This is a genomic window from Escherichia sp. WS547, from assembly GCF_046486065.1.
Lineage (GTDB): Bacteria > Pseudomonadota > Gammaproteobacteria > Enterobacterales > Enterobacteriaceae > Escherichia > Escherichia coli.
The window spans coordinates 1-56,145 of sequence record NZ_JBJQMA010000029.1; the positions used below are offsets into that span (position 1 = coordinate 1).

The 56,145-nt window shown below is 42.2% G+C and carries 64 protein-coding genes and 4 pseudogenes (1 of these 68 only partly in view); 49 read left to right on the forward strand and 19 right to left on the reverse strand.

What is annotated here, in order from left to right; genetic code table 11:
• Positions 1–60 precede the first annotated feature (60 nt).
• The 8 genes from ACJHWK_RS20695 to ACJHWK_RS20730 all read left to right on the forward strand — a co-directional run bounded on the left by ACJHWK_RS20695 (position 61) and on the right by ACJHWK_RS20730 (position 8,159).
• On the forward strand, positions 61–1,185 hold the full coding sequence (locus ACJHWK_RS20695; RefSeq protein WP_000486716.1) for a site-specific integrase: 1,125 nt from the start codon (positions 61–63) through the stop codon (positions 1,183–1,185).
• 11 nt (positions 1,186–1,196) lie between these two features.
• Positions 1,197–1,850: a hypothetical protein gene (locus tag ACJHWK_RS20700; RefSeq protein WP_170855322.1), complete on the forward strand. Its 654-nt coding sequence runs from the start codon at positions 1,197–1,199 to the stop codon at positions 1,848–1,850.
• Between the two features lie 46 nt (positions 1,851–1,896).
• A complete protein-coding gene (locus ACJHWK_RS20705; protein ID WP_000698398.1) occupies positions 1,897–2,412 on the forward strand; it encodes a thermonuclease family protein in 516 nt (171 codons plus the stop codon).
• A gap of 94 nt (positions 2,413–2,506) precedes the next feature.
• Entirely contained in the window at positions 2,507–4,183 is a 1,677-nt protein-coding gene (locus ACJHWK_RS20710; RefSeq protein ID WP_000289347.1) for a PcfJ domain-containing protein, read from the forward strand.
• Between the two features lie 169 nt (positions 4,184–4,352).
• Positions 4,353–4,928: a hypothetical protein gene (locus ACJHWK_RS20715; protein WP_001303470.1), complete on the forward strand. Its 576-nt coding sequence runs from the start codon at positions 4,353–4,355 to the stop codon at positions 4,926–4,928.
• A gap of 4 nt (positions 4,929–4,932) precedes the next feature.
• A complete protein-coding gene (locus ACJHWK_RS20720; RefSeq protein ID WP_034169408.1) occupies positions 4,933–7,098 on the forward strand; it encodes a type IA DNA topoisomerase in 2,166 nt (721 codons plus the stop codon).
• A 68-nt stretch (positions 7,099–7,166) separates the two neighbouring features.
• Positions 7,167–7,373: a hemolysin expression modulator Hha gene (gene hha / locus ACJHWK_RS20725; protein WP_000850854.1), complete on the forward strand. Its 207-nt coding sequence runs from the start codon at positions 7,167–7,169 to the stop codon at positions 7,371–7,373.
• Positions 7,374–7,718: 345 nt separating this feature from the next.
• Positions 7,719–8,159: a hypothetical protein gene (locus ACJHWK_RS20730; protein ID WP_000666084.1), complete on the forward strand. Its 441-nt coding sequence runs from the start codon at positions 7,719–7,721 to the stop codon at positions 8,157–8,159.
• On the opposite strand, the gene ACJHWK_RS20735 is transcribed toward ACJHWK_RS20730, so the two are convergent.
• The 4 genes from ACJHWK_RS20735 to ACJHWK_RS20750 form a co-directional block, all read right to left on the reverse strand.
• On the reverse strand, positions 8,118–8,891 hold the full coding sequence (locus tag ACJHWK_RS20735; protein ID WP_052234578.1) for a PAP2 family protein: 774 nt from the start codon (positions 8,889–8,891) through the stop codon (positions 8,118–8,120). The two genes, ACJHWK_RS20730 and ACJHWK_RS20735, sit on opposite strands and share 42 nt — an antisense overlap.
• Positions 8,892–8,962: 71 nt before the next feature.
• Positions 8,963–10,588 carry a phosphoethanolamine--lipid A transferase MCR-1.1 gene (locus tag ACJHWK_RS20740; RefSeq protein WP_049589868.1) on the reverse strand — a complete coding sequence of 542 codons (1,626 nt, stop codon included), beginning with the start codon at positions 10,586–10,588 and terminating at the stop codon, positions 8,963–8,965.
• A gap of 220 nt (positions 10,589–10,808) precedes the next feature.
• Positions 10,809–15,122, reverse strand: coding sequence for an LPD7 domain-containing protein (locus tag ACJHWK_RS20745; protein WP_034169409.1), 4,314 nt, complete (start codon positions 15,120–15,122; stop codon positions 10,809–10,811).
• Entirely contained in the window at positions 15,119–15,460 is a 342-nt protein-coding gene (locus tag ACJHWK_RS20750; RefSeq protein ID WP_000730722.1) for a plasmid mobilization protein, read from the reverse strand. Before ACJHWK_RS20750 ends, ACJHWK_RS20745 begins: the two co-directional genes overlap by 4 nt.
• A gap of 368 nt (positions 15,461–15,828) precedes the next feature.
• Between ACJHWK_RS20750 and ACJHWK_RS20755 the strand changes: the two genes are divergently transcribed.
• The 5 genes and pseudogenes from ACJHWK_RS20755 (at position 15,829) to ACJHWK_RS20775 (ending at position 18,497) form a co-directional block, all read left to right on the forward strand.
• Positions 15,829–16,230, forward strand: a complete 402-nt coding sequence (locus ACJHWK_RS20755) for a hypothetical protein (protein ID WP_021575837.1) — start codon at positions 15,829–15,831, stop codon at positions 16,228–16,230.
• A gap of 17 nt (positions 16,231–16,247) precedes the next feature.
• Entirely contained in the window at positions 16,248–17,000 is a 753-nt protein-coding gene (locus tag ACJHWK_RS20760; protein WP_000797966.1) for a conjugal transfer protein TraL, read from the forward strand.
• A gap of 1 nt (position 17,001) precedes the next feature.
• Positions 17,002–17,709 (forward strand): hypothetical protein, encoded by a 708-nt coding sequence (locus tag ACJHWK_RS20765; RefSeq protein ID WP_000108794.1) that lies wholly within the window; start codon positions 17,002–17,004, stop codon positions 17,707–17,709.
• A 19-nt stretch (positions 17,710–17,728) separates the two neighbouring features.
• Positions 17,729–17,869, forward strand: a pseudogene (locus ACJHWK_RS20770) (hypothetical protein); the annotation flags it as partial.
• 301 nt (positions 17,870–18,170) lie between these two features.
• Positions 18,171–18,497, forward strand: a complete 327-nt coding sequence (locus ACJHWK_RS20775; RefSeq protein WP_000206697.1) for a hypothetical protein — start codon at positions 18,171–18,173, stop codon at positions 18,495–18,497.
• A gap of 274 nt (positions 18,498–18,771) precedes the next feature.
• Here ACJHWK_RS20775 and ACJHWK_RS20780 read toward each other — a convergent pair.
• Positions 18,772–19,056, reverse strand: a pseudogene (locus ACJHWK_RS20780) (type II toxin-antitoxin system HicB family antitoxin); the annotation flags it as partial.
• Positions 19,057–19,296: 240 nt separating this feature from the next.
• Here ACJHWK_RS20780 and ACJHWK_RS20785 point away from each other — a divergent pair.
• Positions 19,297–19,740 (forward strand): hypothetical protein, encoded by a 444-nt coding sequence (locus ACJHWK_RS20785; protein WP_023223351.1) that lies wholly within the window; start codon positions 19,297–19,299, stop codon positions 19,738–19,740.
• An 87-nt stretch (positions 19,741–19,827) separates the two neighbouring features.
• Here ACJHWK_RS20785 and ACJHWK_RS20790 read toward each other — a convergent pair whose 3' ends face one another.
• The 8 genes from ACJHWK_RS20790 to ACJHWK_RS20825 all read right to left on the reverse strand — a co-directional run bounded on the left by ACJHWK_RS20790 (position 19,828) and on the right by ACJHWK_RS20825 (position 24,154).
• Positions 19,828–20,175 (reverse strand): type II toxin-antitoxin system HicB family antitoxin, encoded by a 348-nt coding sequence (locus ACJHWK_RS20790; protein WP_000681609.1) that lies wholly within the window; start codon positions 20,173–20,175, stop codon positions 19,828–19,830.
• Positions 20,172–20,420: a type II toxin-antitoxin system HicA family toxin gene (locus tag ACJHWK_RS20795; protein ID WP_000513532.1), complete on the reverse strand. Its 249-nt coding sequence runs from the start codon at positions 20,418–20,420 to the stop codon at positions 20,172–20,174. Before ACJHWK_RS20795 ends, ACJHWK_RS20790 begins: the two co-directional genes overlap by 4 nt.
• A gap of 488 nt (positions 20,421–20,908) precedes the next feature.
• Positions 20,909–21,202 carry a hypothetical protein gene (locus tag ACJHWK_RS20800; protein WP_000673428.1) on the reverse strand — a complete coding sequence of 98 codons (294 nt, stop codon included), beginning with the start codon at positions 21,200–21,202 and terminating at the stop codon, positions 20,909–20,911.
• A 570-nt stretch (positions 21,203–21,772) separates the two neighbouring features.
• Positions 21,773–22,015, reverse strand: a complete 243-nt coding sequence (locus tag ACJHWK_RS20805) for a hypothetical protein (protein ID WP_000151456.1) — start codon at positions 22,013–22,015, stop codon at positions 21,773–21,775.
• A complete protein-coding gene (locus ACJHWK_RS20810; protein WP_001230709.1) occupies positions 22,012–22,266 on the reverse strand; it encodes a hypothetical protein in 255 nt (84 codons plus the stop codon). The genes ACJHWK_RS20805 and ACJHWK_RS20810 overlap by 4 nt, the downstream gene beginning before the upstream one ends.
• Positions 22,263–22,805: a hypothetical protein gene (locus ACJHWK_RS20815; protein ID WP_001083904.1), complete on the reverse strand. Its 543-nt coding sequence runs from the start codon at positions 22,803–22,805 to the stop codon at positions 22,263–22,265. The genes ACJHWK_RS20810 and ACJHWK_RS20815 overlap by 4 nt, the downstream gene beginning before the upstream one ends.
• A gap of 103 nt (positions 22,806–22,908) precedes the next feature.
• The gene (locus tag ACJHWK_RS20820; RefSeq protein WP_001025393.1) at positions 22,909–23,424 is read right to left on the reverse strand and encodes a J domain-containing protein; all 516 of its coding nucleotides are present in this window, start codon (positions 23,422–23,424) and stop codon (positions 22,909–22,911) included.
• A 400-nt stretch (positions 23,425–23,824) separates the two neighbouring features.
• The gene (locus tag ACJHWK_RS20825; protein ID WP_001542022.1) at positions 23,825–24,154 is read right to left on the reverse strand and encodes a hypothetical protein; all 330 of its coding nucleotides are present in this window, start codon (positions 24,152–24,154) and stop codon (positions 23,825–23,827) included.
• A gap of 588 nt (positions 24,155–24,742) precedes the next feature.
• On the opposite strand from ACJHWK_RS20825, the gene ACJHWK_RS20830 reads away from it, so the two are divergent.
• Positions 24,743–25,408 carry a division plane positioning ATPase MipZ gene (locus ACJHWK_RS20830; protein WP_000532149.1) on the forward strand — a complete coding sequence of 222 codons (666 nt, stop codon included), beginning with the start codon at positions 24,743–24,745 and terminating at the stop codon, positions 25,406–25,408.
• 73 nt (positions 25,409–25,481) lie between these two features.
• Complete coding sequence (locus tag ACJHWK_RS20835; protein WP_001162371.1) at positions 25,482–25,766, forward strand: hypothetical protein; 285 nt, start codon at positions 25,482–25,484, stop codon at positions 25,764–25,766.
• A 17-nt stretch (positions 25,767–25,783) separates the two neighbouring features.
• On the opposite strand, the gene ACJHWK_RS20840 is transcribed toward ACJHWK_RS20835, so the two are convergent.
• The 5 genes and pseudogenes from ACJHWK_RS20840 to repA all read right to left on the reverse strand — a co-directional run bounded on the left by ACJHWK_RS20840 (position 25,784) and on the right by repA (position 29,318).
• Complete coding sequence (locus tag ACJHWK_RS20840; protein WP_000125165.1) at positions 25,784–26,380, reverse strand: ProQ/FINO family protein; 597 nt, start codon at positions 26,378–26,380, stop codon at positions 25,784–25,786.
• 149 nt (positions 26,381–26,529) lie between these two features.
• Positions 26,530–26,652, reverse strand: a complete 123-nt coding sequence (locus tag ACJHWK_RS20845; protein ID WP_223685802.1) for a Hok/Gef family protein — start codon at positions 26,650–26,652, stop codon at positions 26,530–26,532.
• Positions 26,597–26,749: pseudogene (locus ACJHWK_RS20850) on the reverse strand (DUF5431 family protein); the annotation flags it as partial. The gene ACJHWK_RS20845 and the pseudogene ACJHWK_RS20850, both read right to left, overlap by 56 nt.
• A 649-nt stretch (positions 26,750–27,398) precedes the next feature.
• Positions 27,399–27,589, reverse strand: a pseudogene (locus tag ACJHWK_RS20855) (hypothetical protein).
• Between the two features lie 700 nt (positions 27,590–28,289).
• Entirely contained in the window at positions 28,290–29,318 is a 1,029-nt protein-coding gene (gene repA, locus ACJHWK_RS20860; protein ID WP_001175215.1) for a plasmid replication initiator RepA, read from the reverse strand.
• 1,131 nt (positions 29,319–30,449) lie between these two features.
• On the opposite strand from repA, the gene ACJHWK_RS20865 reads away from it, so the two are divergent.
• From ACJHWK_RS20865 to ACJHWK_RS20925, 13 genes are all read left to right on the forward strand, one after another.
• Positions 30,450–30,902 carry a CaiF/GrlA family transcriptional regulator gene (locus ACJHWK_RS20865; protein ID WP_000101552.1) on the forward strand — a complete coding sequence of 151 codons (453 nt, stop codon included), beginning with the start codon at positions 30,450–30,452 and terminating at the stop codon, positions 30,900–30,902.
• Positions 30,895–31,110 carry a DUF1187 family protein gene (locus ACJHWK_RS20870; RefSeq protein ID WP_001127357.1) on the forward strand — a complete coding sequence of 72 codons (216 nt, stop codon included), beginning with the start codon at positions 30,895–30,897 and terminating at the stop codon, positions 31,108–31,110. The genes ACJHWK_RS20865 and ACJHWK_RS20870 overlap by 8 nt, the downstream gene beginning before the upstream one ends.
• On the forward strand, positions 31,103–31,279 hold the full coding sequence (locus ACJHWK_RS20875; RefSeq protein WP_000753050.1) for a hypothetical protein: 177 nt from the start codon (positions 31,103–31,105) through the stop codon (positions 31,277–31,279). Before ACJHWK_RS20870 ends, ACJHWK_RS20875 begins: the two co-directional genes overlap by 8 nt.
• A gap of 2 nt (positions 31,280–31,281) precedes the next feature.
• The gene (locus ACJHWK_RS20880) at positions 31,282–32,259 is read left to right on the forward strand and encodes an SPFH domain-containing protein (protein WP_000564239.1); all 978 of its coding nucleotides are present in this window, start codon (positions 31,282–31,284) and stop codon (positions 32,257–32,259) included.
• 373 nt (positions 32,260–32,632) lie between these two features.
• On the forward strand, positions 32,633–33,076 hold the full coding sequence (locus ACJHWK_RS20885; RefSeq protein WP_000964330.1) for an NfeD family protein: 444 nt from the start codon (positions 32,633–32,635) through the stop codon (positions 33,074–33,076).
• A 3-nt stretch (positions 33,077–33,079) separates the two neighbouring features.
• Positions 33,080–33,250, forward strand: a complete 171-nt coding sequence (locus ACJHWK_RS20890) for a hypothetical protein (protein WP_000550720.1) — start codon at positions 33,080–33,082, stop codon at positions 33,248–33,250.
• Between the two features lie 10 nt (positions 33,251–33,260).
• A complete protein-coding gene (locus tag ACJHWK_RS20895) occupies positions 33,261–33,707 on the forward strand; it encodes a hypothetical protein (protein WP_001243165.1) in 447 nt (148 codons plus the stop codon).
• Between the two features lie 32 nt (positions 33,708–33,739).
• Positions 33,740–33,997, forward strand: coding sequence for a hypothetical protein (locus tag ACJHWK_RS20900; protein WP_001542015.1), 258 nt, complete (start codon positions 33,740–33,742; stop codon positions 33,995–33,997).
• Positions 33,978–34,280 carry a hypothetical protein gene (locus ACJHWK_RS20905; RefSeq protein WP_001360345.1) on the forward strand — a complete coding sequence of 101 codons (303 nt, stop codon included), beginning with the start codon at positions 33,978–33,980 and terminating at the stop codon, positions 34,278–34,280. Before ACJHWK_RS20900 ends, ACJHWK_RS20905 begins: the two co-directional genes overlap by 20 nt.
• The gene (locus ACJHWK_RS20910; RefSeq protein ID WP_000739144.1) at positions 34,277–34,534 is read left to right on the forward strand and encodes a hypothetical protein; all 258 of its coding nucleotides are present in this window, start codon (positions 34,277–34,279) and stop codon (positions 34,532–34,534) included. Before ACJHWK_RS20905 ends, ACJHWK_RS20910 begins: the two co-directional genes overlap by 4 nt.
• 3 nt (positions 34,535–34,537) lie before the next feature.
• Positions 34,538–35,533, forward strand: coding sequence for a type IV secretion system protein (locus tag ACJHWK_RS20915; RefSeq protein ID WP_001028540.1), 996 nt, complete (start codon positions 34,538–34,540; stop codon positions 35,531–35,533).
• Between the two features lie 5 nt (positions 35,534–35,538).
• Positions 35,539–36,183, forward strand: coding sequence for a type IV secretion system protein (locus ACJHWK_RS20920; RefSeq protein WP_001310442.1), 645 nt, complete (start codon positions 35,539–35,541; stop codon positions 36,181–36,183).
• An 8-nt stretch (positions 36,184–36,191) separates the two neighbouring features.
• Entirely contained in the window at positions 36,192–36,416 is a 225-nt protein-coding gene (locus tag ACJHWK_RS20925) for an EexN family lipoprotein (protein ID WP_000713562.1), read from the forward strand.
• 222 nt (positions 36,417–36,638) lie between these two features.
• On the opposite strand, the gene ACJHWK_RS20930 is transcribed toward ACJHWK_RS20925, so the two are convergent.
• Complete coding sequence (locus ACJHWK_RS20930; protein WP_024237698.1) at positions 36,639–37,448, reverse strand: DUF5710 domain-containing protein; 810 nt, start codon at positions 37,446–37,448, stop codon at positions 36,639–36,641.
• A 47-nt stretch (positions 37,449–37,495) separates the two neighbouring features.
• On the opposite strand from ACJHWK_RS20930, the gene ACJHWK_RS20935 reads away from it, so the two are divergent.
• The 20 genes from ACJHWK_RS20935 to ACJHWK_RS21030 form a co-directional block, all read left to right on the forward strand.
• Positions 37,496–37,795: a TrbM/KikA/MpfK family conjugal transfer protein gene (locus ACJHWK_RS20935; RefSeq protein WP_000835763.1), complete on the forward strand. Its 300-nt coding sequence runs from the start codon at positions 37,496–37,498 to the stop codon at positions 37,793–37,795.
• Positions 37,796–37,797: 2 nt separating this feature from the next.
• Positions 37,798–39,033 carry a toxin co-regulated pilus biosynthesis Q family protein gene (locus ACJHWK_RS20940; RefSeq protein WP_034169417.1) on the forward strand — a complete coding sequence of 412 codons (1,236 nt, stop codon included), beginning with the start codon at positions 37,798–37,800 and terminating at the stop codon, positions 39,031–39,033.
• 5 nt (positions 39,034–39,038) lie between these two features.
• Positions 39,039–39,476 carry a type IV pilus biogenesis protein PilM gene (pilM, locus tag ACJHWK_RS20945; RefSeq protein ID WP_034169416.1) on the forward strand — a complete coding sequence of 146 codons (438 nt, stop codon included), beginning with the start codon at positions 39,039–39,041 and terminating at the stop codon, positions 39,474–39,476.
• Positions 39,477–39,594: 118 nt separating this feature from the next.
• A complete protein-coding gene (locus tag ACJHWK_RS20950; RefSeq protein ID WP_001153669.1) occupies positions 39,595–39,993 on the forward strand; it encodes a hypothetical protein in 399 nt (132 codons plus the stop codon).
• Positions 39,994–40,013: 20 nt separating this feature from the next.
• The gene (locus tag ACJHWK_RS20955; RefSeq protein WP_001177117.1) at positions 40,014–40,598 is read left to right on the forward strand and encodes a lytic transglycosylase domain-containing protein; all 585 of its coding nucleotides are present in this window, start codon (positions 40,014–40,016) and stop codon (positions 40,596–40,598) included.
• Positions 40,598–40,888: a conjugal transfer protein gene (locus tag ACJHWK_RS20960; protein ID WP_000865479.1), complete on the forward strand. Its 291-nt coding sequence runs from the start codon at positions 40,598–40,600 to the stop codon at positions 40,886–40,888. Before ACJHWK_RS20955 ends, ACJHWK_RS20960 begins: the two co-directional genes overlap by 1 nt.
• A gap of 70 nt (positions 40,889–40,958) precedes the next feature.
• Positions 40,959–41,279, forward strand: a complete 321-nt coding sequence (locus ACJHWK_RS20965; protein ID WP_000362080.1) for a VirB3 family type IV secretion system protein — start codon at positions 40,959–40,961, stop codon at positions 41,277–41,279.
• A gap of 5 nt (positions 41,280–41,284) precedes the next feature.
• Positions 41,285–43,642, forward strand: a complete 2,358-nt coding sequence (locus ACJHWK_RS20970; protein ID WP_000548950.1) for a VirB4 family type IV secretion system protein — start codon at positions 41,285–41,287, stop codon at positions 43,640–43,642.
• A gap of 31 nt (positions 43,643–43,673) precedes the next feature.
• On the forward strand, positions 43,674–43,808 hold the full coding sequence (locus ACJHWK_RS20975; protein WP_000701233.1) for a hypothetical protein: 135 nt from the start codon (positions 43,674–43,676) through the stop codon (positions 43,806–43,808).
• Positions 43,808–44,542 (forward strand): virB8 family protein, encoded by a 735-nt coding sequence (locus ACJHWK_RS20980; protein WP_000432282.1) that lies wholly within the window; start codon positions 43,808–43,810, stop codon positions 44,540–44,542. Before ACJHWK_RS20975 ends, ACJHWK_RS20980 begins: the two co-directional genes overlap by 1 nt.
• A 65-nt stretch (positions 44,543–44,607) precedes the next feature.
• A complete protein-coding gene (locus ACJHWK_RS20985) occupies positions 44,608–45,309 on the forward strand; it encodes a TrbG/VirB9 family P-type conjugative transfer protein (RefSeq protein ID WP_000274524.1) in 702 nt (233 codons plus the stop codon).
• Positions 45,299–46,438 carry a TrbI/VirB10 family protein gene (locus ACJHWK_RS20990; protein ID WP_034169415.1) on the forward strand — a complete coding sequence of 380 codons (1,140 nt, stop codon included), beginning with the start codon at positions 45,299–45,301 and terminating at the stop codon, positions 46,436–46,438. Before ACJHWK_RS20985 ends, ACJHWK_RS20990 begins: the two co-directional genes overlap by 11 nt.
• 18 nt (positions 46,439–46,456) lie before the next feature.
• On the forward strand, positions 46,457–47,512 hold the full coding sequence (gene virB11 / locus ACJHWK_RS20995) for a P-type DNA transfer ATPase VirB11 (protein WP_410234918.1): 1,056 nt from the start codon (positions 46,457–46,459) through the stop codon (positions 47,510–47,512).
• A gap of 15 nt (positions 47,513–47,527) precedes the next feature.
• Entirely contained in the window at positions 47,528–49,486 is a 1,959-nt protein-coding gene (locus ACJHWK_RS21000) for a type IV secretory system conjugative DNA transfer family protein (RefSeq protein ID WP_015059539.1), read from the forward strand.
• 46 nt (positions 49,487–49,532) lie between these two features.
• Entirely contained in the window at positions 49,533–50,075 is a 543-nt protein-coding gene (locus tag ACJHWK_RS21005; RefSeq protein ID WP_001220544.1) for a sigma 54-interacting transcriptional regulator, read from the forward strand.
• Positions 50,068–51,711 (forward strand): PilN family type IVB pilus formation outer membrane protein, encoded by a 1,644-nt coding sequence (locus ACJHWK_RS21010; RefSeq protein WP_001035592.1) that lies wholly within the window; start codon positions 50,068–50,070, stop codon positions 51,709–51,711. The genes ACJHWK_RS21005 and ACJHWK_RS21010 overlap by 8 nt, the downstream gene beginning before the upstream one ends.
• A 38-nt stretch (positions 51,712–51,749) precedes the next feature.
• Positions 51,750–53,072, forward strand: coding sequence for a type 4b pilus protein PilO2 (pilO2, locus tag ACJHWK_RS21015; RefSeq protein ID WP_000454142.1), 1,323 nt, complete (start codon positions 51,750–51,752; stop codon positions 53,070–53,072).
• Complete coding sequence (gene pilP / locus ACJHWK_RS21020) at positions 53,056–53,550, forward strand: type IV pilus biogenesis protein PilP (protein WP_000912553.1); 495 nt, start codon at positions 53,056–53,058, stop codon at positions 53,548–53,550. The genes pilO2 and pilP overlap by 17 nt, the downstream gene beginning before the upstream one ends.
• 24 nt (positions 53,551–53,574) lie before the next feature.
• Positions 53,575–55,113: a GspE/PulE family protein gene (locus ACJHWK_RS21025; protein WP_000466225.1), complete on the forward strand. Its 1,539-nt coding sequence runs from the start codon at positions 53,575–53,577 to the stop codon at positions 55,111–55,113.
• Positions 55,104–56,145, forward strand: partial view of a type II secretion system F family protein gene (locus tag ACJHWK_RS21030; protein ID WP_000974903.1) — the 5' portion only. It continues 68 nt past the right edge of the window; the window shows 1,042 of its 1,110 coding nt (coding positions 1–1,042); its start codon is at positions 55,104–55,106; its stop codon lies beyond the right edge, outside the window. The genes ACJHWK_RS21025 and ACJHWK_RS21030 overlap by 10 nt, the downstream gene beginning before the upstream one ends.

Sequence of the window (56,145 nt, forward strand, 5' to 3'; positions counted from 1 at the left end):
GTGATATTGCATTTCGAAGCAAGAATCTCTACCTTCCCCCCTTTTTTGTCTGGAGGGGATATGTTTCAGAAAATCAAAATTCGCAAAATGACAATCAGCCGGGCGCTGGACAAATACCTGAAGACAGTATCCATCCACAAAAAAGGCCATCTACAGGAGTTTTATCGCGTAAATGTGATTAAACGTCACCCTATTGCTGAACGCTATATGGATGACATTACCACTGTTGATATTGCCAATTATCGGGATCAACGGTTGGCGCAAATTAACCCACGAACGGGGCGTCAAATAACCGGAAACACCGTCCGTCTTGAACTTGCCCTGTTGTCATCATTATTCAATATCGCCCGTGTGGAATGGGGAACATGCCGCATGAATCCTGTCGAACTGGTCAGAAAACCCAAAATCAGTAGCGGGCGCGATCGTCGCCTGACTTCAGGAGAAGAACGCCGACTTTCGCGGTATTTCAAAGAAAAAAATCAGGCTCTTTACGTCATTTTTCATCTGGCGCTGGAAACAGCAATGCGACAAGGTGAAATCTTGTCATTGCGTTGGGAACACGTCGATCTGCAACATGGGGTAGCTCATCTTCCAACAACCAAAAACGGTGCTCCACGCGATGTTCCGCTATCCAGGAAAGCCCGTAATTACCTGCAAATGCTGCCGACACAGCTTAACGGTAATATTTTTTCTTATACCTCTTCGGGATTCAAAAGTGCCTGGCGAACAGCACTTCAGGAACTGAAGATAGAAAACTTGCATTTTCATGACCTCCGTCATGAGGCTATCAGCCGATTTTTCGAACTTGGTACATTGAACGTCATTGAGGTTGCCGCTATTTCAGGCCATCGCTCCCTGAACATGTTGAAACGATACACACACCTTCGGGCTTATCAACTTGTCAGTAAACTCGATGCCCGACGCAAGCAAACCAGCAAAATCGCTCCCTATTTTGTTCCCTACCCGGCAACGGTCGAGAACAGAAACGGGCAAGTCGTTGTGACTCTGAGTGATTTCGACCTGGAAACAAGCGCAGCCACAAAAGAACAGGCCATATTTCATGCCAGCGTGTTGCTGCTACGAACACTGGCACAAGCCGCCCAGCGAGGAGAACGCGTCCCTACTCCTGGCGAACTTCCTACAAACATTGATGAACGGGTAATGATTTGTCCATTAACAAATTAGAGGATTCACTTATGATAGAACAACTACAGAGTGATTTTTTATTCTGGATATTTATTTACTTCCTGATAGTAGGTTTGCTTATCAGAAACATTCATCTTACCAGAAAAATTAAATCCATCGAAAAAAACAAAATGTTCCCAGCGGAGGAATATGCTGTCCTGGACATTGAACAGCATATGTCCAATAAATATATTGGGCGGCTAGTAACCCGTTTTATGAAGAGAACTAATGGTGCACCTTTGTTAATTGTGTTTCCAGAATACGATAAAGGAGACAACAATGAAGACAAAAATTCTCCACCATTCCAACTTGGAAAACTAACATCCAACATCAACAATATTAAAGAAATTTATTCCAATGATGACTTAAACTGTTTTCTGAATAATATTTCGGCACAAAAAAATTTATATACAACGCACTCTGGACCTAGCCAGGCATGGATTGAACATGCATATCCTTTGCAACAAGTAACTATTCTCTTACAAGGCACTCGTCATAGTGAAAGGGAAGATATAATCAGTCAACTTGAGATTATTCTTTCCAGACTAAAAAATGGAGAAAATACAGGTTTTGAGCATGACGATGATTTTGGATATTCATTTCAGTATGATGCCGCAGCAGTAGGAAAATCATCATTTTTCGATGAAGCGGCAGGAAGAAAATAAGAATAACGCTCTATCCATTGCACAGACAAATTAACGTTAATCTTTTATGAAAATCTTATTAACAATATTTATTTATCTGCTTACCGCTTTTCAGTCTGCAAATGCAGGTGGAATACCTTATACATTTAACCAGAAAATTCTTCAGGGGAAAGTTATTCGCGTTCTCGATGGCGACACCATAGAAATTAAAACACTACCCGCAAAAATTGTTGTGTATGAAGTTCCGATCCGAGTCCGATTGATAAACATCGATGCCCCTGAAAAGAAACAACCTTTTGGACGCTGGTCAACTAGTCAGCTTAAAACTCTGGTTGCAGGTAAACAGGTGACAGTCTCTTATTCACATAAAGACCGCTACGGACGCATTATCGGTCATGTGTTCACGACGAACGGCACGGATGCCAGCCGCTTTATGGTTCAGTCTGGCGCTGCATGGGTATATGAACGTTACAACGTGGATGAGTCATTACCGGCTCTGCAACGGGAAGCGCAGGAACAAAAACGTGGTTTGTGGGCCGATGCAAATCCGGTTCCACCGTGGGAATGGCGTATCAGAAATTAAGGGGGCAAGAAAATGCATTCTTCTTTTGGTTTGCCATGATTCTGTCTTTTTATCTTTGTGCAATATTAAAGGCTTCTTTTTAACAGGGGGCGGCATGTATGTAATTAATCAACAGACAAGGGACAATAATATTCTTACGTTGCATGATGTTTTTAAAATCTATCAAAATACAGGGGGGCTTCGTCTTGTAAAAACAGAGGAGAATGAAAAGTACATCTCCATTATCATTTGTGGCGTTTTTCGTATTAGAAAAAACAAAAAGAATAACAAAATCACTTTGTGGGGATACAAGCTAAGAGATAAGCACACTGGGGTATGGACCAGAAGAAATTCATTTCCTGGTAAGATTTTTTTATTCTGGTCTAAAAAATCTGCATACGACATGGACGACTGGTTAAAATATGCGATTAGCTACATCATCAAATCATTGATTGAGGCTGGATATTCAATTGAAGACAAACTCTATTTGTTACGCATTGGAGAGGAAGAGGAAAACAGTGAGAGTCGTTATATTTCCACACTATATCCATCCAATGTATATTACTCATATGAGTATGGAATACATGACATTGTTCATTGCCTTGGTAAAATAGCATCATTCAACTACCCCTATAATACACGATATATCAGCAGACATATTTTACTCGCAGAGATAAAAAACAAAATTTATCAGAGAGCATTAAAAATTATAGGGGTGGATAATGAATTTAATGCTTCAAAAGCATTGAGTAAAGCTATATGGATAATGGTAGATAAAAAGATATTTGCACAATATGCCAGAGCTTCACATTGTTCGATAGCTTACAATTCAATTCGTCAGGCATTATTTGAGGACTATCTGGATTTTTCAAAGCGAATCCATATTGTGAATGATATGGATTTTTTCGGATTGTGGCCTATGGTTGGTCGTCTAAGACAACAACATAAAAATGGTCAGTTTATACTATCTGGAAAGACAAAAGAGTTATATGAAAAAATCAGTTTTCCCTGCAAACTTAGTTATGGTGAGTTCAGAAGTTTACGACATGTTAGTTTGTCATTAGTATATGCTTTAAATGATAAACATGATAATGCATCATTCAGATTTACAGTCAGATTATTACGCCATCCACTTATCAAGAACTATCCTGTGAGAGCAATTTACTGGATTATCGATTATATTAGCATTCGAGCTTACTCAGAAAAAGAAAATGATATTTATCGTATATGCTCAAAATGGCTAGAATATCATCGTGATTTATTTAAAAACATTGGCTTTTATGACCGTAATACTGAATCCAGGCAAACATCACGCTGGGAAATGGAAACGAATCAGTTGTGTCATGCAATTGACTGGTTGTTAGCAGAAGAACGGTTAATTCATAAAAACCAGGAGTGGCCTTCTTTCTGGAGACTATCTGATGAATGGACGCGACAAGTGAAGAATAACGTTATTCCCGTAATCCCAAAATGGAAAGGAACTGGGATAAACTGGCAGAAAGTTGATAACGGTGTAAATGAATTAATTACATTTGATGCTCTGTGTCAGGAAGGTCAGGAGATGGAACATTGCGTTGCCAGTTATGCAGACTGGTGTGCATCTGGAGAATATATTGCAATTTCAGTCCTGATGGATAATGAAAGAGCCACTCTTGGACTTTCACGAAAAGAACATGATTTAACCTATCAGTTTGACCAGATGAGAGGTATTCGTAATCAGGCTGTTTCCAGAAACATGCTAATTAAAGGCAGGCATATTTTAAAAATAATCAACTCATCACTAAAAAGATAATGAGTCATCGCATCTCATTACAGCACCGATGACTGGGTGTTTATTCTTTCTGAATACAAAAACTGACTGAAAGATAAGGAAAGAAAGTTTTCTTACCTGTTTGTCTTACGCAATGGTGAACTGGTTCACCATGAGGTCAACAAATCAGAGCTTCTTTGAGAGGTTTAACATGCAATATGCATTGCTTGATGGATTTGAACGAAAGTTTTTGCTGGATGCTCTTGAATTCGGTGTTCTGAAGGACTGGAAAGAAAATCCGGTAAAAGAACTTCCTGATATTGATGAATCTGCTCACCCCTTCCATGTCTGTTATGGTGGATATTTATTAAATCCTGGTGTTTCAGATTCAGATATTAGCAGAAAAATAAAAGACCAGACAGGATTCTGGCTGGCAGCTATTGATGATACCCGCATGGATTGTCATTCAATAGCTTATTATGATATTCACACACTCCCTCTGATTTCGTGTGGTCATCAAAAGATAGTTCCTTTTGCCGCGTTAATAAAAGCTGATGAATGCATCATTTCAAAAATTTCTTCGTATTCTGGTTTTGCCGTAACAGCCTTTTTGAGAATTAAAGACCAGGATATTGCAACTAATATACTTAACCGTGAGGGGATTTTTGCTTTTAATGGCTGTGAACGCAGATTCAGACATCCAGTAAGTGAAGATAACTGGCAACAGGCAGTATCAGAAGAACGTGCTATCCGTTGTGCCAAAAGATTAATTCAATGTAAAGGATAACAAAATGAAACTTTTTATCGCAGAAAAACCCGCAGTAGCGAATGATATTGTTAAGGCGCTTGGTGGCAATTTTACCCGTCATGATGGCTGGTTTGAAAGTGATAATACTATTGTGACTAACTGTTTTGGTCATATTATCGAATCACAGCCCCCCGAAAACTATAATCCTGAATACAAAGAGTGGAAGATTGAAACACTCCCTTTGCGTCTTTATCCCGTAAAATACCAGCCAGTAGAAAGCGCCGCAAAACAAGTTAAAACGATTATTGAGCTTATCAGGCGTGCCGATGTGACCGAAATTATTCATGCTGGCGATCCAGATGACGAAGGACAGCTACTTGTCGATGAGGTCCTGGAATATGCAGGCAACACAAAACCCGTTAAGCGCGTTCTGATCAACGACAACACCCTTCCGGCAGTGAAAAAGGCACTGGCAAATCCCAAAAATAACCGTGACTTCAGAGGACTCTATCTCAAGGCTCTGGCGCGTTCTGTAGCCGACGCGATATACGGTTTATCCATGACGCGTGCTTATACGATCCCGGCACGGGCTAAAGGCTATAAAGGGACACTTTCGGTCGGGCGTGTTCAGACGCCTATTCTTGGCCTGATAGTAAATCGCACCCGTGCCAACAAGAATCATAAATCCAGTTTCTACTACACCATGACCGGGCATTTTCAACGCGGCGTTGATGTTATCAGGGCGAACTGGAAACCTGGTGAGTTCGCACCACTGACAGACCGTAAATTACTTGATAAGGCGTGGGCGAATGGAACAGCGGCTTCCCTTGCAGGAAAACCAGCGACAGTTGAAGCAGCAGCAACAGACGATAAAAAAACGGCTGCGCCATTGCCCTTTAACCTGGTCCGGCTTCAGCAGTACATGAACAAGAAGTTCAAAATGACGGCACAACAAACGCTGGATATCACACAGCAGCTACGTGAAAAATACAAAGCAATTACTTACAACCGTTCAGATTGCTCATATCTTTCTGATGAACAATTCAGCGAAGCACCACAGGTTCTCGATGCCCTGAAGTCAGTATTCGATCAGCCACTGGACGTTGATTCGACACGTAAAAGCAAGGCGTTTAACAGTGCGAAAGTGACTGCGCATACGGCGATAATCCCGACCGTTAACGTACCGGATGTAAACGCGCTGAGCAGTGACGAGCGCAATGTTTACCTGGCAATCGCACAACACTATCTTGTTCAGTTCATGCCTGAAAAAACATACCAGGAAGTATCCGTTGCCATTCAGTGTGGTGATGAGTCGTTTTATGCCCGTGCCAGGAAAACAACAGACAGCGGATTTGAAGCGTTTCTTGGTGAGGAAAATACCGGGGATGAGGAATCAGAAGCCGAAAATGATGATTCCGCTTTTGATCTGCTCTGTAAAATTCGCACAGGAGAAACAGTGACGACAAAAGAAGTGGTTGTGAATGAGAAGAAAACAACGCCACCGCCATTATTCACCGAAGCCACTTTACTTGCCGCGCTTGTTCGTGTCGCAGATTTTGTCACTGATCCAGTGATTAAAAAGTTACTGAAGGATAAAGATCGGGATAAAAAAGACGAACATGGCGGTATTGGTACGCCAGCTACGCGGGCTTCCATATTGGAAACACTGAAAAAACGGAACTATATCACCCTGGAAAAAGGAAAACTTATTCCGACTGATACCGGGTATGCGCTTATTGATGCTCTGCCGGATATAGCTGTTAATCCAGATATGACGGCATTATGGGCGGAAAAACAGACACTCATTGAAAACGGAGAAATGACCATCGAACAGTTCGTTGACGAACTGTACAATGATCTGATACCGATGATTAGTAATGCGAACAGTGCTGAAATAAAAGTTGCCCCCAGCGCGCCGTCTGGTCAGTCACAACGCCTGCCCTCTCCTTGTCCTTCCTGTGGTAAACAGATTGTTATCAGACCAAAAGGTTATTTCTGTACAGGATGTGAATTTAAGATATGGAAAGATTTCTGCGGCAAATCATTAACCGATAAACAAATTGAAACGTTAATAACAAAAGGAGTTACAAGTGAATTGAAAGGTTTCATTAGTCAAAAAACAAACAAAGAATTTTCAGCAAAAGTAAAACTGGTTGACAAAGCAACCGGGAAACTGGGATTTGAGTTTACACAAAAAAGTAAGAAATAAATCCAGCAGTAGAAATCAAACATCGTTGTAGCTACTATAGGACAAGGATGTTCTTCAGGAATTGTACAATGAAAACAAAACAAGACTGGCTCTTTCAGTTAAGACGTTGCTCAACACTCGACACACTTGAAAAGATTATTGAAAAAAACCAAAACAGCCTCCCTCCTTCTGAGCTTGAGTCGTTTAATGCCGCCGCCGATCACAGGCTTGCAGAACTCACAATGAATAAACTCTACGATAAAATCCCCCCATCCGTCTGGAAATATGTATATTAGTTCTCATCTATTAATATTAGATTTTTGATCGACACAAACATCAGCAATCCCTATACACCTTTCATAGAATGAATTGAACCCTGTATATAGCCTGTCTGAAATGGATATCTGGCAGGCTATCTTAATAGTGTTATAGGTGATGTGAATGTTTTTCCACATGATCACTCTTTTTCTGTTCTTATCACTATTGATACTCCTGATAAGGATATTCTCCGCCAGACTAATAATTCCGGCTGTGGGCGTGTTTCTGCCAGTATCATCACTCTGGATGGGATTTCATATGCTCACAGAAAATGAATCCTGGACAGTTTTGTTGGTTCTTATACTTATAGACTGGATTAAATCATGAAAGAATACGAAAAAGCGGCTTTAATATATTCCTTAAAGGAAAGCAATACATTAGTTCTTCGGATTATACTCATCTCTATTTTAGTTGTCGGGGTGATTTCAGGCGCGGTATACTTATATAACTTAGCGATCTCGTTGTTTGATTCAAACCCGACGTCTGTGCAATTCACCGTTTGCGGAGTAGGCTGTTTTATTGCTCTATTACTTCAATGGATATCTAATGTTGATGCAAATTACAGAGAAAGAATTGGGGAGCAACCAAGTACAATAAAAAACATTGTACAATATTTATTTGCAGCCATTATTATCATTAGTTTCATTACAATGGCATTAACAGCCTCATTAGTCTTAAAAGACTCGTCCAACATATGGCTCAACATTACTTTTATTGCATTATTACTGTCCATTTTTGTAGCTGTTATTTCTGTTTGGGGTTGATTTTTTTTCCTTGAATTGTTCACCCTTCTTAAAAAACACCCACGCAAGCCCTGCCGACATCGCCCACGCAAGCATCATCGACACCACCGTATGGCTCAAAAAATGATCGCCAATAATCATCTTATAGCAGCCCATCGCCCAGCCCAATGCCATCACCACGATGATGATCGCACCACGACGGCGGCGCAAACTTGGCGCAAACGCAAAGGCAAACAGCGCAAATCCGCTACTGGCATGCGCCGCAGGAAAGCACTTATCAGGAATGGTGTTACGCATACTATCAAGCATCGGCAAATACGGCAGCGTACCATCAAAAATCGTCAAATGCACAGGGCAGACCACATGAGTATATGCCTTCAATGACGCGACAACTGTCGGCACTAGGATCAAAGTCAGCACCAGATACGCAAGCTCACGCACGCGAAATTTTGTCACTGGGACAAGCCACTTGGCAGTGATAGCATTGCCCTTTTTCTCATGATAAGCACGGCAAATGGTCGCAACCAGCAAGTAGATCAGCATCGCCATCAGCAGCTTTTTTAGTCCAGAATACAGTAGCAAATCTGGCAAAAAAGCTTGCTTGGCAACCATCCAATGCCCCATACCCAGATAAAACCAATCAGCGACCATCAGATCAATCTGACTGTGCTCAAGGGTCAGCGTGGCAACGATCGCCATGACAAGAGCGATACTCATCTCAGCAAGTAGGCGTTTATTTGATAAATACGGCATAACAAACCCCACCCCACCGCCCATAATACGAATGGAGTGTGCGGTGGGTTTGGAAAAAATACAGGGAGAAATCAGCGGATGAATGCGGTGCGGTCTTTGACTTTGTCCGCGGTGACATCAAACAGCTTTAATAATGTCGGCGTGATCGCGTCATGGGTCAGGACGGTATCGGTTGCCATTGGCGTGATGCCAGTTTGCTTATCCGTCCAGAAAAATGCAGGCACACTGCGCTGTTCTTTTGGTGCAAAGGCATTTGGCATACCATGTAGATAGACACCGTTCTCACCCAGACTTTCGCCATGATCGCTGACATACAGCATTGAGACATCATAGGCATTGCTGTGCGTCTGCAGCCACTGGATACTTTGAGCGATGAAATCATCGGTGGCAAGCAAGGCATTGTCATAAGCATTGATCAAGGACTGATGTTCGCACTTGGCAAGCTCATTACCTTCACACACTGGCGTGAATTTGGCAAACTTTTCATCATATCGCTTAAAATACGCAGGCCCGTGATTGCCCATTTGGTGCAGCATGATCAGCATATCTTTGCCGTTATTGGCAGCGACAAAGTCATCTAAGCCAACGAGCATACCGACATCGCGGCATTCGTTATAAGGATTGGTGTTGCAGATGGCGTTGTTGGTCGCGGATTTATAATCGGCAAATTGCGCTTTTGGCAGCTTATCCATCACGCCTTTTGAGTCCGAATTATTATCACGCCACAAGATACTTACGCCCAAGCGATCCAGCGTATCCAGCACATTTTCTTGGTATTTGGCGGTATCGACATCATACTCATCCGCGCCCAGATAGCTGAACATACACGGCACAGAATACGCCGTCGATGTGCCGCACGATGTGACATTGCTAAAATTGGTCACGCCATCGATCTTGGCAAGCTGTGGGAAAGTATCGCGCTCATAGCCATTGAAGCTGACATGATCGGCGCGTGCCGTCTCACCGACGACGAACACCACTAGGCGTGGCTTACGCATATCAGGCTTGGTTGCTTGTACCGCGTCTTTGGCGTGATAAATGGTATCTTTTGGCGCACTGGCTTTTTTATACTCAATACTGGCAAGCTTACCCACCGAGTAGATTGGCATGATCGGATTGACATAGCTACGCAGCGGCTTATGCACGCGAAAGAAACTGGCATAATGACTGCTGAACGCCACCACAGGCAGTAAAATCAGCGCAAGACTTGCCACGATCAAGCCCAATCGGCGCATCAAACCCTTGCCCCAAGTCGGATAATCCACCTTAACAAAAGCCACAAGCAAACTTGGTAGCACACCCAAACCAATGATACGCATGATAAACGCTGCGTTTAATAGATCCTTGGTCTCGGCTTGGTCGGTCTGTAGGGCATTTTGGAGCATGGTCGTATCATAGACCGTGCCATAAGTGTCAGTAAAATAACTGGTCACCGCGCCCATGATTAATAGCAAAATCAACACAGGCTTTAGCACATAGCGATACGATGATAACAGCGTGGTGATCAGTAGCATCGCGCCAAAGAGCACGACAGCGATCGTCAGCACAAAGCCGAGATTGTCCGCGATGGGATAGGTTTGGCTGATTTTATCAAAAAAGGTAAGATTGGCGGTCGCGGTCAAGAAAACGGCAACACTCGCCACAAGAACAAACGGACTGACCGAGCGTCGGTACCACACAGAAGTATGCTGCATCATGAGAAACTAATCAAAAAATAAACGGTGGGATAATTGTGGCAATTATACTGCAATTTTTTAAGAAATCCAGTACAATTTATCTGATATAAAAAATTATGCGATACAGAAATATTTCAGAAATTTTATTAGGCAATCATTGCGCAATCCCATACTGAATATACACTTGAGAGTATTTATAATTTGTATCTTAAAAAGCCCGAAAACCGGGCTTTTTTCTTAATTAGTGCATGTCCTGTGAATTGTCACGCTGTTGCTGCAATTCCAGATGTTCTTCTCTGGCCTGGACAAATTGTTTTCCAAGAGCATCTTCTGCCATTTCACGAGTGAATCCGTGATTAAGCAAATCGGATTCGGCCTTCTCCCTTTCGAACTTCAGTCCTTCCCCTCTGAACTTGTCCTCAAAGCGATCAATTGCCTCAAGAATCTTGCCGTCTTCCGGCGTGCAATCCCGTCCCTGTGCTTTCTCAATTTCATGACGCTCCACGCGTTCAGCATTTTTCATTACAGCGTCAATCCCCTGAGAAATATGTTCAGACTCGACGCGATAAATGACAGTATCGCGCTTATTGAGATCATGTAGCTCGCATTCAACCCGGCCCCACTCAATAGCATCCTTGAGAGAGCTGAAATCTTTTATTTCAGCATTCAGGCCTTCATGTGTTGAGAAATAGACATAATCCTTCTGTTGTTCCAGTTTATTCACATTTTCAATAGCCCTTGTACTGAAATGGATACCTGTAATTACCGGAACACGAGCCGATGTTTGGTCCCCCGTTAAAACTTCAGAAGGTGTTTTTCCAGTGATCGCGGCAAATTGCTGCTCCGTAACATCCACTCTGGCAACTGCATCACCACGCTCTAAGCCATGCTTACCAGCGACCGCAAGGTGATAAAGACCACCTTCCCCCCTGGTAATTTCCGCCTCCACAACGATATCCCCATTGCAGGAACTGAACTGAGAACGGTCTTTAACCAGGAAGTTTTCAAGCCCGGAGATCATATGCTCGTTAGCTGAAATACTGGCGAGTATCTCTTCTGGTGATTCTCTGGACGAATCCCCCGCCTGTTCCATCACTGCCATATTAGCGTCATTAACAGCGTCCTTAATTCCTTTAAAGGCGATTTCTTCTCTTGTTACAGGTGTGATTAAGATATCATCCTGGTTAAGCCCGTGCTCCTGAAGCATCTTATTTTTATATTCAGATGCGTCGTGCAATGACTCAAAAGTCTTAATATCTTCACTAAACTCATCCTTCGAAAAAGAAACCGCATACACTGGAGTACGGTATTCTTCATATGAATTGGCAATTATTTCAAATGGCCTATCAAACGTTACTAATGCCCCCTCTGGATAAGAGGATAATTCATCGGTTGAGACAGTTTTAGACATAAGCACAACAGTATCAAAACCATCACCATTTAAATAATTGCTTTCATATTTTTCTATTGCAGAAGATTTGCTTTCCTCATAACACTGAATAGCCGCATCTTTAGAATGAAAGACGATACCTTCATTCAAATCATGGAAGCGACTAAAGTTTATACAATAAATTTCCTGTTTATTATGCACCTGCGCAGTAGCCTGATCGTGTTGAGTAGTAAGCTGCTCCTGAATCAGAGCCTGTGTTCTGTCAATACCTAACTCATTCACAATTTTGCAAAATTCTTTTGCGTCGTTTTCATTATCAAAACTGGCAACGTCAAAAATATCATCGCTGTCTCCAGGTACATGTCCCAGCACTTCCCAAATCTCATTTTCATCGCTATCCAGAGATTTCAAATAGCCAAATTCACCATTTGTGCCTTTACTAAGCATCTGTGAATCCAGGGTGTTTGCCCTGGTAATAACACCAGGATCATATGAAGATGTGGCCTGCGCTGCGACCTGTGCTTGCTCTGTGGCCTGTGCCTGCTCTGTGGCCTGTGCCTGTTCGGTAGCCTGTTCCTGTTCGGTAGCCTGTTCCTGTTCGGTGACCTGTTCCTGTTCGGTGGCCTGTTCCTGCTCTGTAGCCTGTGCCTGCTCTGTAGCCTGTGCCTGTTCTGTAGCCTGTGCCTGCTCTGTAGCCTGTGCCTGCTCTGTAGCCTGTTCCTGTTCGGTGGCCTGTTCCTTCAATGCATCACCTTTCTCTATTCTGGATTCGGACTCCTGGCTATTTTCCTGTGTTTCCACCTGCTCAAACTTATTACCCTGAAGTTCTGCTTTTAATTCCAGCATCATCTGTTGATACTGCTCCGGGCGTAAAATAATCTTCATGTCCTGCTCTGCGGCAACTTCAGCGCACATTTTTTTGAAATCTTCAGAGCCGGTAAGTTTGAGTACACCACCAAACTTTTCCCTGGAATACTCAAGCATTATTCCGATCTCTTCTTTTGAAGGATTTTTACCCGCAACGACAAAGTTCCCTTTGTCGGTAAAGACAGGCTTTTCCGATTCCTGATCGCGATAAACAATCCTGGAATCCTGCTTATCCATCACAAGATCTTTTAGTTTGGAGTTAACCTTTTTCGCCTCTTCTAAGCGGCGCTGGGAATCCACCGCTTTCTGAAGCGAAAGTTCGGGTTCGTCAGCAGAAATGGCGTTGATTTCATCGAAGTTGAGATAGCTTTTGAGACGTTCAAGGGCTTTCATTTCATCTTTATCCTTATGCCAGTCAGCATGATATTGACGAATTATGTGTCGCCCCTCTGTGTCGAGTTCAGAAAGACGCTCAAGTGTGGTTAGTTTTTTGTAAACAATCACACCCACGGCAATATCACGCTGTTCACGTGGTATTAACTTCAACTCGCGTCTCATCTCTCGCAGATCATTATACAGCTTGCCACGCTCAAACCTGATAGTATTTCGTAATGTTTTTTCCGATAAATTCAGTGAGTTAAGACGCTCACGGGCTTCATGATGCGTAAGGCGTCTGTAGGTTGGATAGCGCGTATATGGCGTGTTTTCTAACTGCTGTGAATAAACTTCAAGCAGAAAGGATTTCGCATCTTTCCAGGCAAGATTAATATGCTTTGTCAGAAAATCAGATGCGTTCATATTACGATTCCCCACAGAAAACCGGGGGGAACCGTCCTTTGCTGTTCTGATTTTATGCTGCGCTGGAATAATATTAAAACGCTCGGCGGCAGAAGACAGAAACCTGACAGGATCAATATTTCTGCGAATTTCTGCCATCGTTGCAATTTCGTTTTTCTCTGCCGCCTCATTCAGAGTCTGAAACATCGTTTCACACAAAAAAGAAGAGCGTTCAAGACTTTTTATTCCTGACTCTGTGAATTGTCTATCATAATCCCGTCGCACATCCTGACCAGGATGTTCTCTTTGCGATAATTGCTCTGCCAGATCACGCTGCGAAATATCTGACAATACACTGACAGAGTCGGGTCTTGTGAATCCATTGATTCCGTAAACCATACCGCGTTGGGGCATACGTGACAATCCGACTGTTGCTTCAGATTGACGGATTCTGGCAAACTTTTTAGGACACGACTTGTAACCTCCCGCTCGTCCTGACGTTTGCTGAGAATTTCTTTCGTTAAGTTTTTCTCTTGAGTCATATTCTTTTATCCTCTCTTGCAGGAAATCAATTTGTTGTGAAGGGCTTAATGTCTTGTAAAGTTCCCTTGTTTTCTCCGCCTGGTTAAAAATATGCTTAATCTCTTGGCTTGTTTTATTTAACCAGGTATTAAGTCTCTTTTCTATCTCTTTGTGTGTTGGTTTCTCAAGTGTTAATGTCCTTGTCTCAATGTAATTCTGACGAAAAAGAGGACTTTTTAAGTTTATGTATTTTTTATCTCCAGGCAATTTTACAGCCAGATACTCATTGGTTTTACCAGCATTTCTTATACGAAGTTCACCATACTCTGCAACAATATCTTTGAATACAGAGTAATTTTCAATTTTCTCGTTCTCTATACGCGAAAGCAACTCACCTTTCAATTCAGAGTGATGCTCTTTGTAAAGATCCCCCTTAACTCTACTTATAATTTTTCCGTAATCCGCATCTTTACGCGGATAGTCTTTAGGGCTATCAAGATTATATTTATTATTAATAAATTCCTGTATAGCATCAAGCTGTTCAATTGTATGCCCTTTGGTAACATCTCCCACTGGATTCAGGAACTTTTCAGTAATCAAATTTACTTTAGGAATTACAATATGAATATGTGGTTTTCTTTCAACAAGTTCACCAGTGCTATTATCCTGGATATGACGAATTTTAGGCAAATGAGCTTCCGCATAAAAAGAGTATTCATCAGGATGATAAGCATTCATCAATAATTTTTTATAATCATCAACAACAGCCTTTAACACTTCATTCGACACATGACTTTCATGAAAAGACAGAGTAATGTGCAAATAACGTTCCTGACTTTTGTTTTCAATAGAATCAATAATCTTATCTGTAGTCTGTAAATCACCATCAAGAACAACACGATGATCAAGTTCATCACGCGTGTACTGGCGTTCTGCTTTGCGACCATTTATCAGATAATCAACGATACCATCATTACCACCACCGTATCTGACAATCATTTAGCTATCTCCTGAAGGCGATCACGAATACCGATTAGTCCATTTAAAACCTTTTTATAAAGCGATTCTGATATAATACCTTTTAAATGATCTGAATTTAATCGGTGCGCTATTTGATTTATGTTGTTTCCTGCCCAACTCAACTGAGAAAGACAACGTTTGTATTCTGGTATGTTACGTTTATCAGATGCATATGTGTTTATTTTACCAATAGTAAGCAGCCTGAAAAATTCAGACTTACTAATATTAAGCTCTTTTATAGCCCTATCGAACGGAGCATATTCTTCTTCGGTAAGTCTGAATGTTACATGAACGTTTTTGTTGGTTTTTTTCTTCATATGTCCTCAAGGTTCGTAGAACCGCATAAGAACGGCTGCATCGTTCGGGGTTTCAAAGGGGCGTCCCCCTTTGGCACACGATTGTAACATGACCGGAACGGTCTTGTGTACAATCGGTATCGTGCCTGTGTTTTAGAAGAACAAAAAATGCCGTGCATACAGCCCACACAATGACTCACATAATAACCCACAACCAAAAACACACAACCCACATAATCACCCACACTTTAACCCACAAAAAAGACCACACCCCCATTGACAACCCACAAAACAACCCACATAATCACCCAACACAAACGGCGAGCAAATTGCTTTAAATAAGGTATTATGCCAATGTAGGAGGTAGAGAGAGAGAGGAAATGTAACAAATGAAAAAGATCGAGAGTTTATTATCTCCAATATGCGAGGCTATAAACGAAACAAAATCGAAATCAAAACAGGCTGTCTTCAATATGTATTTGCAAAATATACTTGAAGCAAAGAAATATTATACATGGGAGCAAATAGCTGATTACATAAACAACAACACCAAGACAGAACTAGCCCAAAAGACTTATATAAATATGACAGAGAGGGCTAAAAAAAGACAAAAATGCACTGAACCAAAAGAACAGGCAAAAACCATAGATGTAATTGATCAGAATGAAGCTAAAGGCGATGAACCGAGAGGGGGGGTAAAAGGTTTTTTTTCAAACATTAGTGAGAACAAAAAAGAAATAGAGCACGATCCAAGTGCTACGAATGAAAAATTCATAAATAAATATCTTTAAGTAAAGGAGCATTATAAATGAAAAACTCAATCAATTTCATCCTTCAGGGTAAAGGTGGTGTTGGAAAATCATTCGCGACCGCAATACTGGCACAATACTTTATTGATGAAAATCACATGGATAATATCGTAGTCGGTGACACAGACCCGGTTAATACAACTACGGTTAAAGTAAAAAGATTAAATGCAGATTTGATACAAATCACTGAAAACAGCAAAGTAATACAATCCAAATTCGATCCAATGTTCGAATCAATGCTGACCAATAGTCAGAATACTTTTGTTATTGACAATGGCGCATCTACATTTTTACCGTTAATTCAGTATTTCAATGATAACTGTGTTATGGACATGTTTGAAGATGTAGAACAAGACGTTTATATCCATACTGTTATCGTTGGTGGACAAGCTCTTGCGGATACCTTGCAGGGATTTGAAGAACTGAAAGAACTGGTTAAAGGAAGTAAGGTAAAACTTATTGTCTGGATAAATGAATTTCAGGGTATTCCAGCACTTGAAAATATCCCATTAATAGAAACTAAATTCATTGAAAAAAACAAGGATGTAATCGCTGGCGTTGTGGTTATTCAGGACAGAAAAAGTGATGCCTTTGCCTCTGACATCAAAGAGCTAACAGAAAAATCACTAACACTGAAAGAAGCTCTTGAGTCCGACCATTTTGGATTAATGGCTAAATCACGATTAAAACGAGTCTTCAATGACATTTACAAACAATTAGATAGCATCTATGACGATGAACACGGTGAATAATATGAGTACAGTTAATCAGCCAGAATTAAAACAGCCTGAAAAGGCTGTTTCCAGTGAAGATATTGATAATTTTATTGTTGATGTATTCAAGGAGACAGGGCATAAAATATCAAAAGATGATCCAGTTATTTCATTAATTTTTCTGAACCAAAAGATACAGGAAAAATTCAGCAATGAGTTACAAGCTAACTTCACTGCCCTGTCTGAGGGCTTCAGACAGGTCGTTTCATCTGTAGAAAATGACTATATTCAAAGATTCAAGAATATTGTTGAGACGTGCGGCGATCTGGATAATGAAATAAAAGAAAAAGTAGAAGAGGGAAAAAACGATCTAAAAGAAACAAGTGTTGAGGTAAAAGAAAAATTAACAGATGATATTATTGAACTCATATCTGGAATTAAACGCAACCAGGAAAAAAACAACAAATTATATGAAGAAAAGTTGAAGTCATTATCTAAGGCTGTAAAACCCTTCAGTACAAGAACAGCCATTGCAATTTGTGCCTTGTGCACATTATGCCTGTCTGCGGCATTTTCTGGCGCAACCTGGTATGTTGCACAACATGAAAAAGAGGCAAGCCTGCGCTTCTATGCAAGAGCTTTTCTTGATATGAAAAAAATAACTGAAGAGAGCATGAGAAAATTACCAAAATCAGACCAGCAAAATATAAAACTCAAACTAGACGAAATTGATTCAAGAAAACCATAGATATGAAAAGGAGTCACTAATGACAACTTTTACCGACGACGACAAGGGACTGATTAAAGAAATCAGAGAGCGAATCGGCAGCTTGGACGTGCGAGACAATATTGAACGCCGGGCTTATGAAATCGCACTGGCATCGCTGGAAGCTGGGGTTGTTGCATGGAGGTATCGTTACGTGAAAAAAGACGTTACGGACTCTCAGGGTAAAACGTGGGTTGGTGACTGGAAATACGTGCCGACAAAAGAAGACTGCAACGACAGGCCGAACTATGAAATTCAGGAACTCTACAACTTACCACCTGCGATAGCAGCACCAACAAGAGGACTGGTAAACGCAGTACGCTTCTACGATCAGGTAAAGCACACGAATCCTCTCGTCGAAACAGGGGCATGGAAAGACGCTATTGACTGGGTGCTCAAAGAGGCTTGCCAGGCTGTAAACATTGACGCCAAAGGAGAGTGAGATGACAACATTTACCGACGACGACAAGAAACTAATTAAAGAAATCAGGGAGCGAATCGGCAGCCTGGACGTGCGAGACAATATTGAGCGCCGGGCTTATGAAATTGCTCTGGCATCACTGGAAGCAGAAGCGCCAAATTTGCCTGGTGGTTTCACAATTGAAGAAGCAAAAGAATTACACGAAAATCTGGTAAAAAGTCACGTAAGCAAGGCTTTAAGTGGCGAAAAAATGAAAAAAGAAAATCGTGATGCCGATTTGCGCTGGATTCATGGCGTAATAGTTCAGGCCGCGTGGTTTGTGAAAGCATCACTAGGGCAGAATGCATAGTGCGTACCTGCTTTTCTCCTGGCAACGGTGGATCTTCCGCTTCCTCGTCACTCGCTCGCTATGCTCGGTCGCTAGACTGCGGCGAGCGGTTAGCTATCAAAAAAAATCCCCGCACAACGCGGGGATAGGTCATAAAAACACATACATTGCACTACAGTGTAGTATTCAATAAGCCTTACAATGTAAAGACAGAAACACCTTTACACTGTAAATATATGCCTGCGATATTCTTCAGCGTCCTCATGACCCGATAGCCGGACTACGGCATGTCTAATGTTAAATCGACATCAACCAAAAACCAGCTATCACAGTGCTTATAATTGGAGTGATCCGAATAAGTCAAACACCCTTCATCATGAATATCATCAACAGAATAAGCACCGCTTAATACCATATCTTCCACGATTGCCAATATCGCTTCACGCGCCATAGCGGGTATTTCTGCCTGAGAATCAGCCGCAGAAACACATCCAAAACCAAAACAATCAAAAGCCGGAACAGTGATGCCGTATGCAGTCTGATCATCTTTCGGTGTTTCGACACCAACAGAAAAAAACATGATTATCTCCACAGAAGGCAGTGATTTACAACGTGGTGCACTGTAAAGACACAAAGACCTTTACAATGTAAGCGAGAATTTTTTAAGCCTATTACAGAAAAATCATATAGTGTTTTACTATATGATACCTGATTGACACTTTTAACTGCACATCTCATTATTTACACCGTAAAGACAAACACAGCTTTACATTGTAAAGCCAGATGATTGAACACTCCGTCTCCCTGATAAGGAAAAAAAATGGCTCAAGCAACTCCAGAAAAGATACTGGCAATCATAGATGATCATGATCGCGCACAAAAAAAACAACGCAACAAAAACCTCTTAATTTATTTATGTCTCTGCTTAGCAATTATTGGAGTGGTCGCGTATTCCTTTATATCAAAGTTTCGTCTTGATGGTGTAGCCGTCCTTACAGTGCTTTTGGGCGTGTCCGCAATCGCATTTTTTCTACATTATGTGGAATCAGGGAAAGGCCAGATTCTTAGTAGTGACCGCATATTGTCCATACTCGATAAAACCAAAGATTACCCTGCAATTCGACGTAAAGTTGTTAATCGCTTGCTCTCCGGTTCAAAACTCACGGGTAAAGATGAAGAGTACATATTCAGTGAATTGAAAAAAGCTGAACAAAGCAACGAACGTGAAAAGAGATTGCAAGCAATTAAAGAGTATGCATCGTAATACACCGTAAAGCATTGTTTGTAAATACAACACACTACACCGTAATACCAAGAAACATCAACGCCTGCGAGCAACAAAAAGGGGCGATTAAGCCCCTGCGCGATGATGACTGACTTCTTTTTCCAGTGCCTTATTGACAAAGGCATTCAGCGACAAATCTTCTTCCATCGCCATTTCAGCGACCCGACGATGCAGCTCTGGATCAAGCCTGACGTTAAACACACCTTTAAAGGGCGTGTCAGGCTCCTTTCCGTCCTCCACACAGGACTGTAAATACAAATCAACCGATGTTTTAAATTCCCGTTCCAGGTCAGCCAATGTTTCTGCCTCATAAGTCACCAGATCACGAATAAATGCCAGCTTTCCATACAGGATATTATTTTCAAAATCCGGCTCAACCGTACCTAAATATCCTTTATATTTTAAATGTTTCATAAAACCCCAGCCTCTTTCAAGTTCTGTTTAATAGCTTTCAGCGTTCCACCTTTAATATAACTTTCTGGATGTGGGCGATGCATTAATATTGTGTGATTAATTTCAGCATTGAAAAATCGCACTCTTGATCCCTGCATTTCCTTTTTGACATATCCTAGAGAAGAAAACAAAACAACGAGTTCATCCCATTCAAACGTTTTTTTACTGTTTAAAAATTTTGCCAGTAGCTTATCTGCTTTCCCCATACGCTATAATCCCATCCCTTGCCAACATGCAACTAATTATAGTTACAAATAGCGTTGTTGTCAAAAGTCATCGGACAAATAGGAGGGTGAAAGAAAATACCAGGGAGCAGCGAAGCCACATACCCCTAAGCGCAGCGCAACCGCCGGAAAACACACCACACTGTAAAGACAATAAAATCTTTACAACGTAAAGCTAAATATGTAATACAACTCGCTACCCAATAAGAAAGGGAGAGCATGACACTCTCCCCATATATGAATTTATCCCGGTTATTTAAAACATTTCATACCCTTGCAGGTAGTTTAACCACCACCGGAATTGATCCCACTCCGTGCACGTCATTGCCGGAATTCTGGTTTCCCAGCCTTTGACAAGGGAGTCAGCAAGCTGTACGATCTGTCGTGTTGACATTTAAAAACCTCATTCAGTTTTGATTGTCGATAACGTGTTCAGGTTGTTCCAGCAACCTGAACACACCTTTCATAATTTATTTTCCCCTTATACATCCGATATATTCTTTAAAACTCAAATACTCCTCGCCATTATTTAACGAGTCAAAATATTTTTCATATTCGTCCCGATAGAAAAGAATTAAATCAATATCACTCTGCTTAAGTTCACCAAACTGAGAAACAATTCCGGTCTTATAGTCACGAATTTTATTGTTATCCGTAAATATGACAACATACTGTTGTCCCGTATCCTTATGAATAAGAACAATCGTGCAAAGCGTTACTCGTTCGAATGTGAAAACATGATTCGTGGTTGAAGTGAATTTCATTTTAAATCTCCTGTCCGTTTGGACTTAAGAAGGAAAGGAGCCAATCCCCTTTCGATGAAATAATAATACATCTATTTAGATGTATTATCAAGATTTATTGCCTGAAAACAGCAAGTTATTTGATGGTTTGCTCATTTTTTAATCCGCGCCAGCGGATAGAAGGGGCGAAAAAAAATACCAGGGAGCAGCGGGGCCACATCGCCCCGAAGCGCGGCGCAGCCGCTGACGAACATACCAGGATGCACAGGGCCATCCCTTCGCCCTGCAAAGCCAGAACAGACCAACAGGCTATGATCATGCTGATTTGCGCCGCAGAATGCCGCAGTTAGCGCGAGCGCCAGCGAGTTCACGCCGTCCTGGTGCATTGCAGCAGGGCGGGGCGCTGTACTGCGCGTGTGAGCGTCAGCGAGCTACGGGCGCAACAACACACCAGGCAAAATCGCAATTATGTAAAGTCGCCCTGTTACAAACACACACTGTGTAAAGACAAAGAACAATTACAATGTAAAGACAAATAAACCTTTACACTGTATATCTTAGATTTCTGCGTCGTGGTGTTTTTCTTCTCGCTCACGGTTCCTCCGGTGAGCGGGATTCAGCTTTTTTATGCAGGACGTATTCAGGGTGCTCCCCTGCAAGTAATAACAGGTACTCAAATTCACCTTTCGATAAATTAAGCTGGTTGTGGGTTTTAGCTTCTTTTTTCTGCCATGTACTTAAGCCTACGCCAAAAATCTCACCGCACTCTGTCTGGGTAAGGCCAATTTTTTTTCGTAATTTCTTTATGTTTTCCGGTGTATTTTCAATAGTCATGCATCACTCTCCTTATATTCTTTCACCATAGTTAAGAGAATATTCTTATCAACAGGTCTTAAACCATTTTTTGTAAAGTCTATTGCCTCGACCTCACTTTCATTAAAAACCAGCTCACTTAACGTTCTCTTTGTTCTTTTTGTTTTTCCGTCAGTGAACTCCTTTGAATAACTGCTTATTTTTTTTACAAAATGGTATTTTTTATCAATCACTTCAAGATAATAAGTCAATCGCCCTTTGTTTTTTCTCATAACTGTTTCAAATATCCTGTAATTTTAACAAGTTGATCTATACTCAAACCCCTAATCTGCAAATCATAACGCTCGCCCTGCTCGGTGACTTTACCGTTCAATCCATTTTCAGCTTTAAAGCCTGTCAATGCCCCATACCAGCTTTCAAGCTGGACAAGTTGCGATAACATACCTTTCAGGATCAGAATTTCGTCCTTTTTTGCCGCCTGGCGTTTCTCATACTCAATCGCCTGTAACACCTCCTGCGAAGCATTTAGCAAAATTTTTCGTTCGATATTGGCTGCTATATCAACGGGATTCCGCTTCCTGGATAACGTACAAACATGATACGGACTACTCCAGGAACGACTATCCACACTCCCCACAACAGAAAATCGGTCTTTTTCCATCCGAATATGCACAGAGTAATTTTTAAACTGCGGTGACGTCAGTTTTATACGAGACGGACAATCATCAAGTTTGTTCACGCGCCAGCCGTTCCCCAGGATACGGCAGACAACTTCAAAGACAGGGTGATACTGTTCAAAAAAAGAGTTCATCTGTTTCCCTTTTTGCTACGTGGCTGCTGTTCCCGTCTTTTTGGGTTCGATGCCCCAAAAGACGGGCTGGTATGATATCGGGGGCTTCTCGCCCCCGTTCTGGTTACGCTCTGGTTTCCACGCGTTGCCACCCTGTCGCCCTGCGCTGTCCGGTTGTACCGTATTTTGCGCGGATTTCTTCTATCGTGTGTTCTTCACGATTCCAGTAACTTTTATGTTCGTCTGGACGATAAAACCATTGTTTTTTCTTTGCCGCCCATTTACACCCGATTTCTTTTAAAGTTTCCTTATGTGTAATAGTTTCTCCACTAATCCATACCCAGTTACCTATCACTTCAAATACCAGACCAGATAAACCAGAAAGAACGTTTAATACTTTTTCCAGGTCATCACCGTAATTATATCGTGCATGTTCATCAGCGCTCTGGAACTGATTTATTTTATCAATATTTGCCATCAAGACATCAAAAGCTGCATTTACCGCTTTCATCAGTTCAGCCCCTAACGGGTTACGATCTGGATGATATTTTAAAGCGGCTTTTCTGTATGCTGCTTTGATATCTTTTTCAGTTAATTCGCCGGATAATCCAAAAACGTTTAATGCTTCCTGGATATTCATTTTAAATCTCCTGTCCGTTTGGACTTAAGAAGGAAAGGAGCCAATCCCCTTTCGATGAAACAATAATACATCTATTTAGATGTATTATCAAGATTTATTTCCTGAAAACAGCAATTTACTTGATGATTTGCTCGTTTCTTAATCCGCGTCAGCGGATAGAAGGGGCGAAAGGAAATACCAGGGAACAGCGGGGCCACATCGCCCCGAAGCGCGGCGCTGTACTGCGTGTGTGAGCGTCAGCGAGCTACGGGCGCAACATTACATTGCTGCATTAGCCCGGCATTCTCCACGCCCTGAAGGACGGAGTTTTACCCCATCATTCATACTAAAACCCCCTGGGTAAATACTACTATTAACATTTTTAACATGGTTGCAGGGGATACCCCCTGCAACTATTTTCTTAGTAGTATGATGTGAACTCGTGTTTTTCTTCCGGTGATCCTTTATATGCTGTTTCGAATTCCTCAATTTCAATTGCTGGCGAACTGTAATAATCACGCACTCGCCGTTTTAATGGCTCACCACAGAAATCATTAAGTAATGGAGTCTTATATCCGCTCATTGAATGAGTCCGATGAACTGAAGCGCGAATCTCCTGAACAGTTACTGTTTTTTTGCCATGAACAGAAATAACCTGGTAGAAATTAACGTTCGTTTGCTCATATCCCCAGGAAGATACAAACACATCGCCAACAGAAACAGTGCCGTTATTAAAAGTCAATGTTTTCATTTTAAATCTCCTGTCCGTTTGGACTTAAGAAGGAAAGGAGCCAATCCCCTTTCGATGAAACAATAATACATCTATTTAGATGTATTATCAAGATTTATTGCCTGAAAACAGCAAGTTATTTGATGGTTTGCTCATTTTTTAATCCGCGCCAGCGGATAGAAGGGGCGAAAGAAAATACCAGGGAGCAGCGGGGCCACATCGCCCCGAAGCGCGGCGCAGCCGCTGACGAACATACCAGGATGCACAGGGCCATCCCTTCGCCCTGCAAAGCCAGGACAGACCAACAGGCCATGATAATGCTGATTTGCGCCGCAGAATGCCGCAGTTAGCGCGAGCGCCAGCGAGTTTACGCCGTCCTGGTGCATTGCAGCAGGGCGGGGCGCTGTACTGCGCGTGTGAGCGTCAGCGAGCTACGGGCGCAACAACACACCAGGCAAAATCGCATCCTGAAAAGTTACCCTGTAACATACACACAATGTAAAGCACAAAAGCAATTACATTGTAAAGACACAAACATCTTTACAACGTAACTATAATGAATACAATGTAAAGACAAATAAACCTTTACACTGTATATCCGAGGTTTCTATGGGGAGAGCATTACTTGTCGCATCAGATAAAGGCGGTGTAGGAAAAAGCACCACAGCAACAAACCTGGCTTCTTATCTGGTAAATAATTCACGAACGGTCATCATTCTGAAGACCGATAAAAACAATGATATTCTTAGCTGGAACGAAAAAAGAAAGCAGAATGGCTTATTACCGGTTCCTGTTTATGAAGAGTATGGCGATGTATCAGAAGTCATTAAGCGCCTGAAAAAAATATGTGAAGTGCTGATCATTGACTGTCCAGGTCATGACAGCAAGGAATTTCGCAGCGCCTTAACTGTAGCTGACACTCTGCTTACTCTCGTTAAGCCGTCTTCAGATTTCGAAGCAGAAACGCTGACTCATGTAACAGAAAAAGTTCGCACAGCTCAACAGATCAATCCAGACCTGCAACCCTGGGTACTTTTCACGAGAATTAACACGACAAAACCACGCCACAGAAAAGCAGCGATTGATCTCGACAAGTTACTCCGGGAGAACCCGGTGTGGATACAGCCACTTCGTACACGTATTTCAGATTTAGATATTTTTGAAGCGGCCTGTAATGAAGGCGCTGGCGTTCATGATGTACGTCGCGCATCCAGCCTTTCTACAGCTAAAGCACAAATAGAGCTTTTGGCGCAAGAGTTAGGCATCAATCCCTAATGGATGTAATACGATCGCTTTACATCATTAGCTTTACACAGTAAAGCTAATGTAACACACGAAAGGTGATATAATGGCTCTTGACTTGAAAACTCCGGTAATACCAGGACAAAAAACAGAACAAACCAATGCAGACACAGCCCGATTCATCAATGAAGCTACCCGCAAAAAATCGGGAGCAACTAAAGTGACCAATGTCCGGCTTGGGGACGTTTACGAAGATATTCTGGAACGGGAAGCACTGCGAACAGGCCAGACAAAAACAGCAATAATGAAAGCGGCTCTTGCAGCTTACGAACACGGCCTGGACGAAAACGGAAAAAATCACTGGATTCTACAGTCAGCCAGGCTGAAATGATAAAGCCCTTCGGGGCTTTATCCCTTACGTTTTAATTGTTTCTTCTCGCTGGCTTTCTTACGGGCATCGAGAACCAGTTGCGCATAAGTTGCGTGTGCTTTTTTTACTGTACCAGCAGGTTTCCCGTAAAGGTCGTAACGTGTTGCGCCTGGTACAGTACAATTCTGAAGATATTGCCACCGGAACGTCATCACCTGAACCGCACAATTCCACTCTTCAATCGTCAGATCCACATCCGGGTTATCCGCCAGGTATTTCTCAACGTCCTGGAGAATCCCGCTTTTCAGGGGCAAGTTCTTTTTTTCGTCTGTCCATAGTTCAGGAAAAACAGCACGAACTTTATTGAAACACTTTTCAAAATATTCTTTCGGATATTTTGGGGGAAAAGTGATTTGTTTTTTCAAATACCAGGGCTGAGGCTGCTTTTTACGTGTTTTCTCTGCTACAGCATCTTTCTTCTGTACTTTCTTGTTTTCATTAACTGCTGATTTTTGTACTTCCTGCGGCTTTTCATTCACCACAGGATTTTCTGGCATGACCAGAACGCGGCGTTTTTTGACCACAATCACGGGTGTTTTTTTGGGCTGCATACTCGCCTCAATAATTGCTGTCATATTGACTAATTATACCATATTCACCAGTTAATATCCTGAAAATACATGGAAAAAGGGGGTATCCGTACAGAATACCCCCTTTGTAAAGGCGCTTAATGCCAGAACCACATCATCCCCAAAAAGGCGGGCTTTCGCCCGCCTCCGGGTTGCTACTTACCGTTGGATTCGTAAGCCAGACTTGCCGTAACCTCCCTGTCTCCGTCTTTCAGCCGGACCTCGCACAAACGATTCCGGGTCAGATACGTGAATATTAACAATGTGCAGCACACGATTAATAAACACCAGGTCAGGGCGTTTTTCGGCTGTTTCATGGCCTTCTTCTCCTTGCGTAACGCGCGGTAAGAGGCTATCCTGATGTTGTTCAAGCATTGGGATCGCCTCGTGGGTTAATGAAAAATTAACTACGGGGCTTTCTTCTTTCTGCCGCACAACAAGATACAAACCACCTTTTCGCCATGAGGCAGAAAGCCTCAAGCGCCAACAACATTATATATCGACCAGAAACTTGAAAATACATGGTATTGCGTAAAGGGCGGTAAAAGTCTATCCTGGTGTTGTTGAAGTATTGGGATCGCCTCGTGGGTTAATGAAAAATTAACTACGGGGCTTTCTTTTTTCTGCCAGACAACAGGATACAGTGCGCCTTATATCCCCGTCCTTCAGGGCGTGGAGGATGTCAAATATTGACCAGGAATTAAATTCCCAGCTTTCGGCGTGGACTATACAGTGTGTGATTCACCACGATGAATCCTTTGTTGATCCACTGTGTTACCTGCGCAGGTTGAACTCCGGTCAGCCTGGCGAACGATGCCTGATTCCCCCGATAGAACTTGTTGATGTATTCAATCAAAGGCATTTTTTAATTCTCCGAAACAACGCAAAATCATATAGTAATTTACTATATGATTTTTATTTCGCAAGTGATTAACTCATCGGATTTCTTTGTAGTTAACGAAACGTTAAATTTAGTTTGTGCCTGGAATGGCACGCAAGAAGCACACTAGCATTATTATTTTGATCAAAACGCTATTTCCCCCGTCATTGGGAGGCTTTCTTTTTTGATGCCGCGCCAGCGGCATGGAAGGCGGCACTCCGTTGTTACATATGATACTGGAGTAAAACCGCCGAAGCCCGGCGTAAGCCGGTACTGATTGATAGGTTTCACCTTACCTATCCCCATCCTGCTAAGCCATACCCGCTTTCAGCCATGAAATAGCTTTTGTGCGCGGTCGGAGTGGTCCCGACAAGGGTTTACCCGCAGTCGGGGCGTATCTCCGCGTTAGCGGGCCGCCAGGACCGCTTACGAGCGTGTACTTGGTACTTCCAGCCAGAAGACTGACAGCCATGTAATTTCTTAGTTACAACATCCATTATTGAAAGCGATGTTGTTCCCGCCCTTCGGGCGGGGGCGGCGGCGCTTTTCAGTGATGGGTTGGGCGCTGTGGCTGAGTATTTGCAGCGTTTTTTTGTAGGAGGGTTGGAGGGGCTTTGTTTTTCATTAGGCAGAAGTCCATATGCCCGCCGCGAAGCGGTGGGAGGTACTTTTATATTCTGAGCGGCGCGGCGTTAGCCGCTGCAAGCGAAGGCATTTTTGTAATTATCCACAGTTGTTTCAAAGATAAATATTTTCCCTGCGGCGAAGCAACGCAGGGGATTAAAGAACAGGGGTTAAGAATATATTGCGGGTTTGATCTTCTACGTTTGCTGCTTTCTGAAGTTATTCGTTTGCGGGTTTTTGTTAATAACCGAAGGCGGTTTAGCTCCGATACCCGATTGTGGCCATCAAAAAACTGTCAGAGCGGGACAAAATGAAAAACGGTCGTCAAAAATGAGGAATTTCATGAAATGCAGGCAACACGAAAAGCCCCGAAGGGGCTGAAGAGAGTGCCGATTGTATCAGGCAGCTAAACTAGTGGGGTGGCGAAGCTGTCAGGGCCAGTTCAAGCTGACGTAGATCCCTGGCTACCAGTTGCTCTAATCTTTCTTTAGTGCACCAGTACGCTTCGTCCGGCGGCATACGTTTCAGAATAAACCGTGCAATTTCGTTTCGCTGTTCATCATACGGCAGTTTTGCAAGGCGATTGGCACGTTTGCGCTTTGCTGCTTTCTCTCGTCGGAACTTGATGGCATCGAGAGAACGCTGCGCATACCAGCGTTTACGAGCCGAGTGAACAGAGATTTCCTCGCCCTCGCGGATAACGCCTTCTTTAATCAGTTGCAGACGGATTTCACTTTCTGCAAGGCGTTTACGTTGCTGTTCCTGAAGTTTCACCAGATCAACTCCCAGCATTTTCCAGCCAGTTTCGGTGATCCAGACGTATTTCGGCAGTCGCTGGCGGGATTCACGATCCCATATCGTCTTTTCTGACGTTCCCAACGTGCCAAAGCAAACCTGCTCTGCCAGCAGACGGGAAAGGCGCGATACTGTGACTGCGGTTTCAGGAATAACGTTTCCCTTACTGTCTTTTGGACTTATTTCTTCTGCCAGGCGGGAGACAGACATGCCGACAGTGTGCAATCCACGATCACAAAAACTCACAAGTACAACCCATATTGCGTCGAGCAGCCGCTGTTTTTCCGGTCGGAACTTATATTTGCGACCGACACTCTGACGTTTCAGCACATAAAATGGATGCAACGACATGTGCATTCTGAGTGTGTACTGACCAGTTACCGGGTCTTTTTTAACGAGACGATTGTAAGCGTGGCCCAACTGTCCGCCCAGCGCCTTATAGCTGTCGGGACGGAACCAGGCTGGATTCTCACACTTTGGCTTAGTGGAATGTTCACCCCGGCGACGTTTTGTTGTTCCGCCTTTGTTTTCCTGGGGGACCAGGAATGAGCTTTCAATTCCCGCTTCGTAGTCCTGCCAGAAACGGACCTGCTCTTCCGGTGATAGTTCAGACCAGTGACGTTTGCTAATCACAGCAAGCTGCACTTAGCTTGCACTGTAAGAGTTGATATTTCCTTCTCATGGAATTAAACTCCATTTCAGGTAACAAGCATACCTGAAATAAATAAGCTCAAGGCTCTGCCTTGATGTCAGCCCCCGCTAATCTTCGCTGCCTGGAAAACACGAGATTACGGGGGTTTTCTTTATCTGAAATTTACGTTCTTGAACAAAATTTCAGCACCTCGTTTTCTGCATTTACAAATCGCGGAAAACTTGCCTGCAAATTTAGCAGCATGGGCGCAATCGATCAACGATGTTCAAGCCTGGCTCGTTTCCTTTTTGATTCAGCACACATCTCTGACTGCTTCAAAATCGTTTTCAGAACAGCTACTGAAGCCCCTTCTTTACTGACGTTCCCCATACAAAACCTTACAAAATCAGAAATTCAGAATTTTGTATATTCAAAAAAGTTTTTTTGACTGCATACACCCACTCACACGATCGAATAAACCACACAAACAGTATTATCTAGATTTTTAGATCGTACATCATTTAACAAACAGAATATTATTCTGTTTTTTAGATGTTATCCAGATCATTAGATCGCTCTTGTGGCATTGACAGGTTTTAAATGTCGCACACACAATACTATCCAGATGATTGTAAAAAGCTCGTTCATCGCGTTTTTTGTGCTCATTGCCTGGAAAATGAGCACTCTTTGACGCCCGTTAGAACGCTTGTCATCTCATGCTCTTTAACAACCCCGGACAGCGGTCATTGCCTAAAGCCCTGGCATAAGGAGGTTATTATTCGTGCATTTCAAGCACCGCTGGCATCTGTCAGCAACGGGCTACGTAACAGAGTGACGTGCCGCGCCATCTACACAGGTAACGACTCTTTATCCGCAAATATCATTCTGCATACTTAAACCCCCTTATTTGGTGAACTCGCGTTGAGTTAATCTCACTCACTCTCTCCCTGAGCAAGTCGTACAGGCTGCAACGCAGAAGTACACCAGATTTGCCAGTCTCCACTCCAGGTAAGGGGGTTTAGCTATGCATGATGATGAACAATCAGATAAAGAGCCTGTAGTGAGTGGCTGCAACTTTTCATAATTAGCTTATGACGCTGTATTCCGGGGATGTTTCTATTTCAGACAAACAACCGGGAGAAAATATGGCGCGTAAGTTAAAAATTAATCCTGTCATTCCTGAATGTGTGGCAGATTTGAAAGGATATCCACTCTATATCATCGTGGCCTATTGGGGATTAAGAAATAATAAAACGCTCACAACAACGGATGTTAGCCGTAATTTCCTTATTACACAGCAACAATCTTATGATGTGCTTACCTACATTTACCAGGAAGCACAGAAGCAGATAACAGCAACTAAACGAACACTATTTAACGAGCACAAAAGAAGAATTAGCGCGTTCAGGATTCTTGATATTGACAAAGGCATATTGCGCACACCCAAAAAAGAGATTGCATATGCCAGCTACGACAATATACCAACTGTCACAATGAAAAGTACCCGTTGTGAGATCCAGGATAGTTTTACAGAACTGCGCCGCTGGATGTGTTCAAGAAAGACAGGTGATCGAGTGGAGGTATTTTTGAATGCCTAAGTACCAAATAAACGCAACCATCAAAAAACCAGGTGGTGGCCCCGTGAAATGGACTCATTACAGCGACTTCCCTATGACCGCTGAAGAATGCAGAAAAAACTTCTCAAAAGAAAAAGAAGCAGGAAAGTGTTTTTCTGTTGATGTTCATATTTCAGATTTCATTTGCAAAGAGATACCTCCACAAAATGCAGGAAATACATATGGCTGATTTTGGTTCCACTAAACAAACCGTAACATTTGAAGAATGGCACGAGCTATTAATGGATTACGCAGAGTTACGCGGTGGAAATGCCGCCGATGCGGAAGCATGGCGCGGTGATTATGAAGCAGGAAAAACTCCGGTTGAAGCATATTGTGATGAATGGGGAGAGGATTAATCATGATTGACGCTATAATTACGCCAATAGTTACATCTATTCCGTTACTCTTATTAATTTTAGTCGCGCTGATATTCGTTAAATCTGCCGTCAAAATCGTGCCGCAAGGTAATGCCTGGACAGTGGAACGCTTTGGTAAATATACCCATACGCTTTCCCCCGGTCTTCACTTCCTGATCCCGTTTATGGACCGCATAGGTCAACGGATCAACATGATGGAAACCGTCCTGGATATTCCTAAACAGGAAGTTATTTCGAAAGACAATGCAAACGTAACTATCGATGCTGTTTGTTTTGTCCAGGTCATTGATGCAGCGAAGGCAGCTTATGAAGTCGATAATCTTGCATCAGCTATTTCAAATCTTGTTATGACCAATATCCGAACTGTCGTTGGTGGAATGAATCTCGACGATATGCTTTCTCAACGTGACAGCATCAATTCTAAACTGTTAACGGTTGTCGATTATGCGACTGACCCGTGGGGAATTAAGGTCACACGTATTGAAATTCGGGATGTTAAACCACCAAAAGAACTGACTGAAGCGATGAACGCGCAAATGAAAGCGGAACGAACTAAGCGTGCCCGGATTCTTGAAGCGGAAGGTATACGCCAGTCAGAAATTCTGAAGGCAGAAGGGGAAAAACAGTCTCAAATACTGAAAGCGGAAGGGGAACGGCAATCAGCATTTCTTCAGTCTGAAGCACGCGAACGTCAGGCAGAAGCGGAAGCTCGCGCAACAAAACTGGTGTCGGATGCAATCGCTGAAGGTGATGTTCAGTCTGTTAATTACTTTATTGCGCAGAAATACACTGAAGCACTCCAGGCAATTGGCACAGCATCAAACAGTAAACTGGTTATGATGCCGCTTGATTCAAGTAGCCTGGTGAGTTCGGTTGCAGGTATCAGTGAACTGCTAAAAAACGTATCACAGGATACTCCCAAAGTTGATATGAAACAGGCTCAACAATATTTGTCTTAAAAAAGATAGCGGACGGTGACAATATTATTTTAATCACCGTCCTTATCTTAACTCCTGAGTGAGCCATTAAAATGAAAACTTATACATGCATCATTATCATTTTGTATATAATTCCCATGTCAACATGGTTTTTTCTCCTTTCTATCACAAGAGATAATAATGAAAGAGAAAGACTACAGCATATTATCGACTCCATATTTCCAAGATGGCTAGACTGGGGATCTTCGACGCTCATGATAGCAACGATGCCTCTGCTTATATGGAGTTTGAATGGCATATTCTTCGGTTTATGTCTGTTGTTTAATGTATTAGCCGTTTGTTACCACCTTTATTATCTTTATTCACTCTCCGCCTTTTATCATGGAGATTAGCCATGTTATGGTTTACACTGTTTCTTCTGTGTATTGCACTTGAAATTATAACCGGAACGGGATGGTTACTCTTAATCAGTCTTGGTGCATTATCAAGCGCCATTATGGGCTTTTTTCTTCCGATATCACAAGAAGCCAATATATGTTTCTTTGCGTCAATCAGCATACTGGCGTCGATAATTAAGTTCTTCTATGACAAAAAACATAAGAAATTAGACACTCTCCTGGTGAACACAGGGCATTCACGTTTTAAAGGAAAAGAATTTACGCTCAGTGACGATATTGTTAACGGCAAGGGGCAATTACTCATTGGTGATACATTCTGGCCTGTTGAGACGTTACACAATGAAAACTACCCTGCGGGAACAAGAGTTATTGTTACAGACATGCAAGGAATAACTCTTAAAGTAATGACCATCGAAGACAAGAGTGAAAACAAGGAATAAATCATGCATCTTTCGTTGTTAATTCCGCTTACAGGAGCAGCGATGAATGCACTATGTATTTTTATTATCAGACTTCTGGATAAGGATTTTATTGAAGCCTACAAAAAAACGCTAAAAAACATTACTGCATTACATATTTTATTGATGGTGTTAAGTGTCACAGGAATAGTATGAGGAAAATTCAATGCGAAACGCAAATGAAGGTGTTTCTCTTTCAGAGATTGTAACTAAAGCCACATTACGCAAATTTGGTATTAGAGGTGTAAATAAATACGAGACATACACAGTCATAATAATAACTGTAGCTTTTTTTATCCTTGAATCAGCAGCAGGAAGGGCCAAAGATACATTTGCTGTGGCTGTAAAAGTATTAAGCTACATGCTCCCCTGTACGGCAATTATCATGGCTGTCATATGGATAATATTTTTCATCGGCGATAGACGAGAAAAGTTAAAACATGCAGAGCTGGACGTGATTAAGATAAAAGCTCGTCAAAAAATCTACGATCGCCTGCGTTACGTTGAAAATGAGCATATCGTTTTCGACCCGGTTACAGGTCGGGAAGTTCCGGCAGAACGGACTTGTATCAATGAACTTGTTGAAGCTCTCGCGATGGAAGCAACAACGTGAGAAGGTGACAGCCCCCTGAAGGATACGATGAAATGTACAGAAAAAAACATCACCTAATAAAAATATTTTTATTAAAAATGGCGTGCAATGTTTTTTCTTTCCTGCTGGGTGCTTTCATACTTTCAGCACCGTTTGTCTTATATACATTAACCGGTTCAGTTCTGAATGCCGTTATTCATTTCACCTTTTCTTTGCCTTTAGCCACCATATTACTGGTTTATGCTTATTCAGGCTTTGAAGAAAGCATTTATTTATTCATGGCATACAAATATGACTCAAGCAAAAGCTAATCTGAGAAAACTTCGCCGTGCACGTTATGTCCCCCCTCGAACAGTAAAGAAAAGCATAGCGAATACAGAACGTGTCGTTTCAAAAGCAATTACCGGCTGTGGTGTCTTCCGTGATATACCACAAGTAAAAATCAATCTCATCGAAACAAGGAAAATTTTACAAATCGAACTGGCTTTATCCATTGCTAACTTATCTGAGGCGAATCCAATTGAGATACGAAAAAAAATCAAAAGCATTGACCGACAATTATCTTCAACCTCAAAAATCAGAACTACATTATGAAAAAAAACGACGATTTAATCACTTTACCATCTCATAACAGCCACGCTCTCGATTACATCATTAAAAAAGCGTTTACACCACGTAAAACCAAAACATCGACAGCGACCCACAACGTTTATAGTTACAATAAAGAAGAATCCACATTAAATTTCCAAAAAATTGGAGAAGCAATTTTTTTCGGCACAGACCTGGTAATTAAGCTGAAGCCAAATATTAGTGCCTCTGGTGAACTCTTCATCTGCCAGAAGGACTAAGCTATGAACATTGTTTCAGAATTTCTTGAGAAAGTAACAACCATTGTTGAATCCACAGCGGCGACGAACGCCGCTAAGGTCGCACAGGCAATATCTCCTACATTTTTTGCGGCTATAGCCTTATACGTTATTTATCTAATATATGAAATCACGTATGCCCAACGTGACATCCTTATGAACGAGGTGACGAAGAATATCGGTGCATTCGCCCTGGTTGGTGCATTCACTTATTCAGCGCCTTATTACAGCCAGTTTGTTATTCCTTTTGTAATGCACGCTGGCTCCGACCTTTCTGCTGCTGTTACTGGAGGTTCAGGAACTGCAACCAGTGTTGATAATTTGTGGAACGCTCTATCTACGAATTTAAACAACTTCCTTGATACAAGTATGAGTATTTATGGAAAGTTCCAAATTGCTGAGAAAATGGGGGTTTATCTAGTATGGGGGATTGGCTATATCGGCGGAATGCTTCTCATCTATTACACTACTGTTTTCTTGACACTATCAACTTTCATGGTTGGAATTCTTCTTTCCGCTGGCATTTTATTCATTTGTTTCGCTCTATTTTCATCGACCAGAAATATGTTTACTGCATGGGTCGGCAGTTGTCTCAACTATATACTGTTAAATTTATTCTATAGCATATCATTTAGTTTCTTAATTAGTTTCGTTGAATCAGTTGTCCCTGTTAATGGAGATATAAAACTATCTATTGTAGTTTACTTTTTCCTTATTACTATTATTTCCATATTCCTTATAGAACAAGTTGGCACACTCTGTTCTACATTAACAGGTGGGGTAGGTATAAATGGCCTTACATCAGCCGCTAATGGCTTTGGAGGTAAGGTTGCATCTGGTTTTATGCGAGCATCAGGACTCCGATCTTTCACCAATGGATTTGCCAGCAAAATGCCAAATCCATTCTTTAATGCAGGAAGTCGTTCTGCATCAGCATTAGTTCAGGGATTAAACCGTGGAAGTAAACTTAAAGCGGGGTGATTAACATGAAAGATAAAGTATTATCATTTCTCTTTGCTGGAATAATTACCGTAACATCACCATCAATCTTTGCATCTGGTATTCCAGTAGTAGACGTTACAGCGATAGCTAAAACAGTTGAAGAAGGGCTAAATCGTGCCGCTGAAGCGGCAAGACAGCTTGAGCAACTCAAGCAACAATATGAACAGACCATAAGATACGCTGAAGAACAGAAGAAAAGACTCGAAGGCTTCACTGATTTCAGCAATGGCTTTGATAGCGCATCCAGCTATATGAAGGATTCTCTATCAACAATAACAAATAGTGCAAAATCAGATCTTAGCTCTTTGCGATCGCAATATGACTTATCAAGCAACATTGCAGAGACGCAACAAAAATATGATGCAATCCTGGCTAAGATCAAATTCTATGAAAATTTCAACAATGAAATGCAGGAAAGGGCTAAGAGATTAACCACGTTACAGAAGGAGTTCGCGTCAGCAGATACTCCGCAAAAAAAAGCTGACTTATCTAACCAATTGAATACAGAAAAATTGACAATGGAGCTACAATTGAAGCAATATGATATTGCAGAGAGACAGCTAATCGCGTCTGAAAATGCAAGACAAGAGGCTGTTAGTCGAGAAAAGTTTAAATTAATGATGCAATAGGTGTTCGAATGAAAAAATTCATAAGCACTTTAACTATCTTGTCATGCTTCCTTTTAGCTGCTTGTGAAGACAAAGTTTATGATGTCAGTTACTACACTGAACATCTTGAACAAGCCCAAGATGTTGTCGAAAAATGCAGCAAAGGGGATATGTCTGGTCAAAACTGCGAAAATGCGCGTGAAGCCATTCAAAAAGAGCAATCGGGTAAAGCATTTAAAAATATGATGCAATAATCCTTCATTAAAAACAGCTCGCAAAGCGGGCTTTTTTTGGCTGTACGCAGTGACCAGTTGATAAATAGTTCTAATGTTCGTGCTGCATTAGAACAACGCACAAAAAGAAGAGTACAAGAAGACAGTGCGGGATCTAATGGAACGTTTACAATAGAATCACCTTCCCTATAGCAAGGTGATTCTATTTAAAAGAATACCCGCCTCGTGCGGGTCTTATCTTGCTTAAAGATCTATGAAACCTCCGGCTTCGGGTATTAAACTATAACTTGCTTTGGCAAATATTGTTTCATTGACTTCATGGAATCTTATTTTCTCCGCCTGTTCATATGTTACAGGGAAGAACACGCCCCCTGGCTCATTAAACATCATAAAATCACCTTGCATTGCGTTACAATGACAACAATGATTCGCGTAATACTTCATTTTTGCTGTTTTGCTATGGGATGGATAATATAATTTTGAATACTCATTAATCCTTGAGAGAGCAGAGGTTGAAATTATTTCAATTTTCGTTAAATCAGTCCACCATACTCTACTGGTTAACCACCGATAAATCATATTTTTCTTTGAATCAAAATACTCCATACCCTTAGGGGAGGATGTTTCATACCATTCATCTAATATACAATCTTCCCATTCGGCAGGATCAACTCCCCAAATAACGTCTCTATACTTATACCAACGAGGTAAAAAAATACCAAACACAGGAGTTGTTTTCTTACAGCGCCAACAAGACTGGTGACTTTCCGCAATATAAAAACGTTGCGAAAAAACATTGTAATCATGTTCATTTAATTCTTTTATCCACCGAATAAAATAAATTGGATTTTTCCCCTGTGGAACAAACCATTTCCGTTGTTCTTGGTCCCATTGCGCCCCTTTTTGTTTAGCCAAATCCTTTTCTTCAAACGGAACATTTAAATAAAACCGCGCCATAGCCAACTTAACTCCAGTATTCTGTTCTGATGATGCACCAGGATAGATATCAAAACTAAACAAAGAGTGCAATTCCGCCTTTAATGGCTCATTCATACCCGCCTCGTGCGGGTTTTCTTTTGCCTGAAATATGGAGGAACACCATGAAATCCATCATTTTATCGATGGTTGCCGCAAGTGCTATCGCACTCTCTGCCCCCGTATATGCGTCTGATCCGTGTGCTTCCGTTCTTTGTCTGTACGGTAAAGCTATCGGTAGCGGCGGCGGGAGCGAATGCAAAAGCGCCGAAAAGGACTTCTTTAATATCATCAAAAAGAAAAAGGGATCTATTCGCTGGAGCAAAACCTTTGATGCCCGAAAAGCGTTTCTTAATCAATGCACGACCGCAGACCCTGCGGCGATCTCAAAAATCATGAGTAAGTTCGGACGTTCCTGGGGTTAACCATGAAAAAGATCATTATTATTCCCACCACATTATTGCTGAATGCGTGTTCCCATGCCCCTGAACCCGCACAGGCAAAAGGAGGTTGGTATGAACTGAATACCACAATTGAGCAGGTAAGGGCAGACACATACTATAACGGGGTGGTCCTTCAGCAGCCCGTGTCACAGCCAAACAGCACTGTTCAATACAGCAATGATAATTATCTCAAAAAGGAAGCCATAAACGTAACTCCCGCGCCTCGTATTGCAGAAACCGTAAAACCACGTTCTGAGCAATCAGCGACAGCGCCAAAAAACCAGGGCAGCAATAATAGTTTTCTGAAGCCAACAACAAACAGCATAACTTCATCTGGTGAGATAAAAACAGCAGCCAAAGGAGCAACTGAACAGCATTCTGAACAACCAGCACTCCCTCCCGCAAAGCCAATCAGTAGCAACAACCATCAGGCACAAACGGCACAAAAGACTGATCAGCAGACAAAACCGCGTCCTGAACAACCACCGCTAATGTCAAAAAGCGGTTTTCTGAAAAAAAACGCTAACAACGCTGTTCCGGCCACCACGCTTACAGGCCCATCAACACCTGAAAAGCAAATTTACTTTGTTCGCCATGATGGTAAAGGCTCGCTGCAAAAAGCATTAAAAGAAATTGTCCCATCGGACTGGACGGCTGAAATATCCCCGGAGGTAACGAAAACTTTCCGTCGCACGATATCCTGGCAGGGCAACGATCAATGGCCTTATGTCCTGGATAAAATGCTTCGCAACTACGGTCTGACGGTAATTAAGAACACCGAAAAAAGACATCTTCTGATTGATTTTCAACAACAGAAAGGGAAAACATCACAAAAAGCACCTGTATCTCCTGACAAAACCCCTGCATCTCCTGTCAGGACACCAGTTTCCTCTGACAAGTTACCTCAAAAATCGCTAACGCCTGTCACCGTTCCGCAAAAACAGACAGAAAAACTCACCTGGAATCTTAAAAAAGGTTCGACGCTGCGGGATGGCCTCACAGAATGGGCGTCAAGTTCGCCGTGTGGTAATTCAACCTGGAATCTTGTATGGGATACTCCTGTGAACTACAGAATAGATGCTCCTCTTATTTTCCGGGGAAACTTTGAATCTGCATTAAAAGATACGCTGATGCTTTATCTTTCAGCAGATAAACCGTTATACGCATTCAGGAATATTGCACAATGCGTAATCACAATTAAAGACACACAACAGGAGTAATCGCTATGGGTTGGTTCTTCAGCTTGCTCCTGATATTCCTGTCAATAGGCAGTTACTATCTGACAGATAACAATAACCAAACCATACAGCGAATGAAGTTGCTTCCTGCAAAACAGGAAGCAATTGAATTTGTCCATTTCGCAAATGTTATCAATGACTATCTTTATAAATATCCAGACAAACGTAATTCAGGAGGAACGTTAACATCTGAGCAAATCGGTATAACACCCGTTTATGATATTCATCATATTATTTACGGTAAGCGAGTTTATATCTGGTCTGCCGATACAGAAGGTCTGATGTCTGCTTTGCAGCAGCAAACAAAACATTCAGCAATGTTAGGAAAAGTAAAAAATAAGAAGATTGTCGATAATCAGGGGAATGATATGGGCGTTCCCGTTCCTTCCTCCATTCCAGAAGAGGCTATTGTACTCATTAACTAAATATCCCCTGACAAGGGGATTCTGAACTGGAGTCTGCATATCCGACACATCATTATGTGGGCCGGATATATCGCTACGGCGCGGACTTCAGTCCAGAAAATCTTTACCGGAGATACCCATGCAGGATAATGATGATGTCAGCGAGCTTGATATTGCCACTCGTGAAGTCCTTATCTTACGATGCAATCTTATTCAGCTTGCTTCTGAATATATAAAAATAAATCCTCTTAAAAACACCCGAATCTACACAGATTTAATTCATCGTTCAGCAGATGTTATCAAAAATATCGAACAAGGTAACATCCAGAATAAACATAATTATCTGTCACAGGATGTAAAACATACGCTTGTTTTATACGACCTGTACAAATCAGACTTTGAACAATGTCCGGGGGCAAAATCCCTTATACCTGTCAGGGAAAAAATTGTCTCGCTGAAAGAACTTCTTTCCGGCGCTAATGAGCTGGACAGTATCGTTCGTCGCCCCCGCAGGAAAAAACGATCTTCACGAATTTAATATCAGGAGATAAATCCCTTATGCAGTTATCAGCGGCTGTTCTGGCAGCACTGATAAGTCAGTGTGCCCCTGATGTATCACCCGATACGATGAATGCCCTGATTATGACTGAATCAGGGGCTAATCCATATGTAATAGCGAATGTTTCTGACGGAACAAGTAAGTATTTTAAAGATGAAAAAGGAGCTATTGAATATGCAGAAAAATTAACAGCAGAAAATAAAAGGTTTAGTGCAGGTCTGACACAGATATACAGCAAAAATTTCCCATCACTCAATCTGACTAATAAAACAGTTTTTGACCCGTGTACAAATATAAAAGCAGGAGCGGCAGTCCTGACGGACAATTATCTGAGACAAAAGGAGGGTAGTAGTAATCAAAAAATTCTCCGCGCTTTATCTTTGTATTATTCGGGTAACGAATCAACAGGATTTATAAAAGAAAAGAAATTTAACAACACTTCTTATCTGGAACGGGTTATTCGTAACGCGAATAACTATATCGTGCCATCAATCCGTGAAAAAACTGATGAATCAGAAATAACCCCCCCGAACGATGAAGAGAAAACATCACCGGACTGGGATGTTTTTGGAGATTTTAGTTAATGAAAGTCAAATCAACTTTGCAGTATTTTATTCTGGCGTTTTTCCTGTCACTAACTGCCTCCGTTGCCTATGCAGGTGGACTCGACACCGCAACAAATACCATGACAGAACTTAAGACATGGGCATTTAGCTTTGGTGGTGTTTGTGCTTTGTGTTACCTGATCTATAACGTCATCATGGCATTCATGGAGAAGAAAAGCTGGTCTGATGTAGGAATGGCGCTTGTCTATTGTTCCCTCGCTGGCGGTGCACTTTACGCCGGGAACTGGGCGCTGGAACTCTTCAAATAAGTAATCCATATATACAACTGTGCCGCATATTTACCTTATGTGTGAATTGCGGCTTTTTTCATGGTGAGTTATGGACAAAGTAAATGAACATGTCAGTGAGTCATTCATGACTTATAACGGGTTTAACCGTCCTGCGTTAATTGCTGGTATACCCTTAATGTTGTTATTGTTCACGGCTTTTTTCGCTGTTCTGACAGGCTTCCCCGCTATTTTCCTTTGGGGTATAAAAGGGATAATTATTCCTGTCATATGTGCGCTGTTTCTTTTTATAGTAAAACTGGCCTGTGAAAATGACTCAAACGCACTAAGAGTCATCCGTTTAAACCTTATGGGGCTTTTGTTAAAAATCCGCCACAGAGATTTAATTATTGGTTATTCATCTGTCAGGTAACATATATGCACAAAATCAAATTAAAAAACAGTGACAATATGGATGTTGCTCGTGAATATCCCGATTATCGCTTCCATATAACAGACAGTATTATCTTTACTTCTGACAGGAAAATGCTGGCTTCACTTGTTGTAGCAGGCATTCCATTTGAGACAGAGAACGATAATGTTCTTACAAATTTATTTAACAGCGTTAAAAACTTCCTGATTGGGTTAGGAAAGGAAGGCGACCTGTATTTATGGACTCATCTTATCAAGAAAAGAGCAACCATCAATGGAGAATGGAATTTTGACAATGATTTTCTAAGCAGGTTTTCAAAAAAATACCTTGCTCTGTTCACATCCAGCGCATTCTATAAATCAACATGGTATCTGACATTTGGGATACCCTACGATGATGTTGATACCGGAATCGAGCGCATGAATGAAATGACACAACAGGCGCAAAAAGCACTTCTACCATTTAACGCTTCTTTATTATCCGTTTACAATACTTATATTAGTGAGGTGGCAGACTATCTATCACTATTGCTAAATGCAGAACACAACATGATTCCTTTATCATCCACCCCCTTATCATCCAGCATTTGTGATTCTGAATGGTATTTTGGTGCTGATGTTCTTGAACTGCGTAACAACGAATCGGATAGTAAAAAATTCGCAACGAATTATATTTTGAAGGATTTCCCGATAGAAACAACCCCCGGACAATGGGATTTCCTTCTCAAACAACCCTATGAATTTATTCTTACTCAATCCTTTATTTTTGAGTCACCAACAAAAACCCTGAAGAATATCGATTCACAGTTAAACAAACTACAATCAGCTAATGATGCAGCCAAAATACAGCAGGAAGAACTCGAAGCTGGTAAAGAAGCGGTCGCAGCCGGAATTACGTTGTTTGGTTCACTACACTGCGCATTAACGGTATTCGGTGATACACCAGATCAGGCCAGAAGCAATGGTATAAAGCTCTCTGCTGAGTTTATTACTTCGGGTAAGGGATTCCGCTTCAGTCGCGCCTCACTCGCATCACCTTTTGTTTTTTTCAGTCATATGCCGCTGAATAAGAGGCGTCCACTGGATACCCGAAGAACAATTACCAACCTGGCCTGTCTGATGTCTTTTCACAATTATTCCTCCGGGAAAAAATCAGGCAATCCTATTGGTGATGGCTCCGCCATAATGCCTTTAAAAACGGATTCAGGCAGCGTTTACTGGTTCAATACACATTACAGCCCACCGGAAAAAAATGTTACCGGACAAAAAATTGCCGGACACGCAATGTTTCTTGGCGCAACAGGCACAGGGAAAACAACATTTGAAGCAACAGCCAGCGGCTTTCTTCAACGCTTTGACCCTTTAATGTTTGTTGTGGATTACAACCGTTCTACCGAACTTTTTGTCCGCGCATACGGAGGGAGCTATTTCACGTTGCAGGAAGGTATCTATACAGGCTGCAATCCGTGGCAACTGGCAGAAGGCCCGGAATCTCCCGTCTGGCACAGACTTCTCGCATTTCTGAAACGCTGGACACAGGTTCTGGCACGAGACAATCAGGGCAACCCCTGTTCTGATGAACATGGCATTGAATTAAACGCTGCCGTGGAAAGCATTATGCGAATGCCTGTCGAAGAACGCCGGACAGCCCTTCTTCTCGATATAGTCAGTCCTGAACTTCAGACGCGTCTCGCCAAATGGTGCGACAACGGCGAATATGCCTGGGCGGTGGATTCCCCCCGGAATACCTTCAATCCACTGCATCATAAAAAAGTGGGATTTGATACAACCGTTGTCCTGGACACAAAAAACGGTATTCATCCTGCCTGTGAACCTTTACTCGCGGTCCTGTTTTTCTACAAAGAAATCATGCAACGCGGCGGCAATCTGATGCTCTCCATTATTGAAGAGTTCTGGATGCCAGCAAACTTTCCCATGACACAAAGCATGATTAAAAGCGCACTGAAAGCGGGGCGCATGAAAGGTGAAATGATGTGGTTAACATCACAGTCCCCGGAAGACGCCATAAACTGCGCAATTTTTGCGGCGCTGGTACAACAAACCGCAACGAAAATTCTCCTGCCCAATCCCGATGCAAAATGGGAAGGATATAAAGAAATTGGGCTTACTGAAAAAGAGTTTGAAAAACTCAAAGAACTGACGAAGGAGTCAAGGACCATGCTCATCAAGCAATCTGGCTCTTCTGTTTTCGCCAAAATGGATTTGTTTGGATTCGATGAGTTTATCCCCGTGCTTTCTGGCTCTGAAACTGGCCTGTCTATTTTTGATGAGATTATTGCTGAAAAAGGAGATGTAGCTCCTGATATCTGGATACCAGAACTCCTGAAACGCCTGAACGGTTAATTTCTCTGTTTTATACAGAACGGAAAACAATATGAAAATCCCCCTCATAATTGCCTCCGCGCTATTAATTAGTGCATGTTCTCACACCCCCAATCCTGTGCAGAAAAAAGGGGGATGGTTTGAGTTAAACACAGCAATTGAACAGATCAAAGCAGGTGATTATTAATGGAAAACACAAACTATTATGAACATTCAAAAAAAGAAGCCTCCAAAAAGAAATTTGAAGAAAAGAACGAAAAAAAGGATTATTTCAAGGCCATACGTGACTTTGAGCGTAGTGAAATTGAAATCATAAAGAAAAAGGCAAAAACATTTACCATTCTCGCCATTGGTGAATTTGTTGTAATTTGCATTCTTGGTTTCGCAATAGCCTCCCTTGCTCCATTAAAAACCGCTGTACCGTTCCTTGTGCGAGTGGATAACAGCACTGGATATACTGATATTGCCCCTCAATTATCTGATGCTAAGGAAAGTTATCAGGATGTTGAGACTAAATATTTCCTGTCAAAATATCTCATTAACTATGAAGCATACGACTGGCAGACTATCCAGGAACAGGCCGATACAGTAAAAACAATGTCTTCCCAAAAGGTGTTTTCAGCTTATGACACCATGATTCGTGCTGATTCCTCACCACTGAACATTCTGAAAAACAACTACAAAATTAAGGTCCAGATTAATTCAGTAATCCTTCTAAGGAAGGATATGGCGCAGGTGCGTTTCAAAAAAATGGTACTGGATTTATCTGGTAAACCCGCCCCCGGATACAGAGCAACAGAGTGGATTTCGACGATTTCTTTTGACTGGGATAAAGATATCAAAACAGAAAAAGAGCGCCTTGTGAATCCGCTGGGACTGCAAGTTCTGAGCTACCAACCTGATCCAGAGGTTATAAAATGATGCTTAAACGCACTACTGCGATAGTTCTTTTGTCGATGCTACAAGTACCTGGTGCTTTAGCAGCTATGTACGGCACACCATCGGAACGAGACGGGCGTATTCAGACCGTAGATTATAACGAGCAGGATGTATTTAATGTGCGCGTAAAAGCAGGCGCACAAACAACAATTAAGTTCGGACAAGACGAAACAATAAAAGATGTCGGAATTGGTGATCCAGAAGCCTGGTCAGTATCGGTCAGGGACAACACTCTGTTTCTGCGTCCAAAAGCAGAAGAACCGGATACAAACGTTACCGTTCAGACCAATAAGCATATATATCCTCTTTACCTGATATCAACCACGAAACAACCCACGTATATTCTGCGTTTTAATTATCCGAAACCACCGTCAGCTACCGTAATGACTGAAAAGCCATTTCCATGCACTGATGGTGGAATAATTAATGGTCATTATCAACTCAAGGGGGACAAATCAATTTTCCCTTATCAGGTATGGGATAATGGCGAATTTACATGTATGAGATGGACTAATAAACAGGAAATTCCGGTCCTTTATCGTGTTGATGCCGATGGAAATGAACATCTGGTTAACGGAGACAGAAATAAAAACACAATGGTTTACTATGACGTGGCTGAAAATCTCCGTTTGCGCCTGGGTGATCAGGTTGCAGATATCAGAACATCATCAATCGTTAATCGTCCGTGGAATAAAAAAGGTACGTCAAACGGAAAAACACGAGTAGAGAAGTTCAGCTATGAAAAATAAAGATGATGAAAAAAATAATGACGCGGGAAATCGCGGAATTATCGAAGTAAAAGGTAAAGCAGCACCAAAAAAAATATTAATCCTCATCATATTACTGATTGCCGCGTTATTTGTGATCATTATCTTGTTTAAAGTTCTTTCACGAGAACAGGTCGTTCAGCAAACACCTCTTGAGAAGTCTGACGAGACACTGGTCACAAATACCAACAATGGCGTTTCACTGACAACAATGATGAAAAACATCGAAGAAAAGGAAAAACTCGATGCCGCTAACCGCAGGAAAGCACAGGAGGAGCAAGAACAGAAACAGGCAGACAATGCCCCGTCAGCGCCAGCATCACAAAAGGCCGATCAAACAGCCGTCAATGTGATAGCCAACGGCACTCCCCAAACCGCCAGTGGAGATCCAAACCAACCACAACCATTGCCAAAATCCGTCCGACAACTGATGGGCGACACAATGGTGAAGATCGACAATCAGGAACAAGGCGAAAAAAACCAGGAAAGAGATGATTTACAGGGCAGTCAGTACGCAGACGGAAAGGTATCCCCTGTGCTGAACCGCCGATATCTGTTATCTGCGGGAACAGCATTATCCTGTGTGCTCAAAACGAAAATCGTAACCTCTTATCCCGGTATCACAATGTGTCAGTTAACACGAGACGTCTGGTCGGATAACGGCGAAGTGCTTCTTGCCCGTAAAGGAGCATTACTGATCGGGGAGCAGAATAAAGTCATGACACAGGGAGTAGCCCGTGTGTTCGTTAACTGGACAACGCTCAAAGATGAAAATGTCAATGTGCGCATTGGCGCACTTGGCACTGACAGTCTGGGTGCTTCCGGCCTTCCTGCATGGGTCGATAATCATTTTGGTCAGCGTTTTGGTGGTGCATTGCTGCTGTCATTACTTGGTGATGGTTTAGATATTCTGAAAAACAGCACGCAACAAACAGGCTCAAACAGCAATATCACCTACGAAAACACATCTGACGCAACAAAAGAAATGGCAAAAACAACGCTGGACAATACGATAAATATTCCCCCCACGGCATATATTAATCAGGGGACTGTATTGTCTGTTATTGTTCCGCGAAATATCGACTTTTCATCCGTATATGAACTTCAGTAATTCAGTAAAGCAATTGATATGAATAACATCAGAGATACCAGTAATACATCACAACCACGAGATAACAGTAAAACCGCAAGACGATATCTGGATATGACGGGTATCCAGTCTGTTCTTAATATTGAACATGTCACAGAAATATCTGTGAATAAGCCAGGAACAATATGGTTTGAAGGGAAAAATGGCTGGGAATCTAAAGATGCGCCAGACGCGACTTTTGATAATTTAATGACACTTGCCAAAACTCTGACGAACTTATCAAAGATAAAAATACCACTTAGCCATGATAATCCCATTGTATCGGTAGTTCTTCCCGGTGGGGAACGTGGACAAATCATCATTCCACCTGCAACAGAAAATAACAGCGTTGTGATATCTATCCGTAAGCCATCATTAACGCGCTTTACTATAGATGATTATGTCCGAACAGGGCGTTTTGATAATGTCAGGATTGCGACGAAACACGAAGCCATCCTGACTGAACGGCAACGCTACCTGTATGAATTATCCCGGCGTCCAGATGGTCAATCTAAAGCTCGATTTTTAAGAGAGGCAGTTAAAGACCGTCTTAATTTTTTAATCGTCGGTGGGACTGGCTCCGGTAAGACAACTATAGCAAAGGCAATTGCAGATATCTTTCCACCTGAACGGCGTTATATAACCGTTGAAGATGTACCGGAAATGTCTCTGCCGCTGCATCCAAACCATATCCGGCTTTTCTACAAAAAAAATACCGTTGAAGCGAAGGAAATCATTGAAGCGTGTATGCGATTAAAGCCAGATCACATCTTTCTTGCTGAACTTAGGGGTAACGAAGCATGGAGTTATCTGGAGGCGCTTAATACAGGGCATGAAGGCTCAATCAGTACCATTCATGCTAATAATACTTATGCCTCATTTTCACGACTGGCAAGTATTGTAAAACAATCTGATGTTGGTATGACTGTTGATATGGACCTCATCATGCGCACGATAAAAACATCAATTGATGTCATTCTTTTTTTCAACCATACCAGAATGACTGAACTGTATTACGAACCCGAAGAAAAAAATCGTTTTTTGAGCACAATGTAAATTGTGGAGATAACTATGAATGCAAAAAAGATGGGGGGGTTAATTCTCTTCCTGTTACTGCTTCTTGTGGGTGTGCTTATAGCCTCAAACTATCTCGGTGGATACACAGCATTAAGATATTCATCCGTTGATATGTCTTTGCTCAAGTGGGATACATTCCATTCTGTAATCTCAACATTTTCTGGCAACCCACAATATAAAAAACTCGTTTTTATGGCATGGTTTGGATTCAGCGTTCCATTAATATTCTTTGCCATATTCATGTTAATTGTCGTGATTGGGATTATGCCTAAAAAAGTCATCTACGGTGACGCCCGGCTCGCAACTGATATGGACCTGAGTAAATCAGGTTTTTTCCCGGATAAAAAATCACCTTACAAACATCCACCAATACTCATCGGTAAAATGTTCAAGGGGAGATACAAAAAACAATTTATTTATTTCGCCGGACAACAATTTTTAATTCTTTATGCCCCGACACGTTCTGGTAAAGGGGTGGGGATTGTTATCCCCAACTGCGTAAACTATCCAGGAAGTATGGTCATACTGGATATCAAACTTGAAAACTGGTTTTTATCAGCCGGATTCAGGCAAAAAGAATTAGGGCAAAAATGCTTTCTCTTTGCGCCCGCCGGATACGCGGAAACTATCGACCAGGCAATTAAAGGACAGATACGCTCTCACCGCTGGAATCCTCTGGATTGCGTCAGTCGCAGTGATTTACTTCGTGAAACGGACCTGGCAAAAATTGCCGCAATCCTTATCCCGGCAAGTGATGATCCTATATGGTCTGATTCTGCACGCAACCTTTTTGTCGGGTTAGGGCTTTACCTGCTGGACAAGGAGCGTTTTCACCTGGACCAGAAAGCCAAAGGTCATAATGCACCGGACGTCCTTGTTTCCATCAGCGCCATACTGAAAACGTCGATTCCCGATAATGGAAAAGATCTCGCCGCATGGATGGGACAGGAAGTTGAAAATCGTAGCTGGATTAGCGATAAAACAAAATCATTCTTCTTTGAGTTCATGTCAGCACCAGATCGCACAAGGGGAAGTATAAAAACGAACTTTTCATCACCACTGAATATATTCAGCAACCCTGTTACTGCTGAAGCGACGAATTTCAGTGATTTTGATATCCGGGATATTCGTAAAAAACCCATGTCAATTTATCTTGGTCTGACACCGGATGCCTTAATCACTCATGAGAAAATTGTAAACCTTTTCTTCTCATTACTGGTTAATGAAAACTGTCGTGAACTGCCGGAACATAACCCGGACCTGAAATACCAGTGCCTTATTCTCCTGGATGAATTTACATCAATGGGTAAATCGGAGGTCATTGAACGCGCTGTTGGTTTTACAGCAGGTTATAACCTTCGCTTTATGTTCATTCTTCAGAATGAAGGACAAGGGCAAAAAAGCGATATGTACGGTCAGGAAGGATGGACCACATTCACTGAAAACAGTGCTGTTGTGCTTTACTATCCGCCGAAATCAAAAAATGCTCTGGCTAAAAAGATTTCAGAAGAGATTGGGGTGCGTGATATGAAAATATCCAAACGCTCAATATCCAGTGGTGGTGGTAAGGGAGGAAGTTCACGTACACGGAATGATGATGTAATAGAGCGCCCGGTTCTTCTTCCTGAAGAAATTGTGTCTCTCCGGGATAAGAAGAATAAAGCCAGAAATATTGCAATCCGTGAAATTATAACCAGTGAATTTAGCCGACCATTTATTGCCAACAAAATAATCTGGTTTGAAGAACCAGAGTTTAAACGCCGCGTGGATATCGCCCGTAACAATCATGTTGACATTCCAAACCTGTTTACACAAGAAGTCATGGATGAAATAGCAAAAATTGCAGAAATTTATCTCCCTAAAGCTGGAGGAAAAAAAGTCATGGTTGCCGGAGGCAATGTGATTACTAATCCAGACCTTGATAATCACGATAAAACAGACGTATCTGAATAATCCTCGCAATAAAGATACTATTGATTAGCAAAGACAGGATTCTATTATGAGAATAAAACACTCGAATATGATAAATATGAATATGAATATGAATATGAATATGAATATGATGAAAGAAGCCATTGATGTTTTGATAAACTCTGAAAAACATATTCTGATTATAGGCGAAACTGGAACTGGAAAATCAACACTTTTAGCAGAATTGCTAATCAATGACACTGACGTTAAATATTTTGATTTCTGTGATATTTATAAACGCCATGAACACCTTCCCCTTCTAAAACACCATTATCTTTGCGATGAAAATTTTGATTATTTTGACTTTTTATCTGCACCTGAAAAAACGTTGGTTCTTAATAGTGTAGCCATCGGTAACAACTTACGGGAATCAAAAGTTGTTCAGTTTATTGTTCGATTTATTAAAACAGCCAGGAAACGTGGCAAACGTCTTATTGTTGTCACGACTCCTTCAGATGGCGGCGTGCAGATACAAAACCTTTTCGACACAGTTATATCGTTAACCCGCTCTCACGATGAAATAGGATGCACAGTTATCATTCCAGTACCGGAGTTAATTAAATATGAATAAAAAATTGCTTTGTTTATTAATATCCTCTTTTTTATTATCAGGCTGTGCAAACTTCAAAAAAATCAATACTAATGAACTTGCAGCCGAAAAAGACGCACAAAAAGCGACTGAATACGCGAAAAAAATTCGTAATAACCCGGTTATCCAGGACTCAACAAAACAATGGATTAATACAACGCCAATTATTGAAAAGCAGGTAAAGCAATCAGCGCCGCCCTGCCCGATTGTGATTAATACTCGTTCAGATATTGAGCTACGCCAGATCGCACAACGCATCACACAAACCTGTCATATCCCGGTACGAATCAGCGCCGATGTCTGGACCTATCTGAACGGTACAGGCACTGGCTCAACACAACAAATGACAGGATCAATTCCAGCACCGGATGCAAATGGAATGGTTCCTCTGGCGTCAGTAGGCAGTCAGCCAGTAAAAGTCTCTTCTGGCGGTACATCACTCCCGGAACTGAATATCTCCGGGCTTCCTGCCCTACTGCAAACCGTATCCTCACGGCTGGGAATATCCTGGAAATACGATAAAGGTCGTATCACATTCTTCTATCTGGAAACGCGCTCATTCCCGATCACATATATGGACAGCAATGTGGCATACAACTCAAAAGTTGTGAGCGGCACAATGTCTTCCAGCGGCAGTACCGGCTCTACCAGCTCTGGCGGTATGACTGGCGACGCATCAAATACGCAAACTACAACCGTGGAAATGAAATCATCGCTGTACAACGACCTGAAAAGCGAAGTTTCCTCAATGCTGACACCAGGCACAGGGCGCATGTATCTGTCCACTGGTTCACTGACAGTAACAGATACCCCGGATGTACTGGACAGCGTTCAGGAGATTGTGAACAAGCGCAATAATGAAATGAGTCGTCAGGTTGTGCTGAACGTTGAAATCCTGAGTATCAAGAAATCAAGCCAGGAACAGGCGGGAATCGACTGGAACGCAGTATTTAATGATGGTCATCTTGGTCTGAGTCTTGGTGGCTCATTTGGTAATGCCGCCGAGAATGTTATTACCAGTGGTGTATCCATCGTGGACGGTAAGCTGGCTGGCTCAAAAGCATTTCTGAAAGCCCTGTCGTCACAAGGCAGCGTCAGTGTCGTAACGCAAAACTCCGCTGTGACTAAAAACCTGACGCCCGTCCCTATGCAAATTGCCAATCAGCAGGGCTTCATTGAAAGTGTCACAACCGATTCCACCGCCAATGTGGGATCATCCACGTCACTGAATGCGGCAACAATAACGACCGGATTCAATATGACTCTGCTTCCATACATTCAGCCGGATTCACAAAACCTGCAATTGCTGTTCTCAATGAGTCTGTCTGACAAACCTACTTTTGAGGTGTTCGAAAGTGGCGGCAGTAAAGCACAAACACCGAATGTGGATTTGAAAACAATTAATCAGACTATTGACCTGAAATCAGGCCAGACAGTTATTCTGAGTGGATTCCAGCAATCAAACCGGAAAACCAGTAAGCAAGGTGTAATAACCCCCTCCTTCTTTGGACTTGGGGGTGGCATTAACAGCGAAGACGGCGACACGATTCTGGTCGTTTTGATTACACCAAATGTGCTTAATTCCGGCTCCAGTGCAGTAATAAAAAATGTGAACTAATTAACTGAAAACTCCCTGAAAAAACACAGGGAGTTTTTTTGGAGGTCACTTTGTCTGAGAATAATCAGAATAACCGGAATTTCACTTCGGTTATTAAAAACAAGCGTGCTTTTTTCTCCGGTCTGGACTGGAAAACGCTTCCTTCAGAAGAAAAGAATGCGCGTACATTCGCAAGAAAAAACGACGCTGAATATTTTCTCTCCTGTCAGTATCAGGATTCAGAAAATGAAACCAAAACGATGGTGGCATTTATCAGAAAAGAGGATCTTCCCACAGGGGCGTCCTCATTCTGGTCACTGGCACTGATGATAAAACCCCTCATCGAACCTGACGGATACGCTATCTGCGAACTCGGTGATCTTTATGGCTTTGTTTCCTGCGTCAATAACGTTCTCGTCAACGATGTTGTAGGTAACAAAAGTCAGATCATGAGTGCTCTGACAACATTTCTTGAGTTTAATGAAACACCAGAACCCGGCTGGAAACTATACCAGCCTGAATCATGGGATATCAGCCAGGCACTCCCCTCACTCACTCTGTCTGCGTTGATTGACGTAAAAAAACCGCCGAAAGAGGCGGCGTTTACTCGCGTATCCCGAAAACGTCAGTTCATGATTTATGGCGGAAGTGCCATTCTGGCCATACTGCTCTGGAACGGGATCACCATGTACCAGGAATACCGGGAAAAAGAAGCTGCGGCAGAAGCTGCACGTCTTCGTCTGGCAAAAGAAATGGCAGACAAACAGGCAATACAGATTGCCCCACCGTGGCAACATTTACCTGAAATAAAACCATTTATTGATAAATGCATTGATAAATGGGATGCACTGCCCTTATCGATCGCCGGATGGCGTTTTGACCTTGCTGAATGCAGCACATCCGGTAATGACGGGCTGTTACGCACATCATATAAGGAACTGAGCGGCGTTACGGTCGAGGACTTCAGCACACGGATACGAGAAATATTCCAGGGGACAACCACAGCAACTTTTGTATTGCCAGAAGGCAGCGCCGGGGGATTTTCTCTTCCTGTCAGTTTTGACGTTTCACCTGATCCAATTACCCCGGACACATTGCCACAGGCAACAGATATTCAGGAACGCCTGACAACATTTGCACAAAAAATGAGGTTAAAACTCACCTGGCAGGAAATTGAAAACACAAAAACAGATGAAGAAGGCCGTCCAATAATTCTCCCGTGGAACGAGTATGAATTAATGATTCAGACCAGCACCCCGCCTTCAATACTTTTCGCTAACTTTCATGAACCTGCCGTTCGCTTCCAGTATGCAGGAATAAAACTGGAAGAAGGAAGACTGAATTATGAGATTAAAGGTGCATTCTATGTTAAAAATAATTAAACCAACGATTATTTCTGTCTGTTTTTTCAGTTCACTTGCTTACGCAACAGAATCTGAAAGCACGCCAAAAGACGAAATAAAATATTCATCTCCGACCATTTTACAGGTAGAGCAGATTCAGGCTGAAACGGTAATTTACGAAGCAAAGCTGGCGCGTCAGAAGGCTGTCAGTGAATTGCGTAATCTTGATTTGAATGGTGTAGCGTCCGCAACGCCAGCAATAACGCCCTCTTCCGGGTATTCTTCTCTTGCAGATACCGATATACCAGCGCAACGTGTAGCCGCTAAATCACTTCGTGTTATTGAAATATTTGGTACACCACAACAAATGTCAGCACGAATTTCTCTCCTGGACGGGTCAGTAACTGATGTCAAGGTCGGGCAAAGTATTCCTGGTACTTCTTATAAGGTGGCATCAATCACCGGTAATGGCGTCTGGATTCAGAATGGTACAGAGAAACGCCAGCTTATTCTTTAATGCTATTGAAAGAGACGACACATAATGTTTTTTTCTGACGCAGACTATCCCGGAAAAGATATTTCTGATGTTGTATACGTCAGTATATCTGAAAAAGACGATAAACCTGTTCATGTTTATATCGCTGATAACAGTAAAGGACAGCGTGCTGTTCAGGCTTATATTGGCACTCTGAATGTTAAATATCCCGGAAAGGTAAATATAACCTGGACCACTCTTGATGTTATCGCATCCCGCTACCAGGACAGCGAAAGAAGGTCTGATTCAAACTCATCACAACACTTAAACAGCAACCAGGAAAAGGTCATTAGCTACCTGGCGAAAGCAAACAACCTGGGAAGTTCCGATTTGCACATCACACCTGGTCGGGACGGTTCCGAGTTCACTTATGTCGAAGCACGCGTGCATGGGGAACTGGAAATTCTGGATGTCATCCCGCGTAAAGAAGGGCTGGAATTGCTGGGTGCTGCCTATTCTGGAATGAGCGATGTTATCAAAGGTACGCAGTTTGACCCGGCAATACCGCAGGATGCACGTATCGCAGAGAATTTTCTGAAGCCTGTAAATCTTTTTGGGGCGCGCTATTCGCATTATCCGTGCGTGGGTGGTGTGTACGCGGTCTTCCGCCTGATTAAAGATGACAGCGAGGATATTCCCACTTTCGAAGAACTTGGCTACATGCCACAACAAATCCAGACAATCAGGCGAATGTTACAACGCCCGGAAGGAATTATCGTTTTATCCGGCCCTACAGGGTCCGGTAAGTCAACGACTCTGAGAACGGCTTCAGAAGCCTATCTGAGCACGTTTGGTTTCAACCATAACGATAATATGCGTCTCCCCCGAAAACGCCTTTTCACCATTGAATCACCGCCGGAGGGCCGCATTCCCGGCGCAATACAGACGGCAGTCAGGGATTCCGTCGATGGCTGGGTTGACGCGATTAAATCCGCTATGCGACTTGATCCAGACGCGATACTGAACGGCGAAATTCGTGATCACGCATCGGCATTAGCAGCAATCAAAGCCTCGATGACAGGCCACCTTCTGTTGACGACCTTACACGCCAACGATGCCCTGAATATTATTGAGCGCCTTGAAATGGAGAATATTCAGGCCAGGCTAATTGCAGATCCTCTTCTGTTTATCGGTCTGCTGAGTCAACGGCTGGTACAAAAACTCTGTCCTTACTGTAAGCGCACTTATGCTGAAATGGCAGACAAACTGAGTACAGAAGAACGGAAACTCATTGAGGAAAATTGCCTGCCGGAACAGGTCCGGTTGCGCAATCTTGACGGTTGCGAGCACTGTTATAAAGGCGTAACGGGAAGAACGGTTATAGCAGAAGTCGTCTCACCCGACGCACGTTTTTTTCAGTTATATCGTCAGTCCGGGCGTCTGGAAGCAAAATCATACTGGCACTATGAACTTGGAGGAATTACCCGTAATCAGCACTTATTACACCTGATTAATCATGGCCTGGTAGATCCGCTGTCCGCACACTTCATATCCCCCATTGACGAAGATAAATACTCAATGCTCCCGGAGGGGACATGGCGATAAAAGATATATTTGAGAAACTCAATTCGATAGAAATTGATTTCTCTGGAATATCCCACTGGCTGGCAAAATACACATTCAGGTATTCCAGAATAAGTTTATATGAAGATTTATCTGGAATGTTAAATGATGGCATAAATGTAAAGCGTGCTCTTACACACCTGATTGATGTAGAAACAGACTACGGGAAGAAAACGGGGTCTTCTGCAACCTACTATATTTGTTGTGAGTGCCTTAATGCACTGAATAACACAGGGGCAATATCTTCAGCATTAAAAAAATATATAAAGGAGGATGAATATCAATTAATATCCAGCGGTGAAATTCGCGGCGACCTTGCGGGAGGGTTAGTTCAGGCCATAAAAATTGTCAGAAGTCGTTCTGAAATGACAATGACTCTTGTTATGTCGATGATTTATCCATCCGTACTGGTTTTTGGTTGTCTGGCAAACATGTATATGGTCCACGATACCATAACACCTGTTTTCCTTTCTCTCGCACCGAAAGAACGCTGGACAAGTTCTATGCGATTACTGACAGATACGTCTGGTTTCCTGATAGAAAACGGAACGTATATTCTCTGCTTCTGCATCGTACTGTTTTTCCTGATCAGATATTCGCTTGCGCGTTATACAGGACCGGGCCGTCAGTATCTTGATTACATTCCCCCCTGGTCACTTTATAAAACATTTAATGGTGTAAGTTTTCTCTTCAACATGGCCTCCATGTTAAGTATTGATATTCCCGTTGCAAAAGCACTGGAAAGGCTGGAGAAAAACAGCACTCAAAACAGATGGCTACTCGAACGAATAAAAGAAATCAGGAGATATGTTTTACTTGGACAGTCACTTGCAATGGCAATGAAAAGTTGCGGTTATGACTTCCCATCGAAATTATGCATTAACAAACTATTACTTCATTCTGAAAATGCTGACAATGCATTGATGATGTCTAACTATGCTGATAAATGGCTGGAGGAAGCAAAAGGAAAAGTCAAATCAACAGGAGTCTGGATAACTGTAGTATCCGCATTAA

What these genes read in the sequence shown, in the direction of transcription:
- ACJHWK_RS20695 (WP_000486716.1), top strand. Translation starts at nt 61, where the DNA reads ATGTTTCAGAAAATCAAAATTCGCAAAATGACAATCAGCCGGGCGCTG.
- ACJHWK_RS20700 (WP_170855322.1), top strand. Translation starts at nt 1,197, where the DNA reads ATGATAGAACAACTACAGAGTGATTTTTTATTCTGGATATTTATTTAC.
- ACJHWK_RS20705 (WP_000698398.1), top strand. Translation starts at nt 1,897, where the DNA reads ATGAAAATCTTATTAACAATATTTATTTATCTGCTTACCGCTTTTCAG.
- ACJHWK_RS20710 (WP_000289347.1), top strand. Translation starts at nt 2,507, where the DNA reads ATGTATGTAATTAATCAACAGACAAGGGACAATAATATTCTTACGTTG.
- ACJHWK_RS20715 (WP_001303470.1), top strand. Translation starts at nt 4,353, where the DNA reads ATGCAATATGCATTGCTTGATGGATTTGAACGAAAGTTTTTGCTGGAT.
- ACJHWK_RS20720 (WP_034169408.1), top strand. Translation starts at nt 4,933, where the DNA reads ATGAAACTTTTTATCGCAGAAAAACCCGCAGTAGCGAATGATATTGTT.
- hha (WP_000850854.1), top strand. Translation starts at nt 7,167, where the DNA reads ATGAAAACAAAACAAGACTGGCTCTTTCAGTTAAGACGTTGCTCAACA.
- ACJHWK_RS20730 (WP_000666084.1), top strand. Translation starts at nt 7,719, where the DNA reads ATGAAAGAATACGAAAAAGCGGCTTTAATATATTCCTTAAAGGAAAGC.
- ACJHWK_RS20735 (WP_052234578.1), bottom strand. Translation starts at nt 8,891, where the DNA reads ATGCCGTATTTATCAAATAAACGCCTACTTGCTGAGATGAGTATCGCT.
- ACJHWK_RS20740 (WP_049589868.1), bottom strand. Translation starts at nt 10,588, where the DNA reads ATGATGCAGCATACTTCTGTGTGGTACCGACGCTCGGTCAGTCCGTTT.
- ACJHWK_RS20745 (WP_034169409.1), bottom strand. Translation starts at nt 15,122, where the DNA reads ATGATTGTCAGATACGGTGGTGGTAATGATGGTATCGTTGATTATCTG.
- ACJHWK_RS20750 (WP_000730722.1), bottom strand. Translation starts at nt 15,460, where the DNA reads ATGAAGAAAAAAACCAACAAAAACGTTCATGTAACATTCAGACTTACC.
- ACJHWK_RS20755 (WP_021575837.1), top strand. Translation starts at nt 15,829, where the DNA reads ATGAAAAAGATCGAGAGTTTATTATCTCCAATATGCGAGGCTATAAAC.
- ACJHWK_RS20760 (WP_000797966.1), top strand. Translation starts at nt 16,248, where the DNA reads ATGAAAAACTCAATCAATTTCATCCTTCAGGGTAAAGGTGGTGTTGGA.
- ACJHWK_RS20765 (WP_000108794.1), top strand. Translation starts at nt 17,002, where the DNA reads ATGAGTACAGTTAATCAGCCAGAATTAAAACAGCCTGAAAAGGCTGTT.
- ACJHWK_RS20775 (WP_000206697.1), top strand. Translation starts at nt 18,171, where the DNA reads ATGACAACATTTACCGACGACGACAAGAAACTAATTAAAGAAATCAGG.
- ACJHWK_RS20785 (WP_023223351.1), top strand. Translation starts at nt 19,297, where the DNA reads ATGGCTCAAGCAACTCCAGAAAAGATACTGGCAATCATAGATGATCAT.
- ACJHWK_RS20790 (WP_000681609.1), bottom strand. Translation starts at nt 20,175, where the DNA reads ATGAAACATTTAAAATATAAAGGATATTTAGGTACGGTTGAGCCGGAT.
- ACJHWK_RS20795 (WP_000513532.1), bottom strand. Translation starts at nt 20,420, where the DNA reads ATGGGGAAAGCAGATAAGCTACTGGCAAAATTTTTAAACAGTAAAAAA.
- ACJHWK_RS20800 (WP_000673428.1), bottom strand. Translation starts at nt 21,202, where the DNA reads ATGAAATTCACTTCAACCACGAATCATGTTTTCACATTCGAACGAGTA.
- ACJHWK_RS20805 (WP_000151456.1), bottom strand. Translation starts at nt 22,015, where the DNA reads ATGACTATTGAAAATACACCGGAAAACATAAAGAAATTACGAAAAAAA.
- ACJHWK_RS20810 (WP_001230709.1), bottom strand. Translation starts at nt 22,266, where the DNA reads ATGAGAAAAAACAAAGGGCGATTGACTTATTATCTTGAAGTGATTGAT.
- ACJHWK_RS20815 (WP_001083904.1), bottom strand. Translation starts at nt 22,805, where the DNA reads ATGAACTCTTTTTTTGAACAGTATCACCCTGTCTTTGAAGTTGTCTGC.
- ACJHWK_RS20820 (WP_001025393.1), bottom strand. Translation starts at nt 23,424, where the DNA reads ATGAATATCCAGGAAGCATTAAACGTTTTTGGATTATCCGGCGAATTA.
- ACJHWK_RS20825 (WP_001542022.1), bottom strand. Translation starts at nt 24,154, where the DNA reads ATGAAAACATTGACTTTTAATAACGGCACTGTTTCTGTTGGCGATGTG.
- ACJHWK_RS20830 (WP_000532149.1), top strand. Translation starts at nt 24,743, where the DNA reads ATGGGGAGAGCATTACTTGTCGCATCAGATAAAGGCGGTGTAGGAAAA.
- ACJHWK_RS20835 (WP_001162371.1), top strand. Translation starts at nt 25,482, where the DNA reads ATGGCTCTTGACTTGAAAACTCCGGTAATACCAGGACAAAAAACAGAA.
- ACJHWK_RS20840 (WP_000125165.1), bottom strand. Translation starts at nt 26,380, where the DNA reads ATGACAGCAATTATTGAGGCGAGTATGCAGCCCAAAAAAACACCCGTG.
- ACJHWK_RS20865 (WP_000101552.1), top strand. Translation starts at nt 30,450, where the DNA reads ATGGCGCGTAAGTTAAAAATTAATCCTGTCATTCCTGAATGTGTGGCA.
- ACJHWK_RS20870 (WP_001127357.1), top strand. Translation starts at nt 30,895, where the DNA reads ATGCCTAAGTACCAAATAAACGCAACCATCAAAAAACCAGGTGGTGGC.
- ACJHWK_RS20875 (WP_000753050.1), top strand. Translation starts at nt 31,103, where the DNA reads ATGGCTGATTTTGGTTCCACTAAACAAACCGTAACATTTGAAGAATGG.
- ACJHWK_RS20880 (WP_000564239.1), top strand. Translation starts at nt 31,282, where the DNA reads ATGATTGACGCTATAATTACGCCAATAGTTACATCTATTCCGTTACTC.
- ACJHWK_RS20885 (WP_000964330.1), top strand. Translation starts at nt 32,633, where the DNA reads ATGTTATGGTTTACACTGTTTCTTCTGTGTATTGCACTTGAAATTATA.
- ACJHWK_RS20890 (WP_000550720.1), top strand. Translation starts at nt 33,080, where the DNA reads ATGCATCTTTCGTTGTTAATTCCGCTTACAGGAGCAGCGATGAATGCA.
- ACJHWK_RS20895 (WP_001243165.1), top strand. Translation starts at nt 33,261, where the DNA reads ATGCGAAACGCAAATGAAGGTGTTTCTCTTTCAGAGATTGTAACTAAA.
- ACJHWK_RS20900 (WP_001542015.1), top strand. Translation starts at nt 33,740, where the DNA reads ATGTACAGAAAAAAACATCACCTAATAAAAATATTTTTATTAAAAATG.
- ACJHWK_RS20905 (WP_001360345.1), top strand. Translation starts at nt 33,978, where the DNA reads ATGACTCAAGCAAAAGCTAATCTGAGAAAACTTCGCCGTGCACGTTAT.
- ACJHWK_RS20910 (WP_000739144.1), top strand. Translation starts at nt 34,277, where the DNA reads ATGAAAAAAAACGACGATTTAATCACTTTACCATCTCATAACAGCCAC.
- ACJHWK_RS20915 (WP_001028540.1), top strand. Translation starts at nt 34,538, where the DNA reads ATGAACATTGTTTCAGAATTTCTTGAGAAAGTAACAACCATTGTTGAA.
- ACJHWK_RS20920 (WP_001310442.1), top strand. Translation starts at nt 35,539, where the DNA reads ATGAAAGATAAAGTATTATCATTTCTCTTTGCTGGAATAATTACCGTA.
- ACJHWK_RS20925 (WP_000713562.1), top strand. Translation starts at nt 36,192, where the DNA reads ATGAAAAAATTCATAAGCACTTTAACTATCTTGTCATGCTTCCTTTTA.
- ACJHWK_RS20930 (WP_024237698.1), bottom strand. Translation starts at nt 37,448, where the DNA reads ATGAATGAGCCATTAAAGGCGGAATTGCACTCTTTGTTTAGTTTTGAT.
- ACJHWK_RS20935 (WP_000835763.1), top strand. Translation starts at nt 37,496, where the DNA reads ATGAAATCCATCATTTTATCGATGGTTGCCGCAAGTGCTATCGCACTC.
- ACJHWK_RS20940 (WP_034169417.1), top strand. Translation starts at nt 37,798, where the DNA reads ATGAAAAAGATCATTATTATTCCCACCACATTATTGCTGAATGCGTGT.
- pilM (WP_034169416.1), top strand. Translation starts at nt 39,039, where the DNA reads ATGGGTTGGTTCTTCAGCTTGCTCCTGATATTCCTGTCAATAGGCAGT.
- ACJHWK_RS20950 (WP_001153669.1), top strand. Translation starts at nt 39,595, where the DNA reads ATGCAGGATAATGATGATGTCAGCGAGCTTGATATTGCCACTCGTGAA.
- ACJHWK_RS20955 (WP_001177117.1), top strand. Translation starts at nt 40,014, where the DNA reads ATGCAGTTATCAGCGGCTGTTCTGGCAGCACTGATAAGTCAGTGTGCC.
- ACJHWK_RS20960 (WP_000865479.1), top strand. Translation starts at nt 40,598, where the DNA reads ATGAAAGTCAAATCAACTTTGCAGTATTTTATTCTGGCGTTTTTCCTG.
- ACJHWK_RS20965 (WP_000362080.1), top strand. Translation starts at nt 40,959, where the DNA reads ATGGACAAAGTAAATGAACATGTCAGTGAGTCATTCATGACTTATAAC.
- ACJHWK_RS20970 (WP_000548950.1), top strand. Translation starts at nt 41,285, where the DNA reads ATGCACAAAATCAAATTAAAAAACAGTGACAATATGGATGTTGCTCGT.
- ACJHWK_RS20975 (WP_000701233.1), top strand. Translation starts at nt 43,674, where the DNA reads ATGAAAATCCCCCTCATAATTGCCTCCGCGCTATTAATTAGTGCATGT.
- ACJHWK_RS20980 (WP_000432282.1), top strand. Translation starts at nt 43,808, where the DNA reads ATGGAAAACACAAACTATTATGAACATTCAAAAAAAGAAGCCTCCAAA.
- ACJHWK_RS20985 (WP_000274524.1), top strand. Translation starts at nt 44,608, where the DNA reads ATGTACGGCACACCATCGGAACGAGACGGGCGTATTCAGACCGTAGAT.
- ACJHWK_RS20990 (WP_034169415.1), top strand. Translation starts at nt 45,299, where the DNA reads ATGAAAAATAAAGATGATGAAAAAAATAATGACGCGGGAAATCGCGGA.
- virB11 (WP_410234918.1), top strand. Translation starts at nt 46,457, where the DNA reads ATGAATAACATCAGAGATACCAGTAATACATCACAACCACGAGATAAC.
- ACJHWK_RS21000 (WP_015059539.1), top strand. Translation starts at nt 47,528, where the DNA reads ATGAATGCAAAAAAGATGGGGGGGTTAATTCTCTTCCTGTTACTGCTT.
- ACJHWK_RS21005 (WP_001220544.1), top strand. Translation starts at nt 49,533, where the DNA reads ATGAGAATAAAACACTCGAATATGATAAATATGAATATGAATATGAAT.
- ACJHWK_RS21010 (WP_001035592.1), top strand. Translation starts at nt 50,068, where the DNA reads ATGAATAAAAAATTGCTTTGTTTATTAATATCCTCTTTTTTATTATCA.
- pilP (WP_000912553.1), top strand. Translation starts at nt 53,056, where the DNA reads ATGTTAAAAATAATTAAACCAACGATTATTTCTGTCTGTTTTTTCAGT.
- ACJHWK_RS21025 (WP_000466225.1), top strand. Translation starts at nt 53,575, where the DNA reads ATGTTTTTTTCTGACGCAGACTATCCCGGAAAAGATATTTCTGATGTT.